Below are 57103 nucleotides of genomic sequence, written 5' to 3'. Positions count from 1 at the left end.
CCAGAACTGCTGATAACGCGCTTCGGAATCAGACAGCAGGCCGGCCGCCAGGCCATAAGCGGTGTCGTTGGCTTCAGCGATTGCCGCTTCAAAATCAGCGTAGCGGATCACTTGCAGCAGCGGACCGAACAGCTCTTCGTCAGGACGATCGGCAACCGCAGTCACATCCAGAATCCCCGGGGTCAGCAAGGCAGCCTGAGCCTGAGGCTGAGTCATTTCCAGCAGCGCCACAGCGCCGTTGGCCAGCAGATGCTCTTGCGCGTCCATCAGGGCTTTCGCAGCGCCGAGGGAAATCACCGAGCCCATGAACGGCGCTGGTTGCTGATCGAACGCACCGACTTCAATAGTCGAGCTGACCGCCACCAGACGCGCCAGCAGCGTATCGCCCCAGGCGCCTTGCGGCACCAGCAAGCGACGGGCGCAGGTGCAACGCTGGCCGGCAGAGATGAACGCCGACTGAATGATGGTGTAAACGGCCGCATCGAGGTCCACAACCTGATCCACCACCAGCGGGTTGTTACCGCCCATTTCCAGCGCGAGGATTTTGTCCGGACGACCGGAAAACTGCTTGTGCAGATGATTGCCGGTACGGCTGGAACCGGTGAAGAACAGACCGTCGATGCCCGGGTTCGCCGCCAGGGCGATACCGGTTTCGCGGGCACCTTGCAGCAGGTTCAGCACGCCGGCCGGCAGACCGGCTTCGATCCAGCACTTGACCGTCAGTTCGGCGACTTTCGGCGTCAGTTCGCTGGGTTTGAACAGCACACTGTTACCGGCCAGCAGCGCCGGCACGATGTGACCGTTCGGCAAGTGACCGGGGAAGTTGTAAGGACCGAACACCGCCACCACGCCGTGCGGCTTGTGACGCAATACGGCGGTGGCGTCGCCCAGCGGGCCGCTCTTCTCGCCGGTCCGTTCGCGGTAGCTCTGCACCGAGATGGCAATCTTGTTGACCATGCTGGTGACTTCAGTCGCCGCTTCCCACAGGGGTTTGCCGGTTTCTTCACCGATGGTGCGAGCCAGTTCGTCGGCGTGATTCTTCAGCGCGGCGGCAAAGGCTTCCAGCACGCTGATGCGCTCTTCCAGGGTACGACGGGCCCAGCCCGGGAACGCCTGACGCGCGGCTTGCACGGCCGACTCGACCTGAGCGGCAGTGGCGCCTTCGCCGGCCCACAGCACTTGCTGGGTCACCGGGTTCACCGATTGAAAGCTTTCACCCTGGCCGGCCAGCCATTCACCGGCGATGTATAGCGAATTCATTATTTCGACTCCCGAGCTGCAGACAACGGAACGGCGCGTACTTGATCGCCAGCGTTGAGTTGAAGACGTTTGGCGGTCAGCGGATCAACCACCAACGTGCCAGCGGCGAAGCGTGCTGGCGCGGCAGTGATCCGGCAGTCTTCGCGCTTGCGGTTATGGATCAGGAACGGCGTGGCGTCATCACCCGGGGTGCCGATGGCCAGCACCAGTGCCTGGCTGTCGCGCACCGCGCGGATCTTGGCGGTTTCGCACTCCACCGCAGGGCCTGCGTCGAAGATGTCGACGTAGCCTTGGTAACTGAAACCTTCACTCTTGAGCATCGCCAGGGCCGGCTCGGTGTCCGGATGAACCTGGCCGATCACGTTGCGCGCGTCTGGCGACAGGAAGCAGGTGTACAGCGGGAATTTCGGCATCAGTTCGGCGATGAACGCCTTGTTGCCTACGCCAGTGAGGTAATCGGCCTGGCTGAATTCCATCTTGAAGAAATGCCGGCCCAGGCTTTCCCAGAACGGCGAACGCCCGGCTTCGTCGGACATGCCGCGCATTTCAGCGATGATCTTGTTGCCGAACAGTTGCGGGAACTCGGCGATGAACAGCAGCCGCGCCTTGGCCAGCATGCGACCGTTGAGGCCACTGCGGTAATCGGCGTGCAGGAACAGCGAGCACAGTTCAGAGTTGCCGGTCAGGTCGTTGGCCAGGAACAGCGTCGGAATTTCACGGTAGATATTCAGCTCTTGCGAGGCGCTGACCGTCAGGCCCACCCGGAAGTTGTACCAGGGCTCACGCAGGCCGACGGCGCCGGCAATCGCGGAAATACCCACCACGCGGCCATCGTCGTCTTCGAGTACGAACAGGTAGTCCGCATCGCCCCGCCCGGCGTCGCCGCGGAAGGTTTTTTCGGCCCAGCCAACCCGATGGGCCAGACGCTCTTCGTTGGCCGGCAAAGTGGTCAAGCCGGTGCCGGTGCTGCGGGCCAGGTCGATCAGAGCGGGTAAATCGCTGCTGCGTACGGGACGAACGATCATGCTATCTCCTCAAGCGGGCCGCTTGCGCCACCCGCGAAATTTCGCTGCTTTCCAGACATTTCTCTCCAGGAAGCAGGCGTCAAACCGCCACCAGGCGCACGCTGGCACCTTCACCGACGCCCAAGGCTTCGGCCGCTTCAAGATCCAGGGTCACCGGTTTGCCCGGCGCGTAATCAAGCTCGAGCAACACAGCGCGGTAATCCTGCAACTGGGCGTTGGCCACCAGATACTGACGACCGGCGCCTTTGACCGGCTCACCGATTTTCACCGGGACTACACGGCTCTGGGCGATCGAACGGATCCCCGAGACGCGGGCATGCAAGGTCGGGCCGCCATCGAAAATATCGATGTAGTGATCGGTCTCGAAGCCTTCGCGCATCAGGATGTCGAAGGTGATTTGCGCCCGCGGGTGCACCTGGCCCATTGCCTCTTGAGCGGAATCCGGCAGCAACGGCACGTAGATCGGGTAATGCGGCATCAGCTCGGCGAGGAACGTGCGGCTCTTCAAACCGCACAGACGCTCGGCTTCGGCATAGTTGAGGTCGAAGAAGTTGCGACCGATCGCATCCCAGAACGGCGAATCGCCATTTTCGTCGCTGTAACCGACGATCTCGGTCACCACGGAATCGGCAAAACGCTCCGGATGGCTGGCCACGAACAACAGACGGCCACGGGAGTTGAGCTCCGCCCAAGGCGTGCCCACCAACTCCCTCTGCACGTAGAAACTGGTCAGCAAACTGTTGCCGGTCAGGTCGTGGCACTGGGAGAGCACGTGGATCTTGTTGTGAATCTTCAGTTCGCGGGAGGCGTGCACGAACGTTTCGTTTCGAAAGCTGTAGAACGGCTCGGAATAACCGGCCGAGGCAACGATGGCCGAACAGCCGACCAGCTTGCCGGTGGCGGTATCTTCGAGCACGAAGAAATAGCTCTCTTCACCGTTGAAGCTCACTTCGGCGGCGAACGAGGCTTCGCTTGCGGCGATCTTGTCGCTCAGGCGTTCAACGTCATCCGGCAAGGAAGTGACACCAATCGGGCTGTCCGCAGCCAGACGCTGTACCTCGCCCAGATCAGCCATTTGCGCGGGGCGCATCACCAGCATGGTGTCACTCCTTTCTTAACATCAGGTTGGCGAATTGCGCCAACTCGGGGAAAAAAATGCCGGGCAGGCCCGGCACAGGAAATAATCTCAACGCCTATCTATTACGATAGGCGCTGAGGAGCACTGTATGAATCAGGCTTGCGTCAGCTTGGCCACGGCGCGTTCGAAACGGTCCAGACCGGCATCGATATCGGCGTCTTCAACCACCAGGCTTGGCGCAAAACGAATCACGTCCGGGCCGGCTTGCAGAATCATCAGGCCTTCACGCTCGGCGGCGTTGAAGATGTCCTTGGCCTTGCCTTTCCAGGCATCGCTCAGTACGCAACCGAGCAACAGGCCCAGGCCACGGACCTGAGTGAAGAGGCCGTATTTCTCGCCGATCTGCTCAAGACGGGTCTTGAACTTGTCGTGCTTGGTTTTGACACCGTTCAGCACTTGCGGCGTGTTGATCACGTCGATCACCGCTTCAGCGACCGCGCATGCCAGCGGGTTACCGCCGTAAGTGGTGCCGTGGGTGCCGACGACCAGGTGTTTGGCCAGGTCTTCGGTGGTCAGCATCGCTGCGATCGGGAAACCGCCGCCCAGGCTCTTGGCGCTGGTCAGGATGTCCGGGGTCACGCCGTAATGCATGTAGGCGAACAGCTCGCCGCTGCGGCCCATGCCGGTCTGGACTTCATCGAAAACCAGCAGCGCGTTATGTGCGTCGCACAGCTCACGGGCGCCTTGCAGGTAAGACTGCTCGGCTGGCAGCACGCCGCCTTCGCCCTGGATCGGCTCCAGAACCACCGCGCAGGTCTTGTCGGAAACAGCGGCTTTCAGCGCGGCCAGATCGTTGTACGGCACGTGGGTGATGCCGGTGATCTTCGGACCAAAGCCGTCGGAGTACTTCGACTGGCCACCGACGTTCACGGTGAACAGGGTACGGCCGTGGAAGCTGTTGAGCGCGGCAACGATTTCGTACTTCTCGGTACCGAAACGGTCATGGGCCACGCGACGGGCCAGCTTGAAGGCGGCCTCGTTGGCTTCGGCGCCGGAGTTGCAGAAGAACACACGCTCGGCAAACGTGGCGTCGACCAGCTTATGGGCCAGGCGCAAGGCCGGCTCATTGGTGAACACGTTGGACACGTGCCACAGCTTGTTCGCCTGTTCAGTCAATGCAGCGACCAGCGCCGGGTGCGCGTGGCCCAATACGTTAACAGCAATCCCGCCGGCGAAGTCGATCAGCTCGCGACCAGACTGGTCCCAGACGCGGGAACCGGCGCCACGCACAGGAATGAAAGCGGCAGGCGCATAGTTGGGAACCATTACCTGGTCAAAATCGGCGCGTTCTACCGCAGCGTGCTCAACGGACATCGGAGTCTCCTGATGAGGAACACTCGCCTGAAACTGGCGAGCGATGAGGGGATTGTAAGGACAGTTTTCAGCCCGGCCTTGCCGCCAAGCGACAACTTCTTATAGCGCAAACACCGGTTTTGCCCGGGTTTACGGCAATGCGACAAATACCGTCGCAAAGGCGCAGTTTAAACTGTCGACACAGGTTATAGGCAGGGTTGTCGGACAGTGCGGTAATTATGTACCGCACCAAACACATCAGGGTCTGTTTTGCTGGCGGCCAATCCAAACGCTAAGGGAATAGCGCATGAGCCGATACGAAAATGATCACCCTTCTTCTGTCACCGTCAGTGAATCCGCCACACAACCGGACGATCACTACCATCACCTATTCAACAATCTGCCGAGCTGGGTATTAGAAACCTCGCCCGGTACACGCAGCGCCCTCAAACAAGCCTCGCTTGCGGTGCCGGACTGGCATGGCACCGCGACGCCCTTGCAACACCAGTCGCTAAAGAAGTTCAGCCAGGAACACTGGACCCATCGAAATCGCCTGGACTCAACATTGTCGAAGCTGCAAAGCGCACGAGCCTTTGCCGAACCCCTGCTGAGCGCTGCCCTGAAAACCCGGTTTGATCTGGAACTGGACGTCAAAACCACCTTCCTGCGCCTGTACATCCCTCAAACCGTGCCCTGGCTCGGGATCAGGACGGGCGCCGCACGCACTTGGACTGTGTCGCTGCTCGACGCCGCCCTGCATAACTTTCAGGAGTCCGAAACGGCGGCGGATGCTTACGAGTCCGCCTCGACGTTCATTACCGAACCGTCGCCCACAGGGCAGTTCGATACGCTGCCGGCGGTCAAGCGGAAACTGACCGTCGCGGCTTTTGCGCGGCTGTGCCGGGAACTGGATATCGGTGCCCGATACAACACGTACCTCAAGGACAATCTGGGCCTGACCAACCCGGTGGCCGGCGCGGTGTTGAAATCGAAGGTGATCGGCTCGCACAAAGCCGCACTCAAATCTGCGCTGCAAATGGCTCACATCCGCAAGGATATTCCAGAGGATGCCCGTCTCTCGATCCTGCGCATTCTGGAAGGACGTTCAGGTGCGCGACTGGATGGCCAGGCGCTGTACGGTCATGACCTGACGATAATGTCGTCCTCTCTGACCGGGATTGTCATTTTCGCAGCGAGCCTGGAGCGCGCGCGCAAGGGCACACGGATCATTGCCTACATTCCCGATGATCCGGAGCATCCGCTCAAGGAATACCCCAACACCCTGGCGTTCATGACCGAGCTGACCCGCAAGCTGCGCACTCCCGCCTACCAAACGTTCTTCAGTCGCTTCGTTGACCACAAGGAAAGGGGCCATTTCTTCGCTGATCTCAACCGTCGTCTCCAGAGCGTGACCTGGCATCAGCACAAGCGTGGCGACCCACTGCCGAGCTGGCGCGAAACGCCCATCGACAGGCCCAATCTCCGGTTTTCGATCACCCCGTTCAGCACGGACCTGTGGAACCATCTCTACCAGCGACAGCTGAACAAAGTCCTCAACGATGCAAGCACACTTGCCGTCTCCACCGCCTCTGCCGACCGAAACGCACGATGGGCATTGTGGGACGCCTTCAGCAATGTGGCCTCGACACTCCTTGAGATCGCGACGTTCGTTGCCCTGCCTTTCGTCCCGTTTCTCGGCGAGTTGATGCTGGCTTATATGGCCTACCAGTTACTCGACGAGACCTTCGAAGGCATCGTGGACCTGGCCGAAGGGCTGAAAATAGAAGCATTCGGGCACTTGATGACGCTCGTCGAAACTGTGGTTGAGGTGGGTACATTCGCAGTGGGCGGCGCTATCGCTTCTGGTGCTTTCAGCGGTCTGCTCGCGCGCGAAGCGGTCGCGCTGGTCGACCCACTCAAACCCGTTGCAACGCCAGAAGGAAAAACCCGTTACTGGAAACCGGATCTCACGCCTTACGAACAAACACAGCGACTGCCCGAAGGAGCAAAACCCGATCAGCATGGCCTCTATCACCAAGGGGGCAAGACGCTGCTGCCCCTGGAAGGAAAACTGTATGCCCTGAAACCCGATGGCACATCGGGCGCGTTTCAGATCGAACATCCGAGCCGGGCCGACGCTTATCAGCCGTCTCTGCTGCATAACAACCACGGTGCCTGGCATACAGAACTGGAGCAACCGCTGAACTGGGATCGGGAAAAGGTCATGCGTCGTCTCGGCCAGGGTGTCGAGTCGTTCAGCAGCACCGAACGCGAACAGATCCTGCGGGTCAGCGGTTACCACGACAATGCCGTGCGCGAAATGCATGTCGAACATTATCGCCCGCCTTCGCTGCTGACCGACACGATCAAGCGCTTCAGGATCAATCGGGACATTGAAACCTTTATCGAGCAGATCGGCAGCGATCAACCCGAGCGCTATCGAAAGGCCGATGTGGCCCTGCAATATCAACTGCTGAGCAGCTACGACGCCTGGCCTGTCGACACGCCAATGCCGACACCGGATACCCAAACGCCAGCCTTCAGACAACAGACCGCCGAACTCGCCCGGAACTACCGTAAATCACTGTTCGATCTGCGCTATCGAGCACAAGAAAAAACCGATGATCCGCTGGTTCAGCGACTGCTCGACGACGTGCACGGATTACCCACCGATATCGCCCAGGAACTGGTGAGCAATGCATCCGGCACCGAACTCAAACAGCTGCACAACGGCCACACGCCCCAGCGACTCAAGGACGCGGCGCTAAAAGCCATGGAGGCCGTGCGCGCAACCCGAGCCAGTGAAGGTCTTTATTCCGAAGCGCTGGACACAGCCGACACCCACCGACTGGCTTTGCAAAGCCTGAACTCTCTGCCCGATTTGCCAGCCGAGCTACGTATCGAAGTGAGGGATTACTCGGCCACGGGAACCTTGCGCGACAGCATTGGCCAGCCCGATGCGCCGATGCTTAAAACACTGGTTCGAGCTGAAGTCGGGACTTATCAGGTTCACCCAGACAATGAATCGGTACCTGGTGATTTTTATCACGCCCTGTTCCAGGCGCTGCCGGATGCACAGCGCAACAAGTTGAGCCCTTCGATCGCAGATGCCCGGGCACTCAAGCAGCACATCGCCGAACACGCGCTGGAACAACCGGCATTACGCACGCTGTTCGCCAAAAATCCCCATCGAAAACCGTTCTATGACCCGACCACCATGCGCCTGCCCGGTGGCACACAGGGCTACAGTCGGGTTAACCGCGAGACACCTACGCTCAACGACCGGGTTCGCGAGGTTTACCCCAACCTGCCTCAGGAGGACATGCAGTCCTTTGTCCAGGCATTGCAACGTCATCCCGATGGCGCTCGCGTAGAACTTTCACGCTTGAGCAGGGAATTGGCGCGACTGCATAAGGATCTGCGCACCTGGGTCAATGACGCCCCCACTGCTCATCCTGAAACCGGGCACCCGCTCAGTGAGCTGGAGCAACAAGCGCAGAGAAACAATCGCCGGTTGCTGGCCCAGGAAATCCAGCGCGGCTGGCGGCGACAGACCGAACGGGATTTCGACACACCGGATGGGGTCAATCGTTATGTGCTCAGGTTCGCAGAACCGATCGTCGGTGACTTGCCATCATTGAATGCCGATTTCAGTCATGTGTCGCTGCTGTCCCTGGAAGGCAATCGGACCGCGCAGGGTATACCCGGTTTTCTACAGGGCTTCGGCGGCCTGCGCCGTCTGGAACTGCGCCGTTTCTCCCTGACCACCCTCCCCGACGCCATCACCCGAATGACAGACCTTCGCGCCCTGGTTCTAAGCGATTGCGGCCTCAGGGTTGACGCGGCCACGTGGTCGAAACTGACGTCATTGAACAAGCTGGCCACGCTGGACCTGTACAAAAGTCCATTTGAAACCGCGCCCCGCATTGACACGATGAGCGAACTGACGCACCTGGATCTGAGCGACACCCACCTGACAGAGATTCCGGCCAGCATTCTGCAACACCCGAAGCTCGACGCCCTCCTGCTGATGAACAACCGTATCAGCGAGTTGCCTGCCGGGTTGTTCGAGAGCTCGCTGTACAACAAGCGCGGCGTCCACCTCACGCACAATCCGCTTTCGAACAGGGCACGAGAACTGATCAAGCAACACCACTTCGAGACCGCTTACGACATGGGCGTCTATGCCCCCGAGGCCGATATTGATCGCGTCAGGGCGTTGTATCCCGGTATGGAAGTCGAACAGGCGAGCGAGTTCGTCTACGAATTGCCGGGGACCCTGGAGGTTGGCCGCACCTATCTGACACGCCTTGAGCAAGAGCTCACCCAACTGAAAAATGATCTGTCTGCCTGGACCGCCGACGTTCCGGACCGCCACCCTGGGACCGGCGAACTTTTCAGCGCCGACCAACTGTTTACCGAGCAAGCCAACCGTGACGAACTCAAGCAGGCGCTTGAGAAGTGCTGGCAGCGTGAGACCGAACTGGACGATTTCAATGAATCGCTTGAGCCGACATTCGAGCTCACTGTAAGTCCGATCATCAATGGAGAACTGCCGACCCTGAATGCGGACTTCAGCCATGTTTCCGCACTGGAGGTACACAGTGCCGATGGCGTAACGCGCCTCGGGCGCTTCCTCGAGTCCTTTCCCAACCTCAAAAGCCTGAGGCTGCGCGGGTGTGATCTTGGCAACATTCCCGACGCAGTGTTCAAGATGGGGCGCCTGCGCTCACTGTCGCTTCCCGATTGCCGGGTCAGTCTGTCCTCAGAGACGGCAGCCGCATTGGCGGGAATGGAACAGCTGGATTACCTCGACCTGGGCTTCAACCCGCTGGGGCGCACGCCTGATCTTAGTCAGATGCCAGAGCTGGCGACCGTGCTGATCAACGACACAGGCATCACTGAAATACCCGACGGACTGCTTCATCTGACTGATCTGGACTGGGTAGACCTGAGCATGAATGCTATTACCGAGATGCCCAGCGATCTGCTGGAACTGCCGGTGGAGGTTGCCGAAAACATCACCTTGAGAGGTAATCCGCTTTCGGAGGAGAGCCTGTTGCGACTGATCCGCTACTTCGAACTGACCGGTGCGGACTTTGGCGTAGAAGAAGTGATCAACCGAGGTGAAATGCAGGTTTCCACCTCTGAGGGTTCCGAGATCGACGAGTAGATCATCCGCGCTCGGACGGTACCGACGACAACTCGAACGGGCTGCTGCTGCGCCGCTGGTTGCGATCTTCCCGCGGCGTGGCGCCGAAGAAATTGCGGTAGGCGCTGGAGAAATGCGGCCCCGAAGAGAAGCCACACGACAGGCCGATCTGGATGATCGACTTGCTGGTTTGCATCAACATCTGCCGGGCCTTGTTCAGGCGCAGTTCCAGGTAATACTGGCTCGGCACGCGGTTGAGGTATTGCTTGAAGATCCGCTCCAGTTGCCGACGCGATACGCACACATGCTGGGCGATTTCGTCGGTGGTCAGCGGCTCTTCGATGTTGGCTTCCATCAGCAACACCGCCTGGGTGAGCTTCGGATGACTGGAACCCAAGCGGTTCTGCAACGGAATACGCTGGCGCTCGCCACCCTCACGGATGCGTTCGACCACCAGTTCCTCCGATACCGCTCCGGCCAGTTCGGCGCCGTGATCACGGGCCAGCACGGCCAGCAACAGGTCGAGCACCGACATGCCGCCGCACGCGGTCAAGCGATCGCGATCCCAGTCGAACAGGTGACTGGTGGCAATCACCTTCGGGAAACGCTCGGCGAAATCGTCCTGCCAGCGCCAATGCACGGCAGCGCGATAACCGTCGAGCAAACCCAGTTGCGCCAACGGGTAAACACCAGCGGACAAACCGCCAATCACACAACCGGCTCGCACCAGTTGTTTCAGCGCACTGCTGAGCGGTGGCGCGAGAGAAGTCGGCGGTTCATCGGCGAGCAGGAACAGTTTCTGAAAGTTTTCGAGCTTGCCGGCCCATGGCTCGCCCGGCAATTGCCAGGCGCCGTCGGTCGGAGGTTCGGCCTGCAAAAACGACAATTCGTAAACAACGTCCGGGTGCACACGCTGGGCAACACGCAAGGCCTCCTCAGCCAGCGCAAGCGTCAGAGCTTTAGTGCTGGGCCAAATCAGGAAACCAATTCGATGGGCAGTCATGGGCAGGCGATCCGAAGCGAAGAACAGTGATGAAGGCATGGGCCAATGCTAGCCCGTAAATGAACACAAATCGCAAAACCAGCAAAGATCAAATGTGAGAGCTGGCTTTCCGCCCCTGTAGGAGCTGTCGAGTGAAACGAGGCTGCGATCTTTTGACTTTTGATTTTCAAGATCAAAAGATCGCAGCCTCGTTTCACTCGACAGCTCCTACAGGGGATCGGGGCCAGCCTTCAGGCTGCGAAGCATGCACTATCCCGGTGCGCAACGGCAGTTCTGATTATTTCAAGCTGCCCGACAGGAATTGTTGCAAACGCTCAGACTGCGGATTCACCAGCACTTCACGCGGGTTACCGCTTTCTTCGACCAAACCTTTGTGCAGGAACACCAGCTGGTTTGACACTTCACGGGCAAAGCCCATTTCGTGCGTCACCACCACCATGGTCCGGCCTTCCTGTGCCAGGGCCTGCATGACTTTCAGCACGTCACCGACCAACTCCGGGTCGAGGGCCGAGGTCGGTTCGTCGAACAGCATCACCTCAGGTTCCATCGCCAGCGCACGGGCAATCGCCACACGCTGCTGCTCGCCACCGGACATGTGGCCAGGGTAAGCGTCTTTGCGATGAGCCACACCGACCTTGTTCAGGTAGTGCTCGGCCTTCTCACGGGCTTCGGCCTTGGACATGCCGAGTACATGCACCGGCGCTTCCATGATGTTTTCCAGCGCGGTCATGTGTGACCACAGATTGAAATGCTGGAACACCATCGACAGGCGCGAACGCATGCGTTGCAGCTGTTTCGGGTCGGCGGCTTTCAGCGCGCCGTCCTTGTTGGCAACCAGTTTCAGCTCTTCGTTATTGAGCAGAATCTTGCCCGCGTGCGGCTGCTCGAGCAGGTTGATGCAGCGCAGGAAAGTACTTTTGCCGGAGCCACTGGAGCCGATGATGCTGATCACATCGCCAGCCGCCGCTTTCAGGGACACGCCCTTGAGCACTTCGTGACTGCCATAGCGTTTATGCAGGTCTTGGACTTCAAGTTTGTACATGCGGTCGGTTCTCACAAAAACAGTCAGTCAGTCGTTGAGCAAGCGCCCGTGACGCAGCGCTTCGCGCCCCGCCACCTTGGCCAGCCAGAAACCGGGTTGGGCGTAACGCAGCCGTTCAATGGCAAACAGCACCCCGGACGTACCAGCACACACCGTGCTGACCCGATCCGCCAGCGGATCGATCACTTCAAAAATCTCGTCGCCTGCTTCAACCCATTCACCGGGTTTGCGCAGAAAACTCAGCACGCCAGGATGTGGCGCGAACAGCAATTCGGTGCCTTCGAACGGCATGCCTTCGCACGCGTCTTGCGCAGGCTTCGGCCATTCACCACTGATCAGGCCTTGCTCGGCGAGGAACGCCAGAATGCCTTCGGCGTGAGCCTCTGCTTCAGCGCGACCGGTATCGGCCTGACCACCCAGTTCAATGGTAGTCGCCAGGCAGGCCAGCGGAATCTGCGCATCCGGAAACAGACGCGACAAACGCAGCCACGGCAGCGAGCACGCTTCGTCAAAGGAACTGCCGCCGGAATCTTCCGCCAGCAGACCGACCTTGACGTTCAAGTGCGCAGCCAGTGAACGCCAATGCGGCCAGTGTTGCGGCAAGGCGTACATGTGCAGCGCCGCTTCGCAATCGCAATGCAGATCCAGCACCACATCGGCGGTGCAGGCATGGCTGAGCAAGATGCGCTGCATGCCTTGCAACTGGCTGCTCGCCTCTGGCAAAGCCGCCAGGTGATCGCTCATCGCCTGACGGATGAGTCGAATATTGGCATGCGGATCATCACCCAGACGCCCATCGAGTTCGGCGGCCACGGGCGCGCTGAGTTCGACAAAATCCCGGTTGAAGTTCTTGCCGCTGCCGGCTTCGAAACGCCCTTGATGGTTACCCTGAAGCAATTGACCCAGGCCCAGCGGATTGGCCACCGGCACCAGTTCGATCACACCGTTGAGCAAGCCCTGGGCTTCGAGTTCGGTCAGGCGCTTTTTCAGCTCCCAGGCCGTGCGCATCCCCGGCAATTCATCGGCGTGCAGGCTGGCCTGGATGTAGGCCTTGCGCTCGCCAGTACCGAAGCGGAACACCGAGATCCGGCGTTCACTGCCCAGGTGGCTCCACGGCAAAGCATGATCGATGCGTTCCATATCAGTGCTTCCGCGGGGCCAGATAGCCCAGCCAGCGGTGTTCGGCCATTTTGAACAGGCGCACCAGAATGAACGTCAGGCACAGGTAGAACGCGCCGGCGGTGATATAGGCTTCGAACGGCAAGTAGAACTGAGCGTTGACCGTGCGCGCGGCACCGGTGATGTCGATCAGGGTCACGATCGACGCCAGACTGGTGGTCTGCAGCATCATGATCACTTCGTTGCTGTACTGCGGCAGCGCCCGGCGCAGGGCCGATGGCAGCAGGATCCGCTTGTACATTTTGATCCGCGACATGCCCATGGCCTTGGCCGCTTCGATCTCACCGTTCGGCGTGGCGCGCAGGCTGCCGGCGATGATTTCGGCGGTGTAGGCGCTGGTGTTGATCGCGAAGGCCAGGCATGCACAGAACGAGGCACTGGACAGCCACGGCCAGAGGAAGCTTTCACGTACTGTTTCGAATTGCGCCAGACCGTAGTAGATCAAAAACAGCTGCACCAGCATCGGCGTGCCACGGATCACGTAGGTGAACAGCCAGGCACTCATGTTGACGATCGGCTGCTTGGAGACGCGCATCAGCCCCAGCGGCAGTGCCGCCAGCAAACCGAAGAACAGCGACAGTGCGAGCAGTTTGAGGGTGGTCACCAGGCCGCCGAAGTACAGCGGCAAGGCCTCCCAAATGACGTTGTAGTCGAAGATCATAGCTCAGCCGCCCTTACGCCTACCGAGTAGCGCTTCTCAAGATGACGCAATGCCAGCAACGAGACGCTGGTGATCACCAGGTACATCGCCGCCACCGCGAGGAAGAAGGTGAAAGGCTCGCGGGTAGCGTCTGCCGCCTGCTTGGCCTTGAACATCATGTCTTGCAGACCCACCACCGAAATCAGCGCGGTAGCCTTGGTCAGTACCAGCCAGTTGTTGGTGAAGCCCGGAATCGCCAGACGAATCATCTGCGGCACTAACACCCGGAAGAACACCTGGAAACTGCTCATGCCGTACGCCATGCCGGCTTCTGCCTGACCCTTGGGGATCGCCATAAACGCGCCACGGAAGGTTTCCGACAGGTACGCACCGAAGATGAAACCCAGAGTGCCGATACCGGCGGCCAACGGGTTCAGGTCGATGTAGTCGTCATAGCCGAGCATCGGCGCAACACGGTTGAGCAGGTCCTGGCCGCCGTAGAAAATCAGCAGGATCAGCACCAGATCGGGAATACCGCGGATCACCGTGGAATACAGATCGCCCAGCCAGGCCAGCCAGCGCACCGGCGACAGACGCAGCGCAACGCCGATCAGCCCCAGAACGATGGCCAGGGCCATGGACGACAAGGCGAGCTGAAGCGTCAGCCATGCGCCATCGAGGATGACAGCCCCGTAGCCTTTCAACATGATTCAGGTCCTCGAAAGTTGGGATGAAAAAATGGCGCAAACCTCAGAGATCCTGTTGCTTGCGCCATTTCGGACTTGTTGCGGGGACGATTACTTGCCGTAGATATCGAAGGCGAAGTACTTGTCCTGGATTTGCTTGTATTTGCCGTTCTCGCGAATGGCCGCGATCGCGGTGTTGATCTTGTCTTTCAGCGCGTCGCCCTTGCGAACCGCGATCCCTACGCCGTCGCCGAAGTATTTGACGTCGGTGAAGGCCGGGCCAACGAAGGCAAAGCCTTTGCCGGCGTCGGTTTTCAGGAAGCCGTCATCCAGCAAGGTCGCGTCTGCCACGGTGCCGTCGAGGCGGCCGGCGGCCACGTCGAGGTAGATTTCGTTCTGCGAACCGTAAGGCTTGACCTCGGCACCCAGCGGGGCCAGGACTTCGCGGGCGAAACGCTCGTGGATCGAACCACGTTGCACGCCGATGTTCTTGCCCTTCAGCTCAGCCAGGCTTTCGCTGACTTGAGTGCCAGCCTTCATGACCAGGCGAGCCGGGGTGTTGTAGTACTTGTTGGTGAAGTCCACGGACTTCTTGCGATCTTCAGTGATCGACATGGACGACAGGATCGCGTCGATCTTGCGCACTTTGAGTGCCGGGATCAGGCCGTCGAACTCTTGCTCGACCCACTGGCACTTGACCTTCATCTCTTCGCACAGGGCGTTACCGATGTCGTAGTCGAAACCCACGATGCTGCCGTCCGGTGCTTTGGAGGCGAACGGAGGGTAAGCCGCTTCGATACCGATTTTCAGAGGTTTTTCATCGGCGAATGTCGGCAGGGACAGCACGGACAGTGCCAGGGCGCCAAGCAGCACGAGTTTCTTCATCTTGGGACTCCATCGGTAAAGGGCAAAAACGGCAGAGTGAGCGACAGCCCAATATGCGAATGGTTAAACCAAAAAGCGGCGCTGCGTCCTGGGAACCGTGCGTTGATTTCAACGCAGGCAACGACGAGCGAGTGATTGGCATTCTAACGACAGGCCCGAAGCCGATATTTCTTCAATGCGACAACAAATTACAGAAGCACCGAGAATACCGTTTAGGCACGTTGACAGCCTTGCAATTTCATGCAAGAGCAAAAGACAGTGAACCGATCTATGCTGCAAATTGCGGGCCTATTATTGGCAAACCCTTCTAATCCGGCAAGCACAGCGTGGTGTCTAATTTTTTATGCTGGGTTAAGAGGCCCTGAAACGGGGCTTTGCGTTTCCCAATGCCTCGTTGCCGGGCGAGCGGTTACACATTCAGTTACTTGAAGGGTGATGGGTAACAGTGGGAAATGGCCTACTGGGGAAGCCGATAATTATTGGGCGTCTGACAGATCGCCTTCGCGGGCAAGCCTCGCTCCTACAGGATTGAATCGATTAAAAAATTGGCGAACAACACAATCCCGTAGGGGCGAGGCTTGCCCGCGAAGAGGCCCGCACCGCCAACATCCCCCTCAACCTGATCACCACAAAAAAAGCCCCACCAGACTCAACACCTGGCAGGGCTTCGATGACTCAGAATGCTACTTACGCAACATTCATCGTCTTGTGCGTATCAATCAAATGCTGCACCACACCCGGATCGGCCAGGGTGGAGATATCGCCCAACCCGTCGTATTCCGCCGTGGCGATCTTGCGCAGAATCCGGCGCATGATCTTGCCTGAACGGGTTTTCGGCAGGCCCGGCGCCCACTGAATGACATCCGGCGAGGCAATCGGGCCGATCTCTTTACGCACCCAGTTTTTCAGCTCCAGGCGCAGTTGCTCGCTCGTCTCTTCGCCGGCATTCAACGTGACGTAGACATAGATGCCCTGCCCCTTGATGTCATGCGGCACACCGACCACCGCCGCTTCGGCGACTTTCGGGTGAGCGACCATCGCGCTTTCGATCTCGGCGGTGCCCATGCGGTGCCCGGAAACGTTGAGCACGTCATCCACGCGACCGGTAATCCAGTAGTAACCGTCCTCGTCACGACGCGCACCGTCACCGGTGAAGTACATGCCACGGAAGGTCTTGAAGTAGGTGTCGACGAAGCGATCATGGTCGCCATACAGCGTACGCGCCTGGCCTGGCCACGAGTCGAGAATCACCAGGTTGCCCTCGGCAACGCCTTCGATGATGTTTCCCAGGTTGTCCACCAGCGCCGGCACCACGCCGAAGAACGGCCGTGCTGCAGAGCCAGGTTTCAGGCCGTGAGCGCCCGGCAGTGGGCTCATCATGTTGCCGCCTGTTTCGGTCTGCCACCAGGTATCCACGATCGGGCAACGGGATTGGCCGACATTCTTGTAGTACCAATCCCAGGCTTCCGGGTTGATCGGCTCACCGACCGACCCCAACAGACGCAGGCTGCTGCCATCGGCGCCTTCAACAGCGGCGGTGCCCGACGCCATCATCGCGCGGATCGCGGTCGGCGCGGTGTAGAGGATATTGACCTTGTGCTTGTCGACGATCTTCGACACCCGGGTGATGTCCGGATAGTTCGGCACGCCTTCGAACAGCAGCGTGGTCGCACCGTTGGCCAGCGGGCCGTAGACGATATAAGAATGGCCGGTGACCCAGCCGACGTCGGCGGTGCACCAGTAGATTTCGCCCGGGCGGTAGTCGAACACGCGCTCATGGGTCATTGCCGCGTACAACAAATAACCACCAGTGGTGTGTTGCACACCCTTCGGCTTGCCGGTGGAGCCGGAGGTATAAAGGATGAACAGCGCTTCTTCGGCGCCCATTTCTTTTGGCGCGCAGACGGTGCCCGCCACTTTCATCAGGTCTTCGTACCAGATGTCGCGATGCTGGTTCCACTTGATGTCGCCACCGGTGCGCTTGCACACGATGACTTTCTGAATGCTGCTGGTTTCCGGGTTGGTCAGGGCGTCGTCGACGTTGGCCTTGAGCGAGATCTTCTTACCGGCACGAATGCCTTCGTCGGCGGTGATCACCACTTTGGATTTGCAGTCGATGATGCGACCGGCCAGAGCTTCCGGCGAGAAACCACCGAACACCACCGAGTGAATCGCGCCGATCCGGGCGCAGGCCAGCATGGCGACCACGGCTTCGGGGATCATCGGCATATAGATTGTCACCACGTCGCCGCGGTGCACATCCTGGCCGCGCAAGGCGTTGGCGAACTTGCAGACTTGTTCGTGCAGTTCGCGGTAGGTGATGTTGCGGCTTTCGGCAGGGTCATCCCCTTCCCAAATGATCGCGACTTGATCGCCGCGCTCGGCCAGATGACGGTCGAGGCAGTTGTAGGAAACGTTCAGCGTGCCGTCGGCGAACCATTTGATGTCGACATGGTGATCGTCGAAGGACGTCTGCTTCACCGTGGTGAAAGGCTTGATCCAGTCGAGGCGCTTGGCTTGTTCGCGCCAGAAGCCGTCCGGGTTGACGACCGACTGCTGGTACATGGCCTTGTAAGTGGCCTCGTCAGTCAGCGTATTGGCTGCTACCTCGGGACGAACGGGATACAAAGAAGCCGCACTCATCTTTCTTACCTCGGTGGAATAGTTGTTTTTGTATGGCCCAGTTGTAGCCGGGGCGGGCCTATAGAACCATTCGACGATGGTAGTAACAAGCCCCTACAAAATGTGGCTATACCGCGACGAGGCGCTCAAGCCCACTGTTTTAGGGGGCTCGACGATTATTACCAAATCTGCCAAAGGTGTTTATCAAAAGCACGGCTATATGCCCGCCACCCCCAAGCCTAAAATCGGTCTCGCCAACAAGGCAACGTGATTAACCCAGTTGCAGCCCCCACGAAGGCAGTTAATCCAAGACTCTTTATCAAAGCTCCACACGCAATCCCAAAAAGATTGCGTGACCCCATTCGACCTCAGAAAGGTAACTTTTAAATGAAAGCTTTATTGGTTCTGGCCCTCAGCAGTCTGTGCGCGACCGCCATGGCAGACGAGGTCCCGACTGATGTCGCACAGCAACAACCCGTCGTCGAGGAATACACCTACTCCACCCACCTGGACATCGCCAAAGTTGTATCAATGAGCGAAATCCCGAATGTGTGCGAAGTGGTCCCGGCCAAAATGGTGTACGACGACTCCAAAGGTCAGCGGCACATTCTGCGTTACAGCGTCATGGGTAACGGCTGCTCCAACGGCTGATCCGCCCCACTCTTATCTCCCAGGCTCGACCCATCACTTTTAAAAGACTGATGAAGCGCCGAGCCATATATCGATTAACACGATTGTTTTAAGCATTTATTTGCACTTTTTAATCAAATTATCTGGCGTAGTATGAATTCCACACCAAGGCACAACGCCAACAAACCTGGAGCCACTACCATGAAAACCAAACTGATCCTCGCCCTGACCCTCTCCGTCCTGGCCGCCAACACCTTCGCCGCCGATGGCTACGACCGCACTGGCACGGCTGCTTTCAACGACGCGGCTGTCGCTTCTGACGGTTACGACCACACCGGTTCTGCCTCTTTCGCGGCTGACGGTTTTGATCGTACGGGTGCTGCCAAAGTCGCTGCCGATGGCTCCGATCACACCGGCGCTGCCAAGGTTGCTGCCGATGGTTCTGACCGCGTGGGTGCCGCTCGTTTCAGCTGAAACCCGGCGCGACATCACAGCCCGACTTCGGTCGGGCTTAGTTGTGTCTGGAGTGGTTGAAAATCGACCAAAACCACAACATGTAGTGAAAAACATGGTTTTTTGGTTGTTTTTTGAGCAACACCTTTCAAGACTCTTTGCAGCTCAGAATTGCACACAATCTCGTCCACAAAACCCCGTCTATGGCTCTGCAAGCCCCGTCCCACCTGGCTTGCGCCGCAACAGCTACCCGTAACGGCGTGAACACCCCGGCCTCACCGTCAAAAACCAGCCGAAACAGGCGAAAAAAAAACTTCCTCCGCCAAAGCCCTGTAAACCCTCGCTCCAACCTGAAAACGCCCCTCGCCGAGCCCTCCAGGTGCCATTTCGCCGCACCACGGGGCCGAAAATTTCCTTATAATGCGGACTTAAACGGGCCTGCAATATTCCCTTACAGGGGTGAAAAGCCAGTCTGAAGCCCACGCAGAGCGGTTCGCGTTCTCTGCGCCCATCAGCGGCTTCGGAACACCCGTACAAAATTCTGTTTATTGCCTGCGTTGTACTGCTGCAACAAACGATTTCCTTTAGATCCAACGCGGCCAGAACCGGCCGTGTGAAAAACCAACCTATCAGTTTTCACACGGGCAATCTGGCCCTCACGCAGGAGACGACACGTCATGCTGAGCTGGGACGAATTCGACAAAGAAGATGACGGCGAAGTCGCTGTAAAAGGCGCCAATGCCGGCCACGCTTCTGAAGCCAACATGGACCGCCTCGACAGCGCCGGTGGTGCCGCCGCTCAAGAGGCCCGCGCCGTGACCGCGACGGACTCCGCCGCGATCGCCCGCGCCAAGGCTGCCCTGGATTCCCTCGACGTCGCCGAAGGCCTCGCCGAACTGGAAGGCGCCTCCGCCCGTGTAGCTGTCGATGAAAAGCGCATGATCAACTGCCGCGCCGACCTCAACCAGCTCGTGCCATTCAAATACGACTGGGCATGGCAGAAGTACCTGGACGGCTGCGCAAACCACTGGATGCCGCAAGAAGTCAACATGACCGCCGACATCGCCCTCTGGAAAAACCCGGAAGGCCTGACCGACGACGAGCGCCGCATCGTGATGCGCAACCTCGGCTTCTTCTCCACCGCCGACTCCCTGGTTGCCAACAACCTGGTCCTGGCCGTGTACCGCCTGATCACCAACCCGGAATGCCGCCAGTACATCCTGCGCCAAGCGTTCGAAGAGGCGATCCACACCCACGCCTACCAGTACTGCATCGAATCGCTGGCCATGGATGAAGGCGAAATCTTCAACATGTACCACGAGATCCCATCGGTCGCGAAAAAAGCCACCTGGGGCCTGAAATACACCCGTTCGATCTCCGATCCGAAGTTCGAAACCGGCACCGTCGAAACCGACAAAGAACTGCTGCGCAACCTGATCGCCTACTACTGCGTTCTGGAAGGCATCTTCTTCTACTGCGGCTTCACCCAAATCCTCTCCATGGGCCGCCGCAACAAAATGACCGGCGTCGCCGAGCAGTTCCAGTACATCCTGCGCGACGAATCCATGCACCTGAACTTCGGCATCGACGTGATCAACCAGATCAAAATCGAAAACCCGCACCTGTGGGATGCCGAGATGAAGGAAGAAGCGAGCCAGATGATTCTGCAGGGCACTCAGCTGGAGATCGAATACGCACGGGACACCATGCCACGCGGCGTACTCGGCATGAATGCGGCGATGATGGAGGACTATCTGAAGTTCATCGCTAACCGTCGTCTGTCGCAGATTGGTCTGAAGGAAGAGTATCCAGGGACGACTAACCCGTTCCCTTGGATGAGCGAGATTATGGACTTGAAGAAAGAGAAGAATTTCTTTGAGACTCGCGTGATTGAATACCAAACTGGTGGTGCGCTTAGCTGGGATTAATAGCCTAGCTCGCCACGATTTGACGATTGCAGCCTGAGTCGACAAGTCAAAAAAGCAAAGCCCCGATCTGATCGTCGATCTGATCGGGGCTTTTTGTTGGGGAATGAATGACTCTTTTCCTCCCTACGTAGCTATGCCAGAACTCCTACAGCACTTACAGCTACTTCCGCATTGATGCCCATTCAATGCACCTCTATGCTCCATTGCAGGTGCCTAAGAAACGCCCAACGTAAAAGCTACTCAATCACACAGTAATCACGCATGTCTCAAAGACATACGCACGACCTTGTGATTGAAGATACCGCTTGTTGGGATTTTCTTAAGTCCTCTACGTTGGGTTTTGGCCCTCTCAAAATTCACACGTAGAGGTAATGGATATGCCGACACAAAGCCCACTCCAGTCCTCCTCCGTTTCGGAGGTCGGTCATGCTTGATCTGTTCATTCCAACACGCTTCACACGTCACAACCTCCACCTACACGCTCTCCTTTTGGAAAACCAACCATGGTTCTGCGCCCGCGATCTGGGTCGCTTGATGGGGTTCCATCTGAATGATCGTGTGGTCAGCAAACTGGATGAGGATCAGCGGCATACGCTGTTGATTGAGTATCACGGCCAGCCGGAGAAGCGGCTGATGCTCAGCGAGTCCGGTGTGTATGCGCTGCTGGTGTATCACTACGCTCCGGGGCATCGGTTGTTGCGTGAGTGGTTGACTCATCAGGTGGTGCCGGCCTTGCGCGATGCGGGGCAGTCGAAGAACACGGATCGACCCATGTTGAGTTTGTTGGATTGGCCGGAGATGTCATTGAGTCTGTTGCATTGGCAGGATGAAGGCTGGATTCGGCTACGGGACATGCCTTATCTGTTGCTCAATCGAACGCGACGGCGGGTGCCGGTGGTTAAGCCTTGGTGGCGGAAAGTGGTGGAGGTGTTTCAGTCGTCGAAGCATTCGGTGGGTTAGAGCGACGGTGTATTTGTAGGATCGCTTGAGCGATGCGTCGGTCTTTTCTGTAGGAATTTTCGTAGACAGGTGTAATGGCCACTCAGTATCGTCCGAGGGTTTTCAACCCTCGGCGATTGTATGGACATCGAAAAAGAAAAGAATGACTGGAGCGACGAGGAGCTAGAAGCTGCGGTCGATGGCTACTTGAAGATGTTGGCGATTGAGAAAAGTGGTCAGAAGCTCAATAAGGCCCACGAGAATCGGCTATTACGCGAAGGTGTGCTGAGTTATCGCAGCAGAGGCTCTATCGAATTCCGGATGCGTAACATCTCCACCGAGCTTAGTGATTTGTGTCTGCCGTATATCATCGGATACCTACCAGCCAAACATCTTGGTGCGGGAGTAGCGCAACGCATTCGAGCAGCAATGATTGCAAAAGGTGCTTTCGATCCTGACGACTACGCACCTACTGCGGATGATCAAACGTTAAACGCCAAGGTTCTAAAGCTTGAGCAGCGCGAGTTGGTAGGCATTCCTCGCGGTATCGAAAGGCCACAACGGGTGAGTGGCACGACCTCTTCATTTCTACGCGATCCGTTGGTTAAGGCCTGGGTACTTCAGAATGCCAACGGGGTTTGCGAAGGTTGCGGTCAGGACGCACCATTCAAGCAGCCAAATGGATTGCACTTTCTCGAAGTCCACCACGTTAAGCACTTGGTCAACGACGGCCCGGATCGGGTGACCAACGCTGTAGCGCTGTGCCCGAACTGTCATCGTCGCTGTCACTATTCCAGTGATAGGAATGAGTTCACCGCTTCGCTTTATAAGAGGGTGGATCGGCTAGAGGATGAGTAGCTTAGCTAAACACTAACCGTGGCGAGGGAGCTTGCTCCCGCTCGGCTGCGAAGCAGTCGCCAGGCGAACAATCTGTCAGATACTCCGCGCTTGCCGGTTTTGGGGCCGCTTCGCGACCCAACGGGGGCAAGCCCCCTCGCCACAGGGATGGTGTCGGGCTTGATTGCTGTGGTGTTTTTGAGATTCGCGAGCAGGCTCGCTCCCACAGGATTGGTGTATTGCCGCAGATTTTGCGGTGAGTTGAAAACATTCAGTGCAACCCACCCCGCCTCCCGCTATTAATACCCCTTCCCCACTCAAGGACCCGAGCCCACCATGAAATTCAACCTCGCCTACTGCCTCAGCCTCGACGACAAACTGTCGATCTATGACGTGCGCGATTTGAATTTCGACGAAACCATGGATTTCGACTCCGCCAAGGAGCATTTCCAGTGCCCCAACGATGCCTGCCGTTCGGCGTTTGATGCCGCCAACGTGCTGGGAACGTTCAATGCCAAAAATGTGAACTACGTGCGCACGCCGCACTTCAAGAACATGCCCAGCACGCGGCATGTCGAGGGTTGTCCTTATGTCAGTCTGAAGACGCCGGCGTCGGGCCTGGAGGCGGACGGGGCGGAATCGGATGACAGTCGCGAGGAGCATTTTCCGTCGGAGTTGTTGCTGACTCGGCGTGAGTATGTGCGTAAGCCATCGAACCCGGCGGTGGCGGCGGATGTTATGCGGGACGATCCGAAACCCTCTTCAGCGGCCAGTGATGTCGAGCAGCCTAGCCGGGAGTCGGCGCCGGCCAAGACCAGTGTCTTCGCGCACCCGGTGGAGTGTTTTGTGTCGAACTTCGAGGACAAAGAGCTGCTCAAGCGCATGCCGCTGAAGATTGGCGAGCACACGGCGCCCTACGGGTCGTTCTTCAAGAAGATCGAGTACCTGCAGGACAACAAGGGGCTGATTTACTGGGGCAAGATCAAGGAGATCAAGGATTACACACAGAGTTTTCGCATCGATTTCGAACAGAAGGTCTGGTTCAAGCAACCGGACGAGGTGAAGAAGAAGCCTTATTCGGTCAACGTTTACCTGAGCAAGAAGCTGATCGACAACTACCGCAAGCGCAAAGCGTTTCTGGAAGAGATCAAGCACGCCATCGACAGTGAAGCAGAGTTGTACTGCTTCTTTTATGGCGTGACGCCTGAGTTGAAGCAGGTGCCGAGCAAGAAAAACCCCGAACAGACGTTCGGGGTGTTCAGTGCCAACATCGAGAACCTGGATCACTTCATCATTCGGGAAGCGTCGGGGTTGGTGGGCAAATAGTCATCGGCTCATCGTGCAGGATGTCGCTTTCAATAAAACCCTGTTTATTAGGTGGGCTTTGTAAGCTTATGGCATGATGCCACTAATCCTTTCCCTGATATCCAACCCCGATGAGCGCCCTGGCTGTGTCAGTGATTCCCCTACTGGTATGTGACGACTCCAACATGGCCCGTAAGCAAGTGTTACGGGCACTGCCGGCGGACTGGCCGGTATCGGTCACCGAGGCCGCTGATGGTCGCCAGGCAATGGAGGCCATACGCCGGGGTTTGGGGCAGGTGGTGCTGCTCGACCTGACCATGCCCCAGATGGATGGTTATCAGGTGTTGAGCGCCTTGCGCGCCGAAGGATTGAGGGCGCACGTCATCGTGATCTCCGGTGACGTTCAGGAAGAAGCGATACGCCGCGTGCGTGAGCTGGGCGCGCTGGCGTTCCTGAAAAAGCCTTTCGACGAAAACGAGTTGCGCCAGACACTCAGTCAGTTGGGGCTACTGACAGCACCCGGCCAAGCGTCGCTGGGGAGTCGGGCGGCAGCGAACACGGTCATCAGTTTTCACGATGTGTTCCGCGAAACGGTCAACGTTGCCATCGGCCGGGCGGCCGCCCTGATCGCCAAGGTGTTGGGCGTCTTTGTGCAGTTGCCCGTACCAAACGTGAACATCCTCGAAGTCGGTGAGTTGCACATGGCGCTGACCGATGCCAGCAGCTGCGAGCAACTCACGGCCATCTGCCAGGGTTTTATCGGCAGTGGCATCGCCGGCGAAGCTCTGCTGATGTTTCACGACTCGGAAATCGCCGACATAGCGAAGTTGATGCAGCGCCAGAGCACCGATTATTCGGACCTGGAAATGCTGCTGGACCTCTCCAGCGTTCTGATCGGTGCTTGCCTGAGCAGCATTGCCGAACAGATCGATGTGGTGTTTTCTCAGGGCCACCCACAGATTCTCGGTCAGCACGCGGCCATCGATGAGCTGATCCGGGTCAACCGCAAGCGCTGGAAAAAGACCCTGGCGGTGGAGATCAGCTACAGCCTGGAAGGGCATGATATTCGTTTCGACCTTTTGTTGTTGTTCACGGAAGATTCAATCGAGCGGTTGACTCACAAACTCGCCTACTTGATGAACTGAGCCATGAACGATCCTATCGATCTGAACGAGTTTCACTGGTTGCTGGCGATCGTCCAGAGCATCGACGTCGGTGTGGTGGTGCTCGACCGCGACTACTGCGTGCAGGTCTGGAACACCTTCATGGAGAATCGCTCCGGGGTGCAGCCCAAGGACGCTCACAATCAGAATATCTTCAGTCTGTTTCCCGAAATCGACCGCCAATGGTTCAGCCGCAAGGTGGAAAGCGTCGCTACCCTGGGCACGCCAGCGTTCACTGTCTGGGAGCAGCGTCCCTATTTGATGCGGTTCAAGAACTACCAGCCGATCACCGGCCAGGAAGAGTTCATGTACCAGAACACCACGCTGTTACCGCTGCGCTCCACCGACAGTAAAATCAACCATATCTGCCTGGTGATCTATGACGTCACCGACGTCGCCACTAACCGGCATCAGCTCCAGGCCGCCAATGCGCAACTGCAGCAACTCTCCAGTACCGATCGACTGACGGGCCTGTACAACCGCGGTCATTGGGAAGAAAGCCTGAAAGTCGCCTATGCCCGGCACCAGCGCTATGGCAATGCCACCAGCTTGGTGATGTTCGATATCGACCACTTCAAGCGGGTCAACGACACCTATGGTCACCAGGCAGGCGACAAGGTCATCGAGCAAGTCGCCGGGCTGGTCCGCGAGCATGTGCGCGACACCGATTTGGCCGGGCGTTATGGCGGTGAAGAGTTCGGTGTGGTGCTTTCGGACACCGACAAGACCAGTGCAGTTTTTTTCGCCGAGCGTCTGCGTAAGGCAGTTGAAAGACTGGAAGTGTTGCACAACGGCCAGAGCATCCGTTTCACCATCAGCCTGGGGGTAGCCGACTTGAGCCAGCTCTCGATCAACCACACCGATCTGATCGCCTGGGCGGACCAAGCGCTGTATGCGTCGAAGAAGGCCGGGCGCAATCGGGTGACGGTGTATGAATAGATAAAGAGTGGTTCATGAATGCTGGCCGCTTCGGTGCAGTTGAAGATCAGCATCCTGGGCTCATCAAGAGGTCTGCCGTTATTTAACCCATATTCCAAACATCACTAAAAGCAGCAAACCAATATAAACCCGCGCATGCACCCGATCCGGTATCCGCCCGATCCACGGCGTGGCCAGCCGAATCCCCACCAGCGACCCAACTGTCAGCACCGTAAACGCCAGCACATCCACATAACCGACAAACCACGGCCCCAGATCAAACTCGGTAAACCGGGCCATGACCATATAGGTCAGCGTTCCGGCCAAGGCCACAGGCAGGCTCAATGGATTAGCCATGGATGTGGCTTGCGACATGCTGAGGCCACTGCGTCTTAGCAACGGCACGGTCATGACGCTGCCGCCCACCCCAAGAAACGTGGCGATAGCGCCAATTCCCACCCCGCCACCAGACACTTCTGCCCCGCCCAATCGCCGTGGGATGACAGCGTCAGACGGTGTAAGAAAACCGCGCCTGAACAAGCAATCCAAAATGGTCACGCCCAGGTAAGCGATGAAGGAAAAACGAATCAGCTCACCACTCGCCCACATCGCGGCACTAGCTCCGACGATCGCGCCCAAGCCGATAAACCCACCCAACGGCCACAGGTAATGGCGGATGAGATTGCCCGCGTGGTGATGTTTTCTGGTGGCGATCAGTGCATTGACGATCATCACGCAGGTCGAGGTGGCCACGGCAATGTGCATCGCCGATTGGCTGATGGGGTCGTCGATGCCGTGGCTGGCTGTGAGCATGCGGTACAGCAAGGGCACGACGACGAAGCCGCCGCCAAAGCCGAACAGCACGGCGGTGATGCCGGTCATGCAGCCGAAGAGTGCCAGCAAGAGGTAGAAGAACATCGCGCATCGTCCGTGGGTTGAGAGTGGCCGACGATAGAACGATGGGGCTTGGCCTGCTTCAGCAAGTCAGCCAATAATGTTTGCGTTTACGCCAACCGTTGGATGCCGCTCGATGCGCAATATTTCGATTGATCTGCTGGACGACACGCCACGGCCGGTGGTGGCCATCGGTACGGATTACCCCGACGGTCATCGGTTACCGCGTCATACCCATCGGCGGGCGCAGTTGTTGTACGGCGCCACAGGGGTGATGCAGGTGAGCACGCTCGACGGCAATTGGGTGGTGCCTCCGCAGCGGGCGGTGTGGATTCCGCCGGGGGTGGCGCATGAGGTGTTGATGCTGGGGGTGAGCACCCGCAGTGTGTATATCGAACCGGGGGCGGTTGATCTGGGCAATCGTTGCCAGGTGATCAGTGTTTCGCCGTTGATGCGGCATTTGTTGATGGAAGCGGTGGAAGTTGCGCTGGAGTACGACGAGGCCGGGCGCGATGGTGCGTTGATCGACTTGTTGCTGCACGAATTGGCTCGTAGCACTCATTTGCCGTTGCACATTCCGCTGCCGATGGATTCGCGGTTGCTCGGGTTGTGTCAGACGTTTCTCCAGCAACCGAACGCTCACCAATCGCCGCAACAATGGGCCGATCAGTTGCATATCAGTTTGCGTACGTTCAATCGCCTGTTCCGCCAACAGACCGGGCTGAGTTTCAGCCAATGGCGGCAGCGGGCCTGTGTGGTGCTGGCCTTGGCGCGACTAGCGGTGGGCACACCGGTGACGCGCATTGCCCTGGATTTTGGCTATGAAAGCCCGGCGGCGTTTTCGACCATGTTCCGTCGGGTGCTGGGACAGGCCCCATCCGTTTGGTTGGAGGGGACGAAATGACCACTAAAGCCATCCGCGAACAATGCACCGCGATTTTTCAGGTATTACGCGTCATCGTTCTTCGTGGGCAAGTCGGATCGCCGCACCGCTCGCTTCTACAGGTTCTGCACCAGGCGGATGATTGTCTTGACTGCCTTGTTCTGACAGCAACTCAAAACTCTGCTCCTTCACATCCTGGGAATCCAGGCCGATTTGCACCCGGAACTCGCCCGGTTCGGCGACGTATTCCAGTTGGGAGTTGAAGAATTTCAAGTCGTTCTCATTAATGCTGAAGTGGACTGCTTTCTCCTCGCCGGCCTTGAGCATGATTTTTTGAAAGTTCTTCAGTTCTTTGACCGGACGGGCGACGGAGGCAACGACATCGCGGATATACAGCTGAACCACCGTTTCGCCGTCACGCTGGCCGGTATTTTTCACCATGATGCTGGCGACGAGGTTGTCGGTCTTGTTCAGCGTGGTCGAAGACAGGGCCATGTCTGTCAGGCTGAAATCGGTATAACTCAGCCCATAGCCGAAGGGGTAAAGCGGCCCATAAGATTGATCGAAATATTGCGACGTGTAGTTGCGAAGCGCACCCGGCAGGTACGGACGGCCGGTGTTCAGGTGGCTGTAGTAATTGGGGATCTGCCCCACGGAACGTGGAAAGGTGATGGGTAATTTGCCGGACGGGTTGTAGTCACCGAACAATACATCGGCAACGGCGTTGCCTCCCTCGGAGCCGCTGTACCAGGTTTCCAGGATCGCATCGGCCTGTTTCTGTTCCTTGCCGATGGAAAGCGGCCGACCGTTCATCAATACCAGTACCAGCGGCTTGCCGGTGGCTTTCAGGGCGGTGATCAATTCACTCTGGCGCCCAGGCAGATCGAGGCTGGTTCGGCTGGCCGCTTCATGGGACATGCTGCGGGGCTCGCCCACCACGGCAATCACAACATCGGCTTGCTGTGCAGCCTTGACGGCTTCGTCAATCATTTCTGCTGCCGGACGAGGGTCGTTGGCGATTTCGGACACACCCTGGTATTCCAGGTATTTAACAACTTCCTGATCCTCCTCGAGATTGGCGCCTCGGGCATAGATCAGCGAGCCCTGGTTCATCGCGCTTTTCAGCCCGTCGTAAATCGTCACCGATTGCGCGGGCACACCGCTTGCAGACCAACTGCCCATGATGTCGACGGCACTTTTTGCCAACGGGCCGATGAGCGCAATCGTGCCTTCTTTTTTCAGCGGCAAAAGCCCGTTTTCATTCTTCAGCAGCACCAGAGTCTTGCGCGCCACTTCACGGGCCTGCGCTCTGTGCAGACGGTTTTCGGCGTTGTTATCAGCAGCGCTTTCACTGGCAGCGCCGAGGCGCCGGTAAGGGTCTTCGAACAGCCCCATGTCGTACTTGGCACCCAGGACTTCCCGCACGGCGTTATCAATCTCGCTCTGGGAAACAACGCCAGACTCAAGCAGCCCTGGTAACTCCGGGCCATAGGAGGAGTCGTTCATGCTCATATCAATGCCGGCCCTGATCGCGAGCCTGGCCGCGTCGCGAGGATTGCGCGCAACACCATGCTGAACCAGATCGGTTACCCCGTTATGGTCGCTGATAACCAGTCCCTTGAAGCCCCACGCTTTACGAAGCAGGTCTTGCATCAACCAGGTATTGGCCGCCGCCGGCACACCATTTATCGAGTTAAGCGCTGCCATGACGGCTCCCGCGCCACCCTCGATCGCCGAACGATAAGGTGGCAGGTAGTCCTGGTACATTCGGGCCAGGCCCATGTCGACGCTGTTGTAGTCGCGCCCTCCCTCGACAGCCCCATACAACGCAAAGTGTTTGGCGCTGGACATGATGCTGTCGGGCGCGTTCAAGCTTTGGCCCTGGTAGGCCTGGACCATCACTCTGGCAATGCGTGAAACCAGATAGGTGTCTTCACCGAAGCCTTCGGACGTACGCCCCCAGCGAGGATCACGGGCGACATCGATCATCGGCGCAAAGGTCATATCGATACCGTCCTCACTGGCTTCTTTCGCCGCCGTTCGACCGCTCAACTCGATGGCGTCCATATCCCAACTGGAAGCCAAGGCCAGGCCGATGGGAAAAATGGTTCGATGACCGTGTATCACGTCCCAACCGAAAAACATCGGTATTTTCAGGCGGCTCTGTTGAGCTGCGTCCTGCATGGGACGGTTTACGTAACGGCTCACAGAGCCATACGTCCCCCCGATGCGCCCGGCAGTAATCTCCTGGCGAATCCTTTCGGGAGTCATGTTTTCATCGATAGCAATCAGCCGCAGTTGGCCGATTTTTTCGTCGAGGGTCATCTGATTGATGAGGTTGGTGACAAAGGCATCTTTGCTTGGCGATGCCATGTCGGCCAGGACGGGCAGAGTTGTAAAGCTGATCAGGGCACATAGCAGACGTAGTCTTTTCATGATTCCCTTCCCCGCATAACGCTGTGGCGCACTGCTTTTGAAACGCCACCTTTCCTGCATTGAAGATCAGAAGGCTGACGTTCAATCATTTGGAGCTTTCAGGAAACCGCCTAGAGACAGCGTAGTCGGTCCAACGCCCCTGCCTGTGCGAAAAAAAGAATCGATCAAAAAATGAGTTTGATCCGAGTGCAAAACAACTGTACAAAAACACAGTACATTTTCGAATCGCCACGCTCGATCCCCGGAGAAAACCATGGCCTCTCTTGCAATGAAAATCACCCTGGAACGCATCGCCCTCTTCCAGTTCACCCCCGCCCACTGCGCCCAGGCACGAGCGATGCTGGGTTGGAGTGTGGAAGACTTGTCCAAGGAATCCGGGGTTTCCGTTGACGCCATCCAGCGATTCGAAGCGGAGCGAAATGTGCTGGATGTCACGCGGCTGGCGTTGGCGTATCGGTTTGAATCGCAAGGCCTGGTGTTCTTCCCGGGGTTTGCACCGGGCCGAGGGATGAATGTGAAAGGGTCGACGCCGGACCCGGTGGGGCGGGCGGATTATGCGATGGTTGAGTGAGGTTTCAGCAGATGCGGGCCAAAGCCGAACACGTTATGAAAATAGGCATGCTCCTCGAAACCGGTCGGCTGAGTAAGGCTGAGGCTGCCCATAGGCTCGGATTGTCTGAGGAGGAACTGAACGAAATACTCCGTGGAGAATGTTGCGATCTGACCGTGGCAAAAATCTCGGAATATACAAACCTGTTACCGGACGAACGCAAATAAAAAAACGGGGCGCTTGCACAGCAAGCGCCCCGGCAGCACAACATCAAGCGTTCTGCACTGTTGCCTGATCGCTTACACCTTCCACCCCCAGCCACCACGCGCCACCACGCTGTGGATACATCACGTTGAACGCCTCGCCCATTTGCGGCGTGGTGATCGATACGTTCCGTTCCCAGGCCAACGCCAAAATACGGTCGAAAGGTTCGTACCAGGCGTGCATCGACAGGTCGAAGGTGCCGTTGTGGATCGGTAGCAACCAGCGCCCTTTAAGGTCGATGTGCGCTTGCAGGGTTTGCTCGGGCTGCATGTGCACGTGAGGCCACTCGACGTTGTAGGCGCCGGTTTCCATGAGCGTCAGGTCGAACGGGCCGTACTGCTCGCCGATGCGTTTGAAGCCGTCGAAGTAGCCGCTGTCGCCACTGAAGAAGATCCGCGTGTCGCCGTCGATCATCACCCACGACGCCCAAAGGGTGCTGTTGCCGTCGAACAGACCGCGACCGGAAAAGTGCTGCGAAGGTGTGGCGACGAATTGAAGGCCATCGACCTCGGTGCCCTGCCACCAATCCAGTTGCCGCACTTTGCTGGCGTCGATGCCCCACTTGATCAGGGTGTCGCCCACACCCAGGGGTGTGAGGAAGAAGCGGGTCTTGTCCGCCAGTTTGAGCACGGCCTGATGATCGAGGTGGTCGTAGTGATCGTGGGACAGGATCACCGCTTCAATCGGCGGCAGATCTTCAAGGCTGATCGGCGGCTGGTGGAAACGCTTGGGGCCGGCCCATTGCACGGGAGAGGCGCGTTCGGCGAAGACCGGGTCGGTGATCCAGAACTTGTCCCGCAGCTTGAGCAGAACCGTGGAATGGCCCAGGCGATAGACGCTGTGGTTGGGCGCGGCGATCAATGCCGCCTGGGTCAGGGTTTGCACCGGAACGGGGGCCGACGGCCGGGTGTCGTGCGGTTTGTTGAAGATGAAGTTCCACAGGATGCGCAAGGTTTTGCGAAAGCCTTCGCGCTGCACCGGCACATGGTTTCGGTACTGCCCTTGAGCCTGTCGGGACGCTTCAGGCGTTGAGGCGTTGTTCGCTGGGGAAGTTGAAGTGGCCATGACTGAATGACTCCAGAAAAACCGCACAATTAACGATTTTCCGCTTGGGACGATAAATGGCCAAGGCACGCACGCATCAGCCGAAGATTCTATTTCTCACCGTGCAGGATTAACACAACATTACACTGCACAGTGTAGTTTCTAGGTTGCATCAAAGCCGATCACAAGTAAACTACCGAGTGTAATTCTCTACTTCTTCCTGCCGAAGCGTACTTATGACAGCTCCACAGCGCCTCACCGACCGAAAACGCGAAGCCATCATCCAGGCGGCGATTGCTGAATTCCGTACCAACGGTTTCGACATCACCAGCATGGACAAGATCGCCGCCACCGCCGGCGTGTCGAAGCGCACGGTGTACAACCACTTCCCGAGCAAGGAAGAGTTGTTCGCCGAAATCCTCAATCAATTATGGACCCGGGTGACAGCCGAACAGGAAACGGCCTACCGCCATGACCTGCCCCTGCGCGATCAGCTGCGCCTGATGTTGCAGGCGAAACTGCAGATGCTGGCCGATGACAATTTTCTCGACCTGGCGCGGGTGGCGATCGCCGCCACCATCCACTCTCCCGAGCGTGCGCAGAACATGGTCGCCCGAATGGGTGAGCGCGAAGAAAGTTTGACGGTGTGGATTCGTGCCGCCCAGGCCGATGGCCGATTGAAACCCGTCGCGCCTGAGTTCGCCGCGCAACAGATTCATGGATTGCTCAAGTCCTTTGCGTTCTGGCCGCAGATTTCCATGGGCCAATCGGGCCTGTCGCCTGAAATGCAGCGCACAGTGGTGGAGTCGGCGCTGGACATGTTCCTGGCGTGTTATGAGTGCTGAATCAAGCTGCAAAAAATGACAATGTCCGCCGCTTTATCGCTGATCGGTCGCTCTGAATAAGAACCCCATAATGTGTTTCTGAATGAGACTGACGCTGGAGCTATAGTGAGCCTCAGTCCCAGCACACCATTCAGAGAGCATCATGAGCACTCCGACCAGCGAAATAGAAACCGAACCCACCGGCCCCATCGATCACCTGCGCTTCCATCGCGCTCACGCTCACCTTGCACCAACTTTCGGAACCGACCGCTTTGCCCTGCGCGCCGAGGCCTTTGCGCGGTTCTTCGGCACGCCGACTTTTCTCGGCGCCCAGACCCTGATTGTGGTGATCTGGATTGGCCTGAACCTGTCCGGCGTAACCCAATTCGATGTGTACCCGTTCATCCTGCTCAACCTGGCGTTCAGCCTGCAAGCGGCTTACGCCGCACCGCTGATTCTGCTGGCCCAGACGCGTCAGGCGGCGCGGGACAAAGCCCAGTCAGAGGCCGATGCGCGCCATCGCGAAGCCTTGGCCATCGCCAACAGTGAACGTCAGGCCCAGGCCGCGCAGAACACTGCGCAACTGAAGGAATTGCTGGAGCAAAACACCCGGCTCACCGAAATCACCAAGACCCTGACCGAGCGCATCGAAAGCCTGACCTCGGAAATGCATCAACACTTCATCGGCAAGGAGCCACCGAAGGTTTGATCCGACTCAAGGCAACTTCAGCGCCCGCCCCAACTCATCGAACAATGTGACCACCGAGCGCAACGCACGACAGTCCGGGCGGGTCAGCAGCCACAGCGCGGTGTCGTAACCGTGCAAGGGCTCGGTCAACGGCTGCAGTCCGTCACCGATAAGAAAGTCCGGCAACGCCGCGACGCCCAACCCGGCCCGCACCAACTCGGTCACCGACAACATGCTGTTGCAGCGATAACCGGGTGTCACGCCGGGCAACTGCTGACGCCGCCACGCAACGGTGGGGTGATCGGGCAGGAAGTCGTCCGGGGCGATCCAGGTCAATGAGGCCAGGTCGTGGGAATCGACCGATTGCAGATAGGCCGCGCTGGCACAGACCCGGTAGGAAATATCCGCCAGACGTCGGCCAACCAGATGCTCGGGCGGTGTGCGGGTCAGCCGCAAGGCGATGTCGGCGTCGCGGCGGCTGAGGTTGGCGAAGTCGTTGGAGGTGCAGAGTTCAATGGTCAGCGCCGGGTAAGACGGCATGAACCGCGCCAGCGCCGGCAACAGCAAACTTTGCAGGACCGAATCAGTGCAAGTCAGGCGCACCGTGCCGCTGATGATTTCACCGCCCTGCTCCACACCAATGCGCGCCGCCTCCAGTGCTTGTTCGGCGCGTTCAGCCTGCTCGGCCAGGGTCTGAGCCAACGTGGTAGGCAGGTAACCGGTGCGGCTCTTTTCGAACAGTTGCTGGCCCAGCGCGGCTTCCAGGCGGCGGACCGCGCGAAACACTGTCGAGACGTCGACCTTCAACAACGCCGAGGCCCGGGCCAGAGAGCCGCCGCGCACCAGTGCGAGGATCAGGGACAGGTCGGGGTAGTCCAGCCGATAGTGCGTCGATGCATTGATCACTTGGGATAACGCCAATATTGATTGCGTGAACGCCAATCTATAGTCGGTGCCAGAAATCAACAAGCGTCGAGATCACTCATGGAAACCAACGCCCTTCGCATCGCCCTGATCGGCGACTACGACCCACAGGTCACCGCCCACCAAGCCATCCCCGTCGCCCTCGGCATGGCCGCCGAACACACAGGCAAGCACCTACAGTTTCAATGGCTGGCCACCGACCGCATCACCGCCGATACGCCACTGGATGACTTCGATGGTTTCTGGTGTGTGCCCGCCACCCCTTATCGCGACATGGATGGCGCATTACGGGCGATCCGCTTTGCCCGGGAACAGCAGCGACCGTTCCTCGGCACGTGCGGCGGTTTTCAGCACGCGGTACTGGAATTCGCCCGTAACGTTTTGGGCTGGGAAGATGCTGAACACGGCGAGACTTCGCCCGATGCAACGCGGGCGTTACTCACGCCGCTGACCTGTGCGCTGGTGGAAGCCGTCGACAGTATTCACTTGGTTGAAGGCTCGTTGATCGCCAAGGCGTACGAAAATGCTGAGATACATGAAGGCTATCGCTGCCGTTACGGTGTGAATCCCGAGTTTGAACGGCAGCTACTGACACAACAGTTACATGCGGTTGGCTACGATTTGGCGGGGGATCTGCGGGCGGTGGAATTAAAGGACCATCCGTTCTTTGTCGCCACGCTGTTCCAGCCGGAACGCGCTGCGCTCAAAGGCCTGCTGCCACCGTTGGTCAAGGCATTGATCGAGGCCTGTGCGAGGCAAAAATCATGATCGCCCAGACACCTGCAGCACCTTATTACGCAGTGATTTTTACCTCGCTGCGCACCGAAGGTGATCACGGTTATGAACAGGCCGCCGAACGCATGGTGGAACTGGCCCGTGAGCAACCCGGCTTCCTGGGTGTGGAATCGGCCCGGGGCGCGGATGGGCTCGGGATTACGGTGTCCTACTGGGCCAGCGAAGCGGCGATCCTGGCCTGGAAGCATCATCCCGAGCACAGCGCGATTCGTGAGCGCGGGCGATCGACCTGGTATTCGGCGTGTCATACGCGGGTGTGCAAGGTTGAGCGGGCCTATGCGTTCAATCAGTAAATACCGCGCACCAGACTCCTCATCGCCGTAATCTGCGGCACGTCCTGTCGATTCATATACACCCGCAACGGCTCGGTGATGTTGATCCGGTCGTCGATGTTCTGGTCCAGCAGCAACTGAATCAGTTCGCGCTTGAGTGTCATGGTCTGCTCGGGGCCGGGTGCCCAGACGAATTCGCTGGCGGGGATGATGCCGTCGTCAGCCACGTCCATACCGAAGGCGTCTTCACTGAAGCGCACGATGTACTGGCCGGTCTTGCGATTGAGGCCGACGAAGCCTTTGAGTTGGTCGGCGGCCTGGCAAATGAGCTGGGAAGTGATGCGCATGGTAAACCTCACAAAAGGTCGCTAAGGACCGGTGATCGATGGTTTACACGCAGGGCAAGTGAACGGGGTTTCCCTCTGCCGGGGAAACGCCTCGGCCAAGATTACTGCAAAGAACCGCACAAAAGCGCTGAAAAAAACTCCTTTAAACACGTTTATGTCGGTATGGCGATAGCGCAAGCAGCGCTCAGTTGTTAAAAGATACGTCTTTGAAAACCTACCGCAAAAGGACTTCGACCATGCCTGTCACCTTCACCAAGAGCGCCCTGCTGCTGAGCCTGATGCTCGGCCTCGGCCAGGCACAGGCCGCCAGCGAGCCAAGCCCCAGCGCACTGGCGACTCGCCTGGGCATTCCACATCCGGCGGTGATCGCCCACCGTGGCGCCTCTTTCGATGCACCGGAATCTACCGCTGCGGCCTACAAACTGGCTCGCGACCTGGGTGCCGACTACCTGGAAATGGACCTGCAACGCAGCAAGGATGGCGTGCTGTTCGCCCTGCACGACAACAACCTGCAACGCACCACCGACGTCGCAACCAAATTCCCTGAGCGCAAGGACAGCCCGGCCAACGAATTCACCATCGCCGAACTCAAAACCCTGGATGCCGGCAGCTGGTTCAACACGGCGTACCCGGATCGCGCGCGTCCGGGCTACGCGGGCCTGAAGATCCTGACCCTGGACGAAATCATCGACATCGCCCAAGGCAATCCGCTGCACAAGCCTGGCCTGTACATCGAAACCAAAGAACCGAAGCAGTTTCCCGGCATCGAGCGCGATCTCAAGGATAAATTGCAGGACCGTGGCTGGCTGAGCCCGACGGGTTCCAAACTGGCAAAAAGTAATCTGGCGGTCGGCCAGGGCAAAGGCAAAGTCGTACTGCAAACCTTCGAGAAGAGCAGCCTCGAACTGCTCGAGAAGGAAATGCCGCAAGTGCCGAAAATCCTGCTGCTGTGGGTGGGCGAAGGCAGCATCGAGCCGCAATCCAAAGTGACGTTCGCCGAGTCCGGTGACAAGGATAAAGCGACTTACTACGCCAAACAGGAACCGAAGGACAAAGCCGAATTCCAGCAATGGGTCGAGTACGCCAAGGCCCAGGGCGCTATCGGCACCGGGCCTTCTGCCGCGCTGACCAAGGGTGGCGATCAGAGCTATTCGGACCTGGTGAAACCGTGGATGAACCAGTACACCCACGATCAGGGCCTGCTGGTGCACGTCTACACCATCGACGATGCCGTGGATTATCAGAAAGTGACGGATGCCGGTGTCGACGGCATCTTCACCAATCGCGCCAGCGAACTGCTGAAGTTCTATAAGCGCCCGGCGGCGGCGAGTGTTGCGCAGTTGTTGCAGAACAACGGGTACTGATTCAAGACCGTGGCGCCTGTTTCGCGGGCGCCACAGGTAATTAAGGGTGAATTAAGTTGCGCTGTTTAACCTGATCCCACTTAAACAGCTCCTCCAAGGAAAGAACTTGATGAAAACCTTAACTGCCCTGTTCACCGCTGCGGCCCTGACCCTCACCGCTGGCCTGGCCCAGGCTGACGTTCGCGTCGACCAGATCCCCGAGTTGGTCAAAAGCGGCAAGATCAAACCACTGGAAGAAATGAACCAGGCCGCGCTGAAGTTGCATCCTGGCGCCACGATTACCGATACCGACCTGGATAACCACTTCAACGGTTACGAATATGAAGTTGAACTGCGCCTGGCTGACAACACCGAATGGGACGTGGACTTCGATGCCGCCACTGGCAAGGTCCTGAGCAACAAGCAAGACAAGTGATTCAACTGCAAAAAGCCGCACGATCTTCGGGTCGTGCGGCTTTTTGCATTCGGCGTCAGGCCAGCCTCCGAAGTCACGAACGAAGTCGCACCAGCCCGCATAAGCCCGCTAGAATCCTCAGAGCCATTCGGCATGTTGAAGCAGAGAACCAGGGATATGGGGCAAACAGCGACGGCAGATATCGCCACGATCAGCCGGATCAGTGCGGTGCCGGCGATTCTTCAGGTGATCAGTGAATTGACCGGCCTGCGGTTCGCCGCGGTGGCCCGCGTCATCGAAAACACCTGGACCACCTGTGCGGTGCTCGATCAACTGGATTTCGGTGTGCAGGTGGGCGATGAACTGGAACTGATCTCCACGCTGAGCGGCGAGATTCGCCAAGGCCAGCAGTCAGTGGTGATCGACAAGGCCAGTGAAGACCCGCTCTGCCGCGGTCACCAAACACCTCGCACCTGTCCATTCGAAAGCTATATTGCCGTGCCGATATGTCGCACCGATGGACGTTTTTTCGGCACTCTCTGCGCCCTCGATCCTGATCCTGCGCCGCTCAAGTCCAGCACGATCCAGAGCACCATGGAATCGTTCGCCCGGATGCTGGCGCTGCAGATCGAAGCCGACGAAAACCTGCAACGGACCGAAGCGGCGCCGATCAAGGAACGTAAAACCACCGAACTGCGCGAACAGTTCATCGCCGTGCTCGGTCATGATCTGCGTAACCCCTTGTTCGCCATCAGCGCCGGTGCCGAAATGCTCCTGCGCAAACTCAAAGACCCGGCGAATGAGCAACGGGCGCGGCATATCCTCACCAGCGCCCGGCGTGCGAGCAAACTGGTCGACGATGTGCTGGACTTCGCGCGGGGGTCATTGGGTCGCGGCATCCCGGTGAATATCGAGCCGAGCCCTGATTTGGGGGATGTGCTGCGGCATGTGATTGCCGAGATCCAGAGCATTCACCCCAAGCGCATCATTGAGTCGTCGATTGGCGACCTGAGCGACATTCATTGCGATCGCGAACGGGTCGCGCAGTTGCTGTCCAACCTGCTGGCGAACGCCGTTGTCCACGGAGATCCCGACGGCCCGGTCGAAGTCAGTGCGCAGGTCGAGGAAGGGCACTTCGTGTTGAGCGTGAAAAACCAGGGGCTGATTGCCGAAGATGCGTTGCCGCACCTGTTCCAGCCCTACTCGCGACCGACCGGCGGAACACCGCAGGCCGGCCTCGGGTTGGGGTTGTACATTGCCAATCAGATTGCGCAGGCCCATGGGGGGCAGCTTGATGTGAAGTCGACGCCGTCCCATGGAACGGCGTTCATATTCACGCTGCCTTTGACGCGGTGACGACAGCCTCAATGCCTTAGACCGCGTTAGCGTGACTCACGGACGATTGGCTGTTAAACATCTCGACCTTGGCACGGAAAGAACTTGAGGTGGAGGTCGATCCATCCAGATGCTTGATCTCGTAGCGAGCCTCCGCCGCAACAGGCAACTGACTCAGTGCCTCTTTGTCCAAAGCAATGTGTATGGGAAACGAATCATTTGATCGATATTTGTGATAAGCAACCACCGCGTCGCCAATCTTCACGAAGATTTCTTCGCCTACTGCAAAATCTTCTCGTGCCGGGATGACTACTTTCGGAATCACTGGGTCTGCTTGATCAACGAAAAAAACGGTCACCTGTCCACCGACAACTGTCATAGAGTTCAATGTTTCGGTCATCGCAATGCTCCTTGTGAAAGTACTGGCGCAGGTTCAGTTTGAGTAGGCGCGCCAAGGAATATCTAGCGCCGCGAGAGAAAACCTGTCTACTGTCAGAAATAACAGGTACCGCTGAAATCGGGTGCCTTGGTTGCAAGGACCCGATCAACGGCACACCGACCTTAACAAGGTGTACAGCTGCAATGCTTAGGGATCAGGCCGAAGTGCTGACCACCGAACCCGACGTACTGCCACCCTCATCCTGCAACGCCTGCAACAACGCCGCCGTCACCGTCTGCATCGAAGCCGACGTGGCCGCGATCTGCGACTGAGCCGCCGCGACCTCCGCCGCCTTGGCTTCGGTGCTTTCCTGCTTGGCCTGGGCCGCTTGCAGTTGCTGCTGTTGTTCCTGCAATTGCTTTTGCAGTTCGGCGAGCTGCTTGCGCAGTTCCTTCACCGTATCGGATTCGCTGCTGCTGGAGCTGCTTTCGCTCGACGCGGCTGCACCGCCGGCGGCAACCTTGGTGGTGTCGCTGGATGCTTCGGTAGTGGCCGCGACCGTGGTGTCTTTAGTGCTGTCGCTGATCGAGACCTGGCTTGAAGAGGTCGACAGGGTCTGGTTGATCGAAACGGAGCTGATGCTGACCATGGGAGTTATCCAGTATGCAGTTTGGGTACTTCCGTCATCGTCAGGCGCGGCACGAACTTGAGAGCGACTGTGTACCGACTCGGTAACCGATTCGGTACACAGCCCATTTCACTAGGCGCTCAACCGCGCCGTCACCTCATTCAATTGCCCTGACAGCCCATGCAGGTTGTGGCTAGCCGCTTCGGTGCGCCGCACGTTGTCCAGGTTAGTACTGGCGATGCTGGTGATTTCGGTGAGGTTGCGCGAGATGTCTTCGGCCACAGAGGTCTGCTCCTCGGCGGCGGTGGCGATCTGGCGGTTCATGTCGCGAATGGCTTCCACGGCATGGGTGATCCGCTCGAGCATGGCGCCAGCCTGGGTGACTTGCTCGACGCTTTGCTCACTGCGCGACTGGCCGCTTTCGATGGCCTGGGCCGCATCCACCGCACCGGTTTGCACGGTTTGAATGATCTGGTTGATCTCGATGATCGAGGCTGCAGTGCGCTGGGCCAGGCTGCGCACTTCGTCGGCGACCACCGCAAAACCGCGCCCCGCTTCACCGGCACGGGCCGCTTCGATCGCTGCGTTGAGCGCCAGCAGGTTGGTTTGTTCGGCGATGCCGCGAATCACTTCCAGCACTTTGCCGATGCGCCCGCTGTCTTCTTCCAGACGACGGATGACCGTGGCGGTGTTGGCGATTTCGCCACGCATTTGGGTGATGGTGTGAATGGTGCCCTGCATGACCTTCTCGCCTTGCTGGGCGGACTGATCGGCATCGTCGGCCGCACGTGCCGCTTCGGCGGCGTGGCGCGCGACTTCTTGCGCGGTGGCGGACATTTCGTTCATCGCCGTGGCCACCTGATCGGTGCGGTTGAATTGCTCGTTGGTGCCACTGGCCATGAGGCCGGCAATCGAGTTCAGCTCACCGCTGGCACTGTCCAGATCCGTCGCACTGCGCTGCAAGCGGCTGAAGGTTTCGGCGAGGAAATCGCGCAAGGTGTTAGCGGCCGTGGCCAGGTTGCCCAACTCGTCCTGACGGGTGCTGGCCACGCGTTCAGCGAAGCGCCCTTGGCTGAGTTGCGCCACATAGTCGATCAGCTTGCGGATCGGTTCCACCAGGTTGCGGTTGACCAGCCATAGACTCAACAAGCCAATCAGCAGACCCGACAGCAGCATCACCACGATCCCCAGCAACACGGTGCGGTCGGCGCTGGCGCTGATCAGCTTCGATTGCTCACTGCCCTGTTTACGCAGCTCGCTGACCAGTTCGCTCATCTGCTCGCTGGCGGCACGGTCCATGCCCTTGACCGCGTTGTCGCCGGCCGTTGGGTCGGCACCCGCCGCCACGTAGGCATCACGGCCCTTCTGATAGGCCGCCCCCAGAAGGCGATGCTCTTCACGCAGACGTTCGATACGGGTCTTGAGTTGCGGCTCGATGCCCTTCTGCCCGGCCAGCTCGCCGAGGATGCCCTGCACGTTGCGCTGGCCGTCCTCGAATTGCTTCCAGTATTTGTCCAGGTCTGCGGGTTGCTTGCCGCGCAGCAGAACGTTTTTCCACTCCTGAACCTGCACCTTGAATTGCAGGTTGGCTTCATCGATCAATTGCGAAGTGTGCAACGGGCCTTCAATCAGATTCGCGTAGTTCTGAACACCGTTGGACAGAAAGTGAAAGCTGGCCAAAGCGATCAGCAACATCGCCAACAGGCTGCCGCTCAACAGGGCGAGAATTTGTGCTCTGAGGGACTTTTGCAAAAACATCGAGTGATATCTCATGACGGGGATGAAGCACGACTTACAGGCGTGCAAGGTGTCTGGACATCCCTGTCAGCGACGCTGGTTCACGACCAGAATCGAAGATCGACATCAGCAACATCGGCGCTCCAGCCCCATTCTTTAACGCTTCCGACCACCGGTAGAAGGCGGATTTCCGGCGCCACTGAACTGTCACAAAAGCTTCAAAATACGTTGCGATGATGGGGCTCAAGTGAACCTGAGAAACCCGTGTCAGGCGCCTCCTCGCAGCGAGACCTCATGAACCACAGCATTGACCAGCGCCATCGCGATTCCGACCTGTTCGGCCTGCTTTACGGTTTCAGTTTTCGCCCCGGCGAGCGCGGTCGAGAGATCGATTCGGCCAAGGCACTGTACTGCCTGCAACAACCGGACGACGGTGACGAGTTTCTCTGGCTGCACCTGAACCTGGCCCATGCCGCGTGCGAGCGCTGGATGAAAAGCCACCTGGAATTGCCCGACGAGTTTTTCGAAGCGTTGCATGAAGGGTCCCGTTCGACGCGCATCGAGCATGTCGATTCGGCGTTGCTGGCGGTGGTCAACGACGTGGTGTTCAACCTCAGCAGCATGGTTTCCTCGGATGTCTCGACGCTGTGGGTCTGTGCCCGCAGTCGGCTGATCATCAGCGCGCGCCTGCAACCGCTGCACTCGGTGGACAAGCTGCGCTCTTCGGTGAAGGCCGGTGAATGCTTTCGCTCACCACTGGAGCTGCTGGTGCATTTGCTGCGCGATCAGGGCGAAGTGCTGACGCAGATCGTGCGCAAGACCAGCCTCAGTGTCGATCAGATCGAAGATGAATTGCTGTCCTCGCGCCTGTCCACCAACCGCGCCGAACTGGGCGCCAACCGCCGGGTGCTGGTACGCCTGCAACGGTTGCTGGCGCTGGAGCCGGGCTCGTTGCTACGCCTGCTCAATCGCCCGCCGCAATGGTTGCAGAAGGAGGACGTCAAGGAGCTGCGCAAATCCACCGAGGAGTTTGCGCTGATCATCAACGACCTCACCGCGCTTGGTGAGCGGATCAAGCTGCTGCAGGAAGAAATCGCCGCCAACCTCAACGAACAGAGCAACCGCACGCTGTTCACCCTGACCGTGGTCACGGTGCTGGCGCTGCCGATCAACATCATTGCCGGTTTCTTCGGCATGAACGTCGGCGGGGTGCCGCTTGCCGGTGATCCGGAGGGGTTCTGGATTCTGGTGGCGCTGGTCGCGACGTTTACCCTGATTGCCGGGCGCTGGGCGTTTCGCAAGCGGCGCGATTATTAAGCCGCCCTCGTCGCTCGTTCCCACGCTCCGCGGCATCACAAAAAAACCAAACACTGACCCAGCGCAGCCTCACTGTAATATTTAGCAACGATCATGGCCGATACTCCTTCTCTGCTCAGGATTATCCGGCATGGCTACGCCTTCCTTCACCGCTGCCTCCCAGGCGCCCGCCAGCAGCGCCAGGCCGCAGTTCGATAAAAAACCCGGCCTGCTCACCTTCGTGATGTTCTTTGCGGTGCTGGGCAGCGGGCTGCTGTTCACCGCCTACAGCCTGATGCACGACATGAGCGAGCTCGGCACGGTGGTCACCACCTGGACGCCGTTTCTGCTGTTGGGCGTCGCGCTGTTGATTGCCCTGGGCTTTGAGTTCGTCAACGGTTTTCACGACACCGCCAATGCCGTGGCGACGGTGATTTACACCCACTCCTTGCCGCCGAATTTCGCCGTGGCCTGGTCCGGGTTCTTCAACTTTCTGGGGGTGTTGCTTTCAAGCGGCGCGGTGGCGTTCGGCATCATCGCCCTGTTGCCGGTGGAGCTGATTCTGCAGGTCGGCTCCTCTGCCGGTTTCGCGATGATCTTCGCCCTGTTGATCGCCGCCATCCTGTGGAACCTCGGCACCTGGTGGCTGGGTTTGCCGGCGTCTTCATCGCACACTCTGATCGGTTCGATCATCGGTGTCGGCGTGGCCAATGCCTTGATGCATGGCCGCGACGGCACCAGTGGCGTGGACTGGGCCCAGGCGACCAAGGTCGGTTACGCGTTGCTGCTGTCGCCGCTGATCGGCTTCGCGTTTGCCGCGTTGTTGCTGCTGGCGTTGCGCGCCTTCGTCAAAAATCGCGCGCTGTACAAGGCGCCGAAGGGCGATGCCCCGCCACCGTGGTGGATTCGCGGCATGTTGATCCTGACCTGCACCGGCGTATCGTTCGCCCACGGTTCCAACGACGGCCAGAAAGGCATGGGCCTGATCATGCTGATTCTGGTGGGCACGCTGCCGATGGCGTATGCGCTGAACCGCACCATGCCGGCGGATCAGGCCTTGCAGTTCGCCGCGGTGGCCGAAGTCACCCAGCAAGCCCTGATGAGAAACACGCCTCTGCCGATGCCCACCGATCCACGCCCGGTGCTGACCGACTACATGCGCAGCAAGGAAGCCACCCCGCAACTGATCCCCGCCCTCGCCGCGCTGGCGGGCCACATCGGTAACGAAGTGAAGGGTTACGGCTCGCTGTCGAAAGTCCCAGCCGAAGCGATGGGCAACGTGCGCAACGACATGTACCTGACCAGCGAAACCATCCGCCTGATGGACAAAAACAAGGTCGGCAACTTCGACGCCGACACCACCGACAAGCTGCAGTTGTTCAAGCAACAGATCGACAACGCCACGCGGTTTATTCCGCTGTGGGTGAAGATCGCAGTGGCCATCGCCCTGGGGCTGGGCACCATGGTCGGCTGGAAACGCATCGTGGTGACGGTCGGTGAGAAAATCGGCAAGACGCACCTGACCTACGCCCAGGGAGCCTCGGCGGAAACCGTGGCAATGCTGACCATCGGCGCCGCCGACATGTTCGGCTTGCCAGTGTCGACCACCCACGTGTTGTCTTCAGGCGTGGCCGGGACCATGGTCGCCAACGGTGGCGGCTTGCAGATGAAGACCATCCGCAACCTGCTGATGGCCTGGGTGCTGACCTTGCCGGCGGCGATTGTGTTGTCGGGTAGTTTGTATTGGTTGTTCACCCAGCTGTTCTAGAACAGGACAGGATCAAAAGATCGCAGCCTTCGTCTGCGATCTTTGCTTTTACCCTTCCAAAGCCCTGCGCACCAACAGCCGCTCACGCACCACGTCGTAACCCCAGTGGTACACGTAGGTGTACGGCAGGAAAAACAGCAGCACGCCGATGTCCAGCAGGAACGCTTGCCACAGGCTGATCTTCAACCACCAGGCAATCAACGGCACGCCAAACGCGACCAGACCACCTTCGAAAAGCAACGCATGGAGCACGCGGACCCAAGCGTTACGCACAATGGCGAAGCGCTTGAGCAAGCGGTCGAACAGGCCATTGAAGACCACGTTCCAGGCCAGGGCAAGGGCTGCAATCGCCATGGTTGCCACGCCCATTTCCAGCATGGGTTTATCCATGACCCAGGCCAGTAGCGGGGTACAGATCAATATCGCCAACAGTTCGAAACCGATGGCCTGGAGAATTCGTTCAGTGATGGATTTGTTGGCGTTCATTGCCAGACTCCCTGAGTGACTGTGGTTGCCATGATCTGCCATCGCACCGATACTTCATAACCAATAACCATCGATCAAGGCGATAGTTCATGGCTTCCCACGAAGTGTTGCTGGCGTTTGTCCAGGCCGCGACCCAAGGCTCGTTTTCCGCAGCGGCGCGCAAGCTCGGGCGCAGTCAGTCAACCATCAGCGCCGCCGTGGCGAGCCTGGAAATCGACCTGAACCTTGTCCTCTTCGACCGCAGCAGCCGCAAGCCTAGCCTGACCCCAGCCGGGCACGTCATGTTGCAACGGGCCGAGGAGATTCTGGCCGCCACCAGCCGTCTGGAAATGACCGCCAGCCAATTGTCCCAAGGCGTCGAGCCAAAGCTGACCGTGGCGATTTCCGACACTTACCAGTCCGACCGTTTCGAAGCGGCGCTCAGTGCTTTCGAGCAACGTTACCCAGACCTCGAACTTGAATGCCTGATCGCCGAATGCGATGACCTGGTGGCACTGGTGCAACGCGGCCGCGCGCACGTCGCCTTCGCCGAGATGCAGGACAGCTACCCGCCGGACCTGGTCAGTTCGACGGTGGACGAGCGCACGGAAATCGCCTTGTTCGTGTCTCACGCACACCCGTTGGCGACGCAGAGCGCAATTGATCAGGACGTGCTGCAACAGCACCGCGAACTGCGTCTGGCGACGATCGTCAATCCGTATGAAAGCCGCGCGAAGGGGCGCGTCTGGTCAGCGCCGAGCTACTTGATGCTGCTGGAAATGGCCCAGGGCGGGTTCGGCTGGGCACCGTTGCCGCGATGGCTGGTGGGGCGGTTCGGGGCCGGTTCGTTGGTGGAACTGAAGGTGCGCGGCTGGCCGAAACCGGTGTATGTCGATGCGCTGTGGTCACGCCTGCACCCGCCGGGGCCGGCGGGGAGTTGGTTATTGGGCAAGATGCTGGAATGAAGGTCCGCAAGATCACATCATCCCAACTCCCGCAATCGTCCCTCGATAAACCGCCGCTCTGGCACTTGCTGCGTCAATTCCAGCGCCCGCTCATACGCCGCCCGCGCCTCTTCCACTCTTCCCAACTGCCGGCAAAACTCTGCCCGCGCCGAATGCGCCAGGTGGTAATCCTGCAACTCGCCCCGCGCCAGAATCCCTTCGATCAACGTCAGCCCGGCCTGCGGGCCATCGCGCCTGGCCAGCGCCGCCGCGCGGTTAAGTTCGATCACCGGTGACGGCACCGCCCGCAGCAGCACGTCATACAGACCGACAATCTGCGCCCAGTCCGTCTCTGCCGCGGTAGGCGCTTCGGCATGCACCGCCGCAATCGCCGCTTGCAGGCAATAAGGCCCGAAGCGCCGCGTCGTCAGCGCCCGCTCAATCAGGGCGCAGCCTTCGGCCATCAGCTCAGCGTTCCACAACGAGCGATCCTGTTCATCCAGCACAATCAGCTCACCGCTCGCGGAGGTCCGGGCCGGGCGCCGAGACTCATGCAACAGCATCAGCGCCAGCAGCCCCATCACCTCTGGTTCGGGCAACAACTCCATCAACAACCGACCGAGACGAATCGCTTCGCGCGTCAGGTCTTCACGGATCAGTTCACTGCCGATGGACGCCGAATACCCTTCGTTGAACACCAGGTAAATCACCCGCAAAACGCTGTCGAGACGCTCGGGCAATTCCGCCAGGGTGGGCACTTGATAAGGGATTTTCGCGTCACGGATCTTCGCCTTGGCGCGCACGATGCGCTGGGCGATGGTGGCCGGCGCCGAGAGGAAAGCCCGGGCGATTTCTTCCGTGGTCAGGTCGCAGACTTCGCGCAGGGTCAATGGCACTTGAGCGTCCGCCGCCAGTGCCGGGTGACAACAGGTGAAGATCAGGCGCAGGCGATCGTCTTCCACGTCTTCGTCACTCCAGTCGGCCTGCTCCAGCGCCTCCAGTTGAGCGATCAACAACGGCCGGGACGCGTTAAAACGCGCGCGTCGGCGCAACACATCAATGGCCTTGAAACGGCCGGTGGACACCAGCCAAGTGCGCGGATTGTCCGGCACGCCGTCGCGCTGCCAGCGCTCGACCGCGACGAAGAACGCCTCGTGCAGCGCCTCTTCGGCGAGGTCGAAATCGCCGAGCAAGCGGATCAGGGTCGCCAGGATTCGCCGCGACTCGTCGCGGTAAACCTGCTCGACTTGCGCCCGTACCGATTCGCCCGGCATCAGTCCGGCATGCCTGGGGCCATTTTTCGCTGGACGGATTGCACACTCATAAAGGAACTCCTTTTGTGATGGTTATTCAGACATTCAACTGGCGAACGGGCCGCACCTCGACACAGCCGACCCGGGCCGCCGGGATGTTACCGGCGATCTGAAGGGCTTCATTGAGGTCCTTGGCATCGATCAGGTAGAAGCCGGCCAACTGCTCCTTGGTTTCAGCGAACGGGCCGTCGGTGATCGACATTTTGCCGTTGCGCATGCGCACGGTGGTCGCGGTCTGCACCGACTCCAGCGCTTCGGCGGCGATCATCCGGCCGCTGCCCTGGATCGACTCGGCATAGGCCATGCACTCGGCGTCGTTGGGGCTTTCGGGCAGTGAGTGCAATTCGTGCTCGTTGCTGTAGACCAGGCATAAATACTTCATGGGACTCTCCATTTCAGGCGGCTTTGCCGTGACCGAACTGATCAACTATGGCTGTCGATTGGCGCCTTGGCGCTGCTTTCCGATAAACAACCCGACCATCAGGGTTCCAGGTTGAATAGAGCCGCGCCGCTGGTCATGTCGAACGGTGCCGACCAGTGTTCGTGGACGATCTGCCAGAGCCCCGCTTCCTGCCGATAGCACGCGGTGACACGCATCCAGCACGCCTGGGTTTCACCCTTTTCATTGGTGCCGCCACAATGCGCCAGCCAGTGAGCGAAAGCGATCTCCTGCGACGGCACAATGTTGATTTCGTGAAACTCGAAAATGTGTGGGCCAGGGCACATCTCCAGGCATTCCTGCCAATGCGCACGGTAGGCCGCCTTGCCCTTGAATTGCAGGGCTTTGACGGCATCGAAGGAAACGATGTCGTCGGCGTACAGGGCCATGACCTTTTCCATATCCTTGGCGATGACTGCCTGGCGGTAGTTCTCGATCAAGTTATGGATTTGTGTATGAGCGTTCATGAGGGTTCTCCGTGTTTTTTTTGTTGAAGACACCTTTAGTCGTCTGGCGAAAAGCCAAATCGACAACAGAAATAAAAATAATCCATGGAGGCAAACTCGCTAGAATCCGAGGCTCATTTGTGTTGGAAAAAGGACACTCCATTGACTGCCCGACTCGTGCCTTACGAAAGCCTGAACGCCTTGCAACGCCAACAGGTAGAGGCCATCGAAATCCACGCCGAACAAATCAGATTCTCCGGCGACATCCACGGTGCATTGCACACCTTGCTGTCCAAACCGGGCCCAGGCGTCAAAGGCTTTGCCCTGCTGGCCGAAGAGGTTCCGGTGGCCTTCCTGCTGCTCAAGCGCCCGCCGGTGCTGCCGGCCTGGGCCGACGAACACAGCGCCACCCTGCACGCGCTGCAAGTCGATCGTCGTGCTCAGGGCAAAGGTTATGGCAAAGCCTGCCTGCAAGCCCTGCCCGAGGTTGCGCGCCAGGCCTGGCCAGAGATCAGGGGGCTGGAGTTGTCGGTGGATGCCGACAATGAGTCGGCCATCGCGTTGTATGCCAAATATGGTTTTGTCGACAGCGGCGAAGCGTACAAGGGCCGAATCGGTTACGAACGACGGATGGGACTGGTTTTCTGATTCATGGAGGGATGAACGAATGTTGAACTCAATCGAAGCGCTGGAAGCGATCTACGGCCTGCCCCATGAGCGCGCGGTGCGCAAGCAGATCCCGTTTTTGAACGAGGACTATCAGGCGATGGTCCGCGCCTCGCCGCTGGTGATTATCAGCTCGGTCGGCCCCGACGGCATGGACGGTTCACCGCGCGGCGATACGCCAGGTTTTGTGCGGATCATCGATGAGCGCACGCTGGCGATCCCGGATCGCCCCGGCAACAACCGCATCGACACGTTGCGCAATGTCGTGCTCGACTCGCGCGTATCGCTGCTGTTCATCATTCCGGGAATTGGCGAGACGCTGCGGGTCAACGGCACGGCGCAGATCAGCGCCGAACCCGCATTGTTGGAGAGTTTTGCCGTCAATGGCAAACCGGCGCGCACGGTGATGCTGGTGACGGTGGAAGCGGCGTATTTCCATTGTTCGAAAGCGATTGTGCGTTCGGACTTGTGGAACCCCGAGCGCTACCTCGACCGCTCTGCCCTGCCGACCGCCGGTGCCTTTCACAAGCGGCTGAACGATGGGCAGTTCGATGCCGAGACGTATGACCGGGAAGCACCGGCCAGGGTGCGGGACAGCCTCTACTGATAACACCGTTCGATCGTTCCCACGCTCTGCGTGGGAATGCAGCCCGGGACGCTCTGCGTCCCAAGAGCGGACGCGGAGCGTCCATTGAGGCATTCCCACGCAGAGCGTGGGAACGATCAATCAAAGGTCCAGAATCATCTCATGCCACGCCATCCCGCCATGGTCGGACGCCGAAGGCTTGATGTAGGTGAAACCAAACCCGGCATACAGCGCAATGTGCCGCTCTTTGCACATCAGGTGGATGCTGGCCTTGTTCAGTGCGCGCATGCGCTGGATGAATTCACCCATCAAGCGTTTCGCCAGGCCCTGCCCTTGATAATCCGGATGCACCACCACCGACATGATCACCACGTGCGGGCCGGCCGGGTCGTGGCCGATCAGTTCCTTGAACGCCTCGTCCGACATTTCCACCTCAAACGCCGCACCGGAATTGACGAAACCGGCTACAACGCCATCCACTTCAGCGACGATGAAGCCCTCGGGCCAGGTGGCGATACGGGTGGCGATTTTCTCGCGGGTGGCGGCTTCATCGCCTTCATAGGCAATGGTTTCGATGGCGTAGCAGCGGTCCAGGTCAGCGGGAATGACGTGGCGGATGACGGTGTTCATGGCAGCTCGGGATCGGCGGGAGAAAGGCTGGGATCATAAATTAATAAGGTGTTCATATCGATCAGAAAGGCGGACCGCCGATCCGCCCCTCGCCCCGTTCGTTACGCTTTGATCGGCAGCCAGATTTCCAGCACGCCGGTATTGAGTTTGGGGTTGAAATCATCGCTGTAGCGTTCGAATTCCGGGGCATCCGCCGCCTCGTGACCGGACTTCGGCAACCAGGTTTCCCAGATGTACTGAAAGGTCTGCGGCAGCGTATCCAGCGAGCCCTTGTGCTTGAACACCGCGTAATACTGAGGCTGAATCTCGACCCAACGGTATTTCTCGGGCAGGTCGTCGAGCTTGCTGATCTCGACGCCGGCGATGTATTCGAAACCGCCCTTGCCGTCCGGGTTGCAGCAAACGCCGTAGGTCACTTCGCCTATTTGTCCGGGTACGTTGCCGATATGCGGGACGAACTGATCCCATAACTTGGGAATCTGTTTTTTGGCCGTCGCTTGGGTAAATCGTCCGCCAAGCCCCGCTATGAGCATGAAGTGCCCGTGTTCGAAGCGTGGCTCAACCTGATCATCGCGTGTTTGCTCTTCCATGACTCGACTCCTGGGAACGAAAAAAGTGGGTTCGGCTGGGAGTATAGAGGCCAAACCCGATTCGCCCAGTCAGAGCCCGGGAAGCTGCCCGGCGGTGGGCGCACCGATAAACTCGTTGTAACCCGATAGAATCACGTAGACCGCGAAATAGCAGAAGATCGCGGCCGATGCCATGTAGGAATAGCGCAGCAGTTTGTCACCGAGCAACTTGCCGCCATGGCTCGCCGCGAAGCACAGCGTGACGCACCAGAGAATTCCCGCACAGAGAAATCCACCGAGAAACAAAGCCGAACTGAGGGGGCCGCCGCCACCGGAACGGGCAATCAGGGTGCCACCCACCGCGGCGAACCAGAGAATCGCACTGGGCGACGACATGGCGAGGAAAATCCCCCGCAAGAACTCTTTGCGATGAGAGTTGTGGCCAACGTCGGCGGTCTCGGCCAACACGGCACTGTGGTAGATCGCCGAATGAATCATCTTCGCCGCGAAATACAGCAGCAACGCCGACCCGCCGATCCACAACACCCAGCGCACAGTTTCGTACTGCAGTAATACGGTCATGCCGGCCAGTGCCAGCACCGCGTAAATCAGGTCACCGACGCAAGTCCCCAGTCCCAGGGCAAAGCCTTGAAAATAGCCGCGCTGCATCGCCAGCGTGATCATCGCGATATTGGCCACGCCGATGTCCAGGCACAGTGAAAGGCTGAGCAGGAAGCCGCTGGTAAATTCCATCAACCCGTTTCCTTCGGAAAAAATTGTTTACGTAGAGGCTGGACAGTTTGCCACACCTGCCCTTACATTCCGCCACAGGCCACCGCAGTGGCCAGCGTCGCTCGGACGGTTCCGGGCGCTTACGTTATTCGAGGCAACAATGGCCGAACAAGGTTCGCCGCGCCGCTTTGCGCGCATAGATCGACTCCCCCCTTACGTTTTCAACATCACTGCCGAGCTGAAGATGGCCGCCCGTCGTCGTGGCGAAGACATCATCGACTTGAGCATGGGCAACCCCGACGGCGCCACGCCGCCGCACATTGTCGAAAAACTGGTCACCGTCGCCCAGCGCGAAGACACCCACGGCTACTCCACCTCCAAAGGGATTCCGCGCCTGCGCCGGGCGATTTCCAATTGGTACAAGGATCGCTACCAGGTTGATATCGACCCGGAAAACGAAGCCATCGTCACCATCGGTTCCAAGGAAGGCCTGGCGCATTTGATGCTGGCCACCCTCGACCAGGGCGACACCGTGCTGGTGCCGAACCCGAGCTACCCGATTCACATCTACGGTGCCGTGATTGCCGGCGCCCAGGTGCGGTCGGTGCCGCTTATCCCTGGCGTGGATTTCTTCGCCGAACTGGAACGGGCGATTCGCGGTTCGATCCCGAAACCGAAAATGATGATCCTCGGCTTCCCGTCCAACCCCACTGCCCAGTGCGTGGAGCTGGACTTCTTCGAGCGGGTGATCGCCCTCGCCAAACAGTACGACGTTCTGGTGGTGCACGACCTGGCCTACGCCGACATCGTCTACGACGGCTGGAAAGCCCCGTCGATCATGCAGGTGCCCGGCGCCAAGGACATCGCGGTGGAGTTTTTTACCCTGTCCAAGAGCTACAACATGGCGGGCTGGCGCATCGGTTTCATGGTCGGCAACCCGGAACTGGTCAACGCCCTGGCACGGATCAAGAGCTACCACGACTACGGCACCTTCACCCCGCTGCAGGTCGCGGCGATTGCCGCTCTGGAAGGCGATCAACAATGCGTGCGCGACATTGCCGAGCAATACCGCCAGCGCCGTAATGTGTTGGTCAAAGGCCTGCATGAACTGGGCTGGATGGTCGAAAACCCGAAAGCGTCGATGTACGTCTGGGCCAAGATTCCCGAGGCGTATGCGCACCTGGGCTCGCTGGAATTCGCCAAGAAACTGCTGGCCGAGGCCAAGGTCTGCGTCTCGCCGGGCGTCGGGTTTGGTGAGTACGGGGACGATCATGTGCGCTTCGCGCTGATCGAAAACCAGGACCGGATTCGTCAGGCCGTACGCGGGATTCGCGGGATGTTCCGGGCGGATGGGTTGGTCACCAAATAACCCCCGTACCCCCACAAAAAAACCGCATCGCTGCGGTTTTTTTGTGCCTGATCGTTCCCACGCTCTGCGTGGGAATGCCGCCATGGACGCTCCGCGTCCACTGTGACGCAGAGCGTCACGGGATGTATTCCCACGCAGAGCGTGGGAACGATCAGTATCTGTAGGAGCGAGCGGTGCGGCGATCCGACTTGCCCGCGAAGCTTTTAAACGAACAACGACAGCAGCAGGATAAAGCCCAGGCCTACCACGGACAGGATGGTTTCCATCGCAGTCCAGGTTTTGAAGGTTTCTGCCACGGTCATGTTGAAGTACTGCTTCACCAGCCAGAAACCGGCGTCATTGACGTGGGACAGGATCAACGACCCAGCACCGGTGGCCAGCACCAGCAGCTCACGGTTCACACCCGGAATCATCCCCACCACCGGCACCACGATGCCTGCGCCAGTGATGGTCGCCACGGTTGCCGAACCGGTGGCGATACGAATCACCGCTGCCACCAGCCAAGCCAGCAGGATCGGCGAGATCTGAGCCGCCACCGCCATATGACCGATCACATCACCTACACCGCTGGTAACCAGCATCTGCTTGAAGCCGCCACCGGCACCGATGATCAGGATGATCGCGGCGGTCGGCGCAAGGCTTACGTCCAGCCATTTGAGCATCTGTTGCGAACCGATGCCCTGCTTGTAGCCGAAGGTGTACAGCGACAGCAGCAATGCCAGCAGCAGCGCCGAGATCGGGTGACCGATCAGGTCCATGAAGGTGCGGAAGAAGTTGCCGTCCGGTAGCACCACATCGGCAAAGGTCTTGAGCAGCATCAGGAACACAGGCGACAGCACGGTGACCAAGGTAATGCCGAAGCTCGGCAGATCGGCGGAATCCTCCTTACGCGCCAGTTGGTCCACCAGTTCCTGATTCGGATGACCGGGAATGTGCTTGGCAATGAACGTACCGAAGATCGGACCGGCAATGATGGCGGTCGGCAGCGCAACGATCAGGCCATAGAGAATGGTTTTACCGATGTCGGCGCCAAACACGCCAATGGCCAGCAACGGACCCGGGTGTGGTGGAACCAGACCGTGCACGGCGGACAGACCGGCCAGCAGCGGGATACCGATCTTGATGATCGACACGCCGGTACGACGGGCGACGATGAACACCAGCGGGATCAGCAGCACGAAACCGATTTCGAAGAACAGCGGGATGCCGACCAGGAAGGCCGCGAACATCATGGCCCACTGCACCTTGTCCTTGCCGAAGGCTCGAATCAGCGTCTGGGCAATCTGATCCGCCCCGCCCGACTCGGCCATCATTTTGCCGAGCATGGTGCCCAGCGCCAGAATGATCCCGACGAAACCGAGAACGCCGCCGAAACCATCCTGGAATGCCTTGATGATGGTGCCGATCGGCATACCGGAGGTCAGCCCGAGGAAGGCTGCGGCGATGATCAATGCAATGAACGGGTGAAACTTGAATTTGGTGATCAGGACAATCAAGCCGATCACTGTGACCACTGCATCGAGCAGCAGAAACGTCTCGTGGGACATGCCAAACATGGGGGGTGTCTCCTGTTTGTTGTTGTTATGAAAGCGATTAATCAGAAGCCGTCAGGACAGCGCTATCTCTTGGAGCAAAACTCAACTGGCGAGTTTCAAGCCGTGATCGAGCCACCAGCGGTGGGCCTGAACGGCCAATTCGTCAACGCTGTGGCTCGAAGCGTCCAGAGCCAGGGTCAGGGGCTCACCAACGGGCGATTCAAGGGTGGCGAACTGGCTGTCGATCAGGGTCGACGGCATGAAGTGGCCCGGCCGATGGGAGACACGATCGGCGGCGACTTCAGGGGTCAGCTCAAGAAACACAAAGCCCAGGCCCGGCAAGGCACTGCGCAAGCGTTCGCGGTAACTGTGTTTGAGGGCCGAACAGGTCAGCACCGGGCGTTCGCCCTTCGCGTCGACGCGGCGCAGTTCATCGCACAGGCTGTCGAGCCAGCCGGCACGGTCTTCGTCGTTCAGGGGGATACCCGCGCTCATCTTTTCGATATTGGCGGCAGGGTGGAAAGTGTCGCCTTCAATGGCGGTCGCGCCGCTGAGCTGGCACAGGGCCTGGCTGACGCACGTCTTGCCGCAACCGGCAACGCCCATGATGACCAGGGCGGTGATGGGATGATTCATGTAACACCTCAGCGCGCAGACAGCGCTACCTTTGCCAGGTAAAACTCTAGTGCAAAAGCAGATGTTGCCGACGCCTTCTTGTCATTTTTGTGGGTTGCAGCATGTTCGTTCTCGATGCCGAAAAGCGAGGATCAGGCAAACCCCGCTCACGCATTTGCAGCTGCATCGAGACAGCGCTACCTTAGTGCCTTGAATTTTGTTTGGCAAGCCGTCCGATGAATACCCCTAAAAACGATAAAAATACACGCACCACTGGCCGTCCTACCCTCAACGAAGTCGCGCGTCTGGCGGGTGTCAGCCCGATTACCGCCTCCCGCGCCCTGCGTGGCGTCAGCACGGTGGCCACCGAACTGGTGGAAAAAGTCCAGAAGGCCGCCCTCGAGTTGAACTACGTGGTCAACCCCGCCGCCCGCGCGCTGGCCTCGGCCCAGAGCCATTCCGTCGTGGTGTTGGTGCCGTCGTTGTCCAACCTGCTGTTCATCGAAACGCTGGAAGCCATTCATCAGGTTTTGCGACCAAAGGGCTTCGAAGTGCTGATCGGTAACTTCCATTACTCGCGCGACGAAGAAGAAAACCTGCTGCGCAACTACATGGCTTATCAGCCTCGCGGCTTGCTGCTGACCGGTTTCGACCGCACTGAAAGTTCGCGACGGATGATCGAGGGCAGCAACATTCCTTGCGTGTACATGATGGAGCTGGACAGCGCGGCCGGGGTCAATTGCGTCGGCTTCTCGCAACTGGCCGCCGGCGAAACGGCGGCCGAGCACTTGCTGTCACGCGGTCGCAAGCGCCTGGCCTACATTGGCGCGCAACTGGATCAGCGCACGCTGCTGCGGGGCGAAGGTTTCCGCCGCGCGCTGCAAAAGGCCGGTTTGTATGATCCGGCCCTGGAAGTGCTGACCCCACGCCCCTCCTCCGTCGGGTTGGGCGGCGAGTTGTTCCTGCAACTGATGGCCAATCATCCGCAGGTCGATGCGATCTTCTTCGGCAACGACGACCTGGCCCACGGCGCCCTGCTCGAAGCCTTGCGCTGTGGGATCAAGATCCCCGAACAAGTGGCGATCCTCGGTTTCAACGACTTGCCCATGTCCGAACACATGATCCCGCGCCTGAGCAGCATCAGCACCCCGCGCGAAGCCATCGGCCGGCGTTCGGCGGAGTTGATGCTGACCTTGATGGCCGGCAATTCGGTGGCCAAACCGGTGCAAGACATGGGGTTTGAATTGAAGGTGCGCGAGAGTACCTGATACGCAATCTTCCCTTTGCTCGTGCTAGATTCCCGGCACCTGTAACAGCAAACGGAGAAGCTCAATGGGACATGCGCTGAAGATTTTGGGTAGGGCCTCGTCAATCAACGTCAGAAAAGTCCTGTGGACTTGCGACGAACTGGGTGTTTCCTACGAACGGGAAGACTGGGGCAGCGGTTTTGCCTCGACCCAGAGTCCGGAATTTCTCCAGCTCAACCCCAATGCACAGGTGCCGGTGCTCCTCGACGAAGCCGGCGTGCTGTGGGAATCCAATACCATCTGCCGCTATCTGGCCGGCAAATACCAAAACACCGACCTGTTGCCCAGCGAGCCGGCGGCGCGCGCTCGCGTGGAGCAGTGGATGGATTGGCAAGCCACCGAACTCAATCCGTCCTGGGGCTACGCTTTTTTTGCGCTGGTCAGGCAATTGCCGAACTTTCAGGACTCACAGCGGATTGCTGATGGCGTTCGCGGCTGGAACGCGAAAATGGGCATCCTCGAACAGCAACTCGCGACAACCGATGCGTATGTTGCCGGACCACGGTTCACACTGGCCGATATTCTCATCGGGCTATCGGTCAACCGCTGGCGGATGACACCGATGGA

General features: G+C 58.9%; 54 protein-coding genes (2 of these 54 running past the window's edge). 26 read left to right on the top strand and 28 right to left on the bottom strand.

Translation table 11 applies throughout. The features are described 5' to 3' along the window. The 4 genes from astD to PMI21_RS23030 all read right to left on the bottom strand — a co-directional run. Positions 1-1263, bottom strand: the 5' portion of a protein-coding gene (astD, locus tag PMI21_RS23015; RefSeq protein WP_177318274.1) for a succinylglutamate-semialdehyde dehydrogenase. 207 nt of this gene lie to the left of the window's left edge; the window shows 1263 of its 1470 coding nt (coding positions 1-1263); it begins with the start codon at positions 1261-1263; the stop codon falls past the left edge of the window. After that, positions 1260-2285 (bottom strand): arginine N-succinyltransferase, encoded by a 1026-nt coding sequence (gene astA, locus PMI21_RS23020; protein WP_007934902.1) that lies wholly within the window; start codon positions 2283-2285, stop codon positions 1260-1262. Before astA ends, astD begins: the two co-directional genes overlap by 4 nt. A 79-nt stretch (positions 2286-2364) precedes the next feature. Next, a complete protein-coding gene (gene aruF / locus PMI21_RS23025; protein ID WP_007934901.1) occupies positions 2365-3384 on the bottom strand; it encodes an arginine/ornithine succinyltransferase subunit alpha in 1020 nt (339 codons plus the stop codon). Between the two features lie 132 nt (positions 3385-3516). Continuing rightward, complete coding sequence (locus PMI21_RS23030; protein WP_007934900.1) at positions 3517-4737, bottom strand: aspartate aminotransferase family protein; 1221 nt, start codon at positions 4735-4737, stop codon at positions 3517-3519. Positions 4738-5023: 286 nt separating this feature from the next. Between PMI21_RS23030 and PMI21_RS23035 the strand changes: the two genes are divergently transcribed. Then, entirely contained in the window at positions 5024-9889 is a 4866-nt protein-coding gene (locus PMI21_RS23035) for a dermonecrotic toxin domain-containing protein (RefSeq protein WP_007934899.1), read from the top strand. 1 nt (position 9890) lies between these two features. On the opposite strand, the gene PMI21_RS23040 is transcribed toward PMI21_RS23035, so the two are convergent. The 7 genes from PMI21_RS23040 to acs form a co-directional block, all read right to left on the bottom strand. Then, positions 9891-10871 (bottom strand): GlxA family transcriptional regulator, encoded by a 981-nt coding sequence (locus PMI21_RS23040; protein WP_007934898.1) that lies wholly within the window; start codon positions 10869-10871, stop codon positions 9891-9893. A gap of 277 nt (positions 10872-11148) precedes the next feature. Further along, positions 11149-11913, bottom strand: a complete 765-nt coding sequence (locus PMI21_RS23045; protein ID WP_007934897.1) for an ABC transporter ATP-binding protein — start codon at positions 11911-11913, stop codon at positions 11149-11151. A gap of 27 nt (positions 11914-11940) precedes the next feature. Continuing rightward, entirely contained in the window at positions 11941-13053 is a 1113-nt protein-coding gene (locus PMI21_RS23050; protein ID WP_007934896.1) for a succinylglutamate desuccinylase/aspartoacylase family protein, read from the bottom strand. A 1-nt stretch (position 13054) separates the two neighbouring features. Further along, positions 13055-13753: an ABC transporter permease gene (locus PMI21_RS23055; RefSeq protein WP_007934895.1), complete on the bottom strand. Its 699-nt coding sequence runs from the start codon at positions 13751-13753 to the stop codon at positions 13055-13057. Beyond that, the gene (locus tag PMI21_RS23060) at positions 13750-14439 is read right to left on the bottom strand and encodes an ABC transporter permease (protein ID WP_007934894.1); all 690 of its coding nucleotides are present in this window, start codon (positions 14437-14439) and stop codon (positions 13750-13752) included. Before PMI21_RS23060 ends, PMI21_RS23055 begins: the two co-directional genes overlap by 4 nt. Positions 14440-14529: 90 nt before the next feature. Continuing rightward, complete coding sequence (locus PMI21_RS23065) at positions 14530-15303, bottom strand: ABC transporter substrate-binding protein (protein ID WP_007934893.1); 774 nt, start codon at positions 15301-15303, stop codon at positions 14530-14532. A 687-nt stretch (positions 15304-15990) separates the two neighbouring features. Continuing rightward, positions 15991-17946 (bottom strand): acetate--CoA ligase, encoded by a 1956-nt coding sequence (gene acs / locus PMI21_RS23070; RefSeq protein ID WP_007934892.1) that lies wholly within the window; start codon positions 17944-17946, stop codon positions 15991-15993. A 366-nt stretch (positions 17947-18312) separates the two neighbouring features. On the opposite strand from acs, the gene PMI21_RS23075 reads away from it, so the two are divergent. The 8 genes from PMI21_RS23075 to PMI21_RS23110 all read left to right on the top strand — a co-directional run bounded on the left by PMI21_RS23075 (position 18313) and on the right by PMI21_RS23110 (position 26119). Next, the gene (locus PMI21_RS23075; protein ID WP_007934891.1) at positions 18313-18576 is read left to right on the top strand and encodes a DUF2790 domain-containing protein; all 264 of its coding nucleotides are present in this window, start codon (positions 18313-18315) and stop codon (positions 18574-18576) included. 180 nt (positions 18577-18756) lie between these two features. Continuing rightward, positions 18757-19029 (top strand): hypothetical protein, encoded by a 273-nt coding sequence (locus PMI21_RS23080; RefSeq protein WP_007934890.1) that lies wholly within the window; start codon positions 18757-18759, stop codon positions 19027-19029. A 656-nt stretch (positions 19030-19685) separates the two neighbouring features. Beyond that, positions 19686-20936, top strand: coding sequence for a ribonucleotide-diphosphate reductase subunit beta (locus tag PMI21_RS23085; RefSeq protein WP_007934889.1), 1251 nt, complete (start codon positions 19686-19688; stop codon positions 20934-20936). A 426-nt stretch (positions 20937-21362) separates the two neighbouring features. Continuing rightward, on the top strand, positions 21363-21896 hold the full coding sequence (locus tag PMI21_RS23090) for a BRO-N domain-containing protein (protein WP_007934888.1): 534 nt from the start codon (positions 21363-21365) through the stop codon (positions 21894-21896). A gap of 120 nt (positions 21897-22016) precedes the next feature. Next, positions 22017-22733: an HNH endonuclease gene (locus PMI21_RS23095; protein WP_007934884.1), complete on the top strand. Its 717-nt coding sequence runs from the start codon at positions 22017-22019 to the stop codon at positions 22731-22733. A 315-nt stretch (positions 22734-23048) separates the two neighbouring features. Continuing rightward, positions 23049-24038, top strand: coding sequence for a hypothetical protein (locus PMI21_RS23100; RefSeq protein WP_007934868.1), 990 nt, complete (start codon positions 23049-23051; stop codon positions 24036-24038). Between the two features lie 110 nt (positions 24039-24148). Beyond that, the gene (locus PMI21_RS23105) at positions 24149-25162 is read left to right on the top strand and encodes a response regulator (RefSeq protein ID WP_007934865.1); all 1014 of its coding nucleotides are present in this window, start codon (positions 24149-24151) and stop codon (positions 25160-25162) included. A gap of 3 nt (positions 25163-25165) precedes the next feature. After that, complete coding sequence (locus PMI21_RS23110) at positions 25166-26119, top strand: sensor domain-containing diguanylate cyclase (protein WP_007934862.1); 954 nt, start codon at positions 25166-25168, stop codon at positions 26117-26119. Positions 26120-26197: 78 nt separating this feature from the next. Here PMI21_RS23110 and PMI21_RS23115 read toward each other — a convergent pair whose 3' ends face one another. Beyond that, the gene (locus PMI21_RS23115; protein ID WP_007934860.1) at positions 26198-27016 is read right to left on the bottom strand and encodes a sulfite exporter TauE/SafE family protein; all 819 of its coding nucleotides are present in this window, start codon (positions 27014-27016) and stop codon (positions 26198-26200) included. 112 nt (positions 27017-27128) lie between these two features. Here PMI21_RS23115 and PMI21_RS23120 point away from each other — a divergent pair, with 112 nt between their 5' ends. Then, positions 27129-27896 (top strand): AraC family transcriptional regulator, encoded by a 768-nt coding sequence (locus PMI21_RS23120; RefSeq protein WP_007934858.1) that lies wholly within the window; start codon positions 27129-27131, stop codon positions 27894-27896. Positions 27897-27947: 51 nt separating this feature from the next. Here the strand turns inward: PMI21_RS23120 and bglX are convergent, their stop codons facing one another. After that, positions 27948-30311 (bottom strand): beta-glucosidase BglX, encoded by a 2364-nt coding sequence (gene bglX, locus PMI21_RS23125; protein WP_007934856.1) that lies wholly within the window; start codon positions 30309-30311, stop codon positions 27948-27950. Between the two features lie 253 nt (positions 30312-30564). On the opposite strand from bglX, the gene PMI21_RS23130 reads away from it, so the two are divergent. Continuing rightward, positions 30565-30882 (top strand): helix-turn-helix domain-containing protein, encoded by a 318-nt coding sequence (locus tag PMI21_RS23130; protein WP_007934854.1) that lies wholly within the window; start codon positions 30565-30567, stop codon positions 30880-30882. Positions 30883-31131: 249 nt separating this feature from the next. On the opposite strand, the gene PMI21_RS23140 is transcribed toward PMI21_RS23130, so the two are convergent. After that, positions 31132-32190, bottom strand: coding sequence for an MBL fold metallo-hydrolase (locus PMI21_RS23140; protein WP_007934850.1), 1059 nt, complete (start codon positions 32188-32190; stop codon positions 31132-31134). A gap of 215 nt (positions 32191-32405) precedes the next feature. Here PMI21_RS23140 and PMI21_RS23145 point away from each other — a divergent pair, with 215 nt between their 5' ends. Together PMI21_RS23145 and PMI21_RS23150 are read left to right on the top strand one after the other, a co-directional pair. Next, positions 32406-33014: a TetR/AcrR family transcriptional regulator gene (locus tag PMI21_RS23145; protein WP_007934848.1), complete on the top strand. Its 609-nt coding sequence runs from the start codon at positions 32406-32408 to the stop codon at positions 33012-33014. Positions 33015-33156: 142 nt separating this feature from the next. Next, positions 33157-33702 (top strand): DUF1003 domain-containing protein, encoded by a 546-nt coding sequence (locus PMI21_RS23150; protein ID WP_007934846.1) that lies wholly within the window; start codon positions 33157-33159, stop codon positions 33700-33702. Between the two features lie 6 nt (positions 33703-33708). On the opposite strand, the gene PMI21_RS23155 is transcribed toward PMI21_RS23150, so the two are convergent. Continuing rightward, on the bottom strand, positions 33709-34650 hold the full coding sequence (locus tag PMI21_RS23155) for a LysR family transcriptional regulator (protein WP_081499454.1): 942 nt from the start codon (positions 34648-34650) through the stop codon (positions 33709-33711). A 15-nt stretch (positions 34651-34665) separates the two neighbouring features. Here PMI21_RS23155 and PMI21_RS23160 point away from each other — a divergent pair, with 15 nt between their 5' ends. Together PMI21_RS23160 and PMI21_RS23165 are read left to right on the top strand one after the other, a co-directional pair. Beyond that, complete coding sequence (locus PMI21_RS23160) at positions 34666-35373, top strand: CTP synthase C-terminal region-related (seleno)protein (RefSeq protein WP_007934841.1); 708 nt, start codon at positions 34666-34668, stop codon at positions 35371-35373. Continuing rightward, positions 35370-35693: an antibiotic biosynthesis monooxygenase family protein gene (locus tag PMI21_RS23165; RefSeq protein WP_007934839.1), complete on the top strand. Its 324-nt coding sequence runs from the start codon at positions 35370-35372 to the stop codon at positions 35691-35693. The genes PMI21_RS23160 and PMI21_RS23165 overlap by 4 nt, the downstream gene beginning before the upstream one ends. Here the strand turns inward: PMI21_RS23165 and PMI21_RS23170 are convergent. Then, positions 35687-36019 (bottom strand): DUF2025 family protein, encoded by a 333-nt coding sequence (locus tag PMI21_RS23170; RefSeq protein ID WP_007934837.1) that lies wholly within the window; start codon positions 36017-36019, stop codon positions 35687-35689. The two genes, PMI21_RS23165 and PMI21_RS23170, sit on opposite strands and share 7 nt — an antisense overlap. A 236-nt stretch (positions 36020-36255) precedes the next feature. On the opposite strand from PMI21_RS23170, the gene PMI21_RS23175 reads away from it, so the two are divergent. From PMI21_RS23175 to PMI21_RS23185, 3 genes are all read left to right on the top strand, one after another. Further along, positions 36256-37383, top strand: coding sequence for a glycerophosphodiester phosphodiesterase (locus tag PMI21_RS23175; RefSeq protein WP_007934835.1), 1128 nt, complete (start codon positions 36256-36258; stop codon positions 37381-37383). Positions 37384-37492: 109 nt separating this feature from the next. Further along, entirely contained in the window at positions 37493-37798 is a 306-nt protein-coding gene (locus tag PMI21_RS23180; RefSeq protein ID WP_007934833.1) for a PepSY domain-containing protein, read from the top strand. Positions 37799-37954: 156 nt separating this feature from the next. Next, positions 37955-39133, top strand: coding sequence for a GAF domain-containing sensor histidine kinase (locus PMI21_RS23185; RefSeq protein ID WP_033063819.1), 1179 nt, complete (start codon positions 37955-37957; stop codon positions 39131-39133). Between the two features lie 16 nt (positions 39134-39149). Here the strand turns inward: PMI21_RS23185 and PMI21_RS23190 are convergent, their stop codons facing one another. From PMI21_RS23190 to PMI21_RS23200, 3 genes are all read right to left on the bottom strand, one after another. Beyond that, the gene (locus tag PMI21_RS23190; RefSeq protein ID WP_007934829.1) at positions 39150-39512 is read right to left on the bottom strand and encodes a hypothetical protein; all 363 of its coding nucleotides are present in this window, start codon (positions 39510-39512) and stop codon (positions 39150-39152) included. A 193-nt stretch (positions 39513-39705) separates the two neighbouring features. Continuing rightward, on the bottom strand, positions 39706-40140 hold the full coding sequence (locus PMI21_RS23195; RefSeq protein ID WP_007934828.1) for a hypothetical protein: 435 nt from the start codon (positions 40138-40140) through the stop codon (positions 39706-39708). Between the two features lie 111 nt (positions 40141-40251). Beyond that, positions 40252-41877, bottom strand: a complete 1626-nt coding sequence (locus tag PMI21_RS23200; RefSeq protein WP_007934826.1) for a methyl-accepting chemotaxis protein — start codon at positions 41875-41877, stop codon at positions 40252-40254. A 273-nt stretch (positions 41878-42150) separates the two neighbouring features. On the opposite strand from PMI21_RS23200, the gene PMI21_RS23205 reads away from it, so the two are divergent. Beyond that, positions 42151-43173 (top strand): transporter, encoded by a 1023-nt coding sequence (locus tag PMI21_RS23205; RefSeq protein ID WP_007934824.1) that lies wholly within the window; start codon positions 42151-42153, stop codon positions 43171-43173. 130 nt (positions 43174-43303) lie between these two features. Next, positions 43304-44920: an inorganic phosphate transporter gene (locus PMI21_RS23210; protein WP_007934822.1), complete on the top strand. Its 1617-nt coding sequence runs from the start codon at positions 43304-43306 to the stop codon at positions 44918-44920. Positions 44921-44968: 48 nt separating this feature from the next. Here PMI21_RS23210 and PMI21_RS23215 read toward each other — a convergent pair whose 3' ends face one another. Further along, positions 44969-45406, bottom strand: a complete 438-nt coding sequence (locus PMI21_RS23215; RefSeq protein ID WP_007934821.1) for a multidrug/biocide efflux PACE transporter — start codon at positions 45404-45406, stop codon at positions 44969-44971. A gap of 89 nt (positions 45407-45495) precedes the next feature. On the opposite strand from PMI21_RS23215, the gene PMI21_RS23220 reads away from it, so the two are divergent. Beyond that, positions 45496-46350 carry a LysR family transcriptional regulator gene (locus PMI21_RS23220; protein ID WP_007934820.1) on the top strand — a complete coding sequence of 285 codons (855 nt, stop codon included), beginning with the start codon at positions 45496-45498 and terminating at the stop codon, positions 46348-46350. A 17-nt stretch (positions 46351-46367) separates the two neighbouring features. Here PMI21_RS23220 and PMI21_RS23225 read toward each other — a convergent pair whose 3' ends face one another. The 3 genes from PMI21_RS23225 to PMI21_RS23235 all read right to left on the bottom strand — a co-directional run bounded on the left by PMI21_RS23225 (position 46368) and on the right by PMI21_RS23235 (position 48548). Beyond that, on the bottom strand, positions 46368-47603 hold the full coding sequence (locus PMI21_RS23225; RefSeq protein WP_007934819.1) for an RNA polymerase sigma factor: 1236 nt from the start codon (positions 47601-47603) through the stop codon (positions 46368-46370). A gap of 76 nt (positions 47604-47679) precedes the next feature. After that, positions 47680-48024: a YciI family protein gene (locus PMI21_RS23230; RefSeq protein ID WP_007934817.1), complete on the bottom strand. Its 345-nt coding sequence runs from the start codon at positions 48022-48024 to the stop codon at positions 47680-47682. A 98-nt stretch (positions 48025-48122) separates the two neighbouring features. After that, positions 48123-48548 (bottom strand): YybH family protein, encoded by a 426-nt coding sequence (locus tag PMI21_RS23235; protein WP_007934815.1) that lies wholly within the window; start codon positions 48546-48548, stop codon positions 48123-48125. A gap of 141 nt (positions 48549-48689) precedes the next feature. Here PMI21_RS23235 and PMI21_RS23240 point away from each other — a divergent pair, with 141 nt between their 5' ends. Then, positions 48690-49175, top strand: coding sequence for a GNAT family N-acetyltransferase (locus PMI21_RS23240; RefSeq protein WP_033063818.1), 486 nt, complete (start codon positions 48690-48692; stop codon positions 49173-49175). A gap of 19 nt (positions 49176-49194) precedes the next feature. Continuing rightward, the gene (locus PMI21_RS23245) at positions 49195-49800 is read left to right on the top strand and encodes a pyridoxamine 5'-phosphate oxidase family protein (protein WP_007934805.1); all 606 of its coding nucleotides are present in this window, start codon (positions 49195-49197) and stop codon (positions 49798-49800) included. A 120-nt stretch (positions 49801-49920) separates the two neighbouring features. Here PMI21_RS23245 and PMI21_RS23250 read toward each other — a convergent pair whose 3' ends face one another. The 3 genes from PMI21_RS23250 to PMI21_RS23260 form a co-directional block, all read right to left on the bottom strand. Continuing rightward, on the bottom strand, positions 49921-50409 hold the full coding sequence (locus tag PMI21_RS23250; RefSeq protein ID WP_007934803.1) for a GNAT family N-acetyltransferase: 489 nt from the start codon (positions 50407-50409) through the stop codon (positions 49921-49923). Between the two features lie 101 nt (positions 50410-50510). Further along, the gene (locus tag PMI21_RS23255) at positions 50511-50999 is read right to left on the bottom strand and encodes a GyrI-like domain-containing protein (protein WP_007934801.1); all 489 of its coding nucleotides are present in this window, start codon (positions 50997-50999) and stop codon (positions 50511-50513) included. A 69-nt stretch (positions 51000-51068) separates the two neighbouring features. Further along, entirely contained in the window at positions 51069-51731 is a 663-nt protein-coding gene (locus PMI21_RS23260; protein WP_007934799.1) for a LysE family translocator, read from the bottom strand. Positions 51732-51870: 139 nt separating this feature from the next. Here PMI21_RS23260 and alaC point away from each other — a divergent pair, with 139 nt between their 5' ends. Beyond that, on the top strand, positions 51871-53079 hold the full coding sequence (gene alaC / locus PMI21_RS23265; RefSeq protein ID WP_007934798.1) for an alanine transaminase: 1209 nt from the start codon (positions 51871-51873) through the stop codon (positions 53077-53079). Positions 53080-53282: 203 nt separating this feature from the next. On the opposite strand, the gene PMI21_RS23270 is transcribed toward alaC, so the two are convergent. Together PMI21_RS23270 and PMI21_RS23275 are read right to left on the bottom strand one after the other, a co-directional pair. Next, entirely contained in the window at positions 53283-54635 is a 1353-nt protein-coding gene (locus PMI21_RS23270) for a GntP family permease (RefSeq protein WP_007934796.1), read from the bottom strand. An 81-nt stretch (positions 54636-54716) separates the two neighbouring features. After that, complete coding sequence (locus PMI21_RS23275) at positions 54717-55250, bottom strand: gluconokinase (protein WP_007934792.1); 534 nt, start codon at positions 55248-55250, stop codon at positions 54717-54719. 215 nt (positions 55251-55465) lie between these two features. On the opposite strand from PMI21_RS23275, the gene PMI21_RS23280 reads away from it, so the two are divergent. Both PMI21_RS23280 and PMI21_RS23285 read left to right on the top strand, forming a co-directional pair. Further along, a complete protein-coding gene (locus PMI21_RS23280) occupies positions 55466-56497 on the top strand; it encodes a LacI family DNA-binding transcriptional regulator (RefSeq protein ID WP_007934790.1) in 1032 nt (343 codons plus the stop codon). 64 nt (positions 56498-56561) lie between these two features. Next, on the top strand, positions 56562-57103 hold the 5' portion of the coding sequence (locus PMI21_RS23285; protein ID WP_007934788.1) for a glutathione S-transferase family protein. It continues 91 nt past the right edge of the window; the window shows 542 of its 633 coding nt (coding positions 1-542); it begins with the start codon at positions 56562-56564; the stop codon falls past the right edge of the window.

The organism is Pseudomonas sp. GM18 (assembly GCF_000282195.1).
Lineage (GTDB): Bacteria > Pseudomonadota > Gammaproteobacteria > Pseudomonadales > Pseudomonadaceae > Aquipseudomonas.
This window is presented reverse-complemented; position numbering and strand designations above follow the sequence as displayed.

Coding starts and splice junctions, on each gene's coding strand:
- astA (WP_007934902.1), bottom strand. CDS start 2,285: ATGATCGTTCGTCCCGTACGCAGCAGCGATTTACCCGCTCTGATCGAC.
- aruF (WP_007934901.1), bottom strand. CDS start 3,384: ATGCTGGTGATGCGCCCCGCGCAAATGGCTGATCTGGGCGAGGTACAG.
- PMI21_RS23030 (WP_007934900.1), bottom strand. CDS start 4,737: ATGTCCGTTGAGCACGCTGCGGTAGAACGCGCCGATTTTGACCAGGTA.
- PMI21_RS23035 (WP_007934899.1), top strand. CDS start 5,024: ATGAGCCGATACGAAAATGATCACCCTTCTTCTGTCACCGTCAGTGAA.
- PMI21_RS23040 (WP_007934898.1), bottom strand. CDS start 10,871: ATGACTGCCCATCGAATTGGTTTCCTGATTTGGCCCAGCACTAAAGCT.
- PMI21_RS23045 (WP_007934897.1), bottom strand. CDS start 11,913: ATGTACAAACTTGAAGTCCAAGACCTGCATAAACGCTATGGCAGTCAC.
- PMI21_RS23050 (WP_007934896.1), bottom strand. CDS start 13,053: ATGGAACGCATCGATCATGCTTTGCCGTGGAGCCACCTGGGCAGTGAA.
- PMI21_RS23055 (WP_007934895.1), bottom strand. CDS start 13,753: ATGATCTTCGACTACAACGTCATTTGGGAGGCCTTGCCGCTGTACTTC.
- PMI21_RS23060 (WP_007934894.1), bottom strand. CDS start 14,439: ATGTTGAAAGGCTACGGGGCTGTCATCCTCGATGGCGCATGGCTGACG.
- PMI21_RS23065 (WP_007934893.1), bottom strand. CDS start 15,303: ATGAAGAAACTCGTGCTGCTTGGCGCCCTGGCACTGTCCGTGCTGTCC.
- acs (WP_007934892.1), bottom strand. CDS start 17,946: ATGAGTGCGGCTTCTTTGTATCCCGTTCGTCCCGAGGTAGCAGCCAAT.
- PMI21_RS23075 (WP_007934891.1), top strand. CDS start 18,313: ATGAAAGCTTTATTGGTTCTGGCCCTCAGCAGTCTGTGCGCGACCGCC.
- PMI21_RS23080 (WP_007934890.1), top strand. CDS start 18,757: ATGAAAACCAAACTGATCCTCGCCCTGACCCTCTCCGTCCTGGCCGCC.
- PMI21_RS23085 (WP_007934889.1), top strand. CDS start 19,686: ATGCTGAGCTGGGACGAATTCGACAAAGAAGATGACGGCGAAGTCGCT.
- PMI21_RS23090 (WP_007934888.1), top strand. CDS start 21,363: ATGCTTGATCTGTTCATTCCAACACGCTTCACACGTCACAACCTCCAC.
- PMI21_RS23095 (WP_007934884.1), top strand. CDS start 22,017: ATGGACATCGAAAAAGAAAAGAATGACTGGAGCGACGAGGAGCTAGAA.
- PMI21_RS23100 (WP_007934868.1), top strand. CDS start 23,049: ATGAAATTCAACCTCGCCTACTGCCTCAGCCTCGACGACAAACTGTCG.
- PMI21_RS23105 (WP_007934865.1), top strand. CDS start 24,149: ATGAGCGCCCTGGCTGTGTCAGTGATTCCCCTACTGGTATGTGACGAC.
- PMI21_RS23110 (WP_007934862.1), top strand. CDS start 25,166: ATGAACGATCCTATCGATCTGAACGAGTTTCACTGGTTGCTGGCGATC.
- PMI21_RS23115 (WP_007934860.1), bottom strand. CDS start 27,016: ATGTTCTTCTACCTCTTGCTGGCACTCTTCGGCTGCATGACCGGCATC.
- PMI21_RS23120 (WP_007934858.1), top strand. CDS start 27,129: ATGCGCAATATTTCGATTGATCTGCTGGACGACACGCCACGGCCGGTG.
- bglX (WP_007934856.1), bottom strand. CDS start 30,311: ATGAAAAGACTACGTCTGCTATGTGCCCTGATCAGCTTTACAACTCTG.
- PMI21_RS23130 (WP_007934854.1), top strand. CDS start 30,565: ATGGCCTCTCTTGCAATGAAAATCACCCTGGAACGCATCGCCCTCTTC.
- PMI21_RS23140 (WP_007934850.1), bottom strand. CDS start 32,190: ATGGCCACTTCAACTTCCCCAGCGAACAACGCCTCAACGCCTGAAGCG.
- PMI21_RS23145 (WP_007934848.1), top strand. CDS start 32,406: ATGACAGCTCCACAGCGCCTCACCGACCGAAAACGCGAAGCCATCATC.
- PMI21_RS23150 (WP_007934846.1), top strand. CDS start 33,157: ATGAGCACTCCGACCAGCGAAATAGAAACCGAACCCACCGGCCCCATC.
- PMI21_RS23160 (WP_007934841.1), top strand. CDS start 34,666: ATGGAAACCAACGCCCTTCGCATCGCCCTGATCGGCGACTACGACCCA.
- PMI21_RS23165 (WP_007934839.1), top strand. CDS start 35,370: ATGATCGCCCAGACACCTGCAGCACCTTATTACGCAGTGATTTTTACC.
- PMI21_RS23170 (WP_007934837.1), bottom strand. CDS start 36,019: ATGCGCATCACTTCCCAGCTCATTTGCCAGGCCGCCGACCAACTCAAA.
- PMI21_RS23175 (WP_007934835.1), top strand. CDS start 36,256: ATGCCTGTCACCTTCACCAAGAGCGCCCTGCTGCTGAGCCTGATGCTC.
- PMI21_RS23180 (WP_007934833.1), top strand. CDS start 37,493: ATGAAAACCTTAACTGCCCTGTTCACCGCTGCGGCCCTGACCCTCACC.
- PMI21_RS23185 (WP_033063819.1), top strand. CDS start 37,955: ATGGGGCAAACAGCGACGGCAGATATCGCCACGATCAGCCGGATCAGT.
- PMI21_RS23190 (WP_007934829.1), bottom strand. CDS start 39,512: ATGACCGAAACATTGAACTCTATGACAGTTGTCGGTGGACAGGTGACC.
- PMI21_RS23195 (WP_007934828.1), bottom strand. CDS start 40,140: ATGGTCAGCATCAGCTCCGTTTCGATCAACCAGACCCTGTCGACCTCT.
- PMI21_RS23200 (WP_007934826.1), bottom strand. CDS start 41,877: ATGTTTTTGCAAAAGTCCCTCAGAGCACAAATTCTCGCCCTGTTGAGC.
- PMI21_RS23205 (WP_007934824.1), top strand. CDS start 42,151: ATGAACCACAGCATTGACCAGCGCCATCGCGATTCCGACCTGTTCGGC.
- PMI21_RS23210 (WP_007934822.1), top strand. CDS start 43,304: ATGGCTACGCCTTCCTTCACCGCTGCCTCCCAGGCGCCCGCCAGCAGC.
- PMI21_RS23215 (WP_007934821.1), bottom strand. CDS start 45,406: ATGAACGCCAACAAATCCATCACTGAACGAATTCTCCAGGCCATCGGT.
- PMI21_RS23220 (WP_007934820.1), top strand. CDS start 45,496: ATGGCTTCCCACGAAGTGTTGCTGGCGTTTGTCCAGGCCGCGACCCAA.
- PMI21_RS23225 (WP_007934819.1), bottom strand. CDS start 47,603: ATGCCGGGCGAATCGGTACGGGCGCAAGTCGAGCAGGTTTACCGCGAC.
- PMI21_RS23230 (WP_007934817.1), bottom strand. CDS start 48,024: ATGAAGTATTTATGCCTGGTCTACAGCAACGAGCACGAATTGCACTCA.
- PMI21_RS23235 (WP_007934815.1), bottom strand. CDS start 48,548: ATGAACGCTCATACACAAATCCATAACTTGATCGAGAACTACCGCCAG.
- PMI21_RS23245 (WP_007934805.1), top strand. CDS start 49,195: ATGTTGAACTCAATCGAAGCGCTGGAAGCGATCTACGGCCTGCCCCAT.
- PMI21_RS23250 (WP_007934803.1), bottom strand. CDS start 50,409: ATGAACACCGTCATCCGCCACGTCATTCCCGCTGACCTGGACCGCTGC.
- PMI21_RS23255 (WP_007934801.1), bottom strand. CDS start 50,999: ATGGAAGAGCAAACACGCGATGATCAGGTTGAGCCACGCTTCGAACAC.
- PMI21_RS23260 (WP_007934799.1), bottom strand. CDS start 51,731: ATGGAATTTACCAGCGGCTTCCTGCTCAGCCTTTCACTGTGCCTGGAC.
- alaC (WP_007934798.1), top strand. CDS start 51,871: ATGGCCGAACAAGGTTCGCCGCGCCGCTTTGCGCGCATAGATCGACTC.
- PMI21_RS23270 (WP_007934796.1), bottom strand. CDS start 54,635: ATGTTTGGCATGTCCCACGAGACGTTTCTGCTGCTCGATGCAGTGGTC.
- PMI21_RS23275 (WP_007934792.1), bottom strand. CDS start 55,250: ATGAATCATCCCATCACCGCCCTGGTCATCATGGGCGTTGCCGGTTGC.
- PMI21_RS23280 (WP_007934790.1), top strand. CDS start 55,466: ATGAATACCCCTAAAAACGATAAAAATACACGCACCACTGGCCGTCCT.